General features: G+C 66.7%; 45 protein-coding genes and 1 pseudogene (1 of these 46 running past the window's edge). 22 read left to right on the top strand and 24 right to left on the bottom strand.

Annotation, left to right across the window (positions count from 1 at the left end; translation table 11 throughout):
- On the bottom strand, positions 1-3939 hold the beginning of the coding sequence (locus ACUXVH_RS29115; protein ID WP_445496580.1) for an amino acid adenylation domain-containing protein. 7209 nt of this gene lie to the left of the window's left edge; the window shows 3939 of its 11148 coding nt (coding positions 1-3939); it begins with the start codon at positions 3937-3939; the stop codon falls past the left edge of the window.
- A gap of 212 nt (positions 3940-4151) precedes the next feature.
- Here ACUXVH_RS29115 and ACUXVH_RS29110 point away from each other — a divergent pair, with 212 nt between their 5' ends.
- Complete coding sequence (locus tag ACUXVH_RS29110; protein WP_015636427.1) at positions 4152-5120, top strand: siderophore-interacting protein; 969 nt, start codon at positions 4152-4154, stop codon at positions 5118-5120.
- 178 nt (positions 5121-5298) lie between these two features.
- Here ACUXVH_RS29110 and ACUXVH_RS29105 read toward each other — a convergent pair whose 3' ends face one another.
- Together ACUXVH_RS29105 and ACUXVH_RS29100 are read right to left on the bottom strand one after the other, a co-directional pair.
- On the bottom strand, positions 5299-6039 hold the full coding sequence (locus tag ACUXVH_RS29105) for a thioesterase II family protein (protein WP_404673673.1): 741 nt from the start codon (positions 6037-6039) through the stop codon (positions 5299-5301).
- Between the two features lie 70 nt (positions 6040-6109).
- Positions 6110-7282, bottom strand: a complete 1173-nt coding sequence (locus ACUXVH_RS29100; RefSeq protein WP_445496577.1) for an MFS transporter — start codon at positions 7280-7282, stop codon at positions 6110-6112.
- Between the two features lie 135 nt (positions 7283-7417).
- Here ACUXVH_RS29100 and ACUXVH_RS29095 point away from each other — a divergent pair, with 135 nt between their 5' ends.
- From ACUXVH_RS29095 to ACUXVH_RS29055, 9 genes are all read left to right on the top strand, one after another.
- Positions 7418-8005, top strand: coding sequence for a TetR/AcrR family transcriptional regulator (locus ACUXVH_RS29095; RefSeq protein ID WP_011062380.1), 588 nt, complete (start codon positions 7418-7420; stop codon positions 8003-8005).
- Between the two features lie 112 nt (positions 8006-8117).
- Positions 8118-8918 (top strand): glucose 1-dehydrogenase, encoded by an 801-nt coding sequence (locus ACUXVH_RS29090; protein WP_011062381.1) that lies wholly within the window; start codon positions 8118-8120, stop codon positions 8916-8918.
- On the top strand, positions 8911-10737 hold the full coding sequence (locus tag ACUXVH_RS29085; protein WP_445496574.1) for a glycoside hydrolase family 15 protein: 1827 nt from the start codon (positions 8911-8913) through the stop codon (positions 10735-10737). Before ACUXVH_RS29090 ends, ACUXVH_RS29085 begins: the two co-directional genes overlap by 8 nt.
- A 66-nt stretch (positions 10738-10803) precedes the next feature.
- Entirely contained in the window at positions 10804-11181 is a 378-nt protein-coding gene (locus tag ACUXVH_RS29080; protein ID WP_401403635.1) for a VOC family protein, read from the top strand.
- Complete coding sequence (locus tag ACUXVH_RS29075) at positions 11178-11639, top strand: cysteine hydrolase family protein (RefSeq protein WP_011062384.1); 462 nt, start codon at positions 11178-11180, stop codon at positions 11637-11639. The genes ACUXVH_RS29080 and ACUXVH_RS29075 overlap by 4 nt, the downstream gene beginning before the upstream one ends.
- A 337-nt stretch (positions 11640-11976) precedes the next feature.
- Positions 11977-12882 (top strand): alpha/beta fold hydrolase, encoded by a 906-nt coding sequence (locus tag ACUXVH_RS29070; protein WP_342402281.1) that lies wholly within the window; start codon positions 11977-11979, stop codon positions 12880-12882.
- 76 nt (positions 12883-12958) lie between these two features.
- A complete protein-coding gene (locus ACUXVH_RS29065; protein WP_015636431.1) occupies positions 12959-13432 on the top strand; it encodes a hypothetical protein in 474 nt (157 codons plus the stop codon).
- Positions 13433-13447: 15 nt separating this feature from the next.
- On the top strand, positions 13448-14890 hold the full coding sequence (locus ACUXVH_RS29060) for a TIGR01777 family oxidoreductase (protein WP_019094101.1): 1443 nt from the start codon (positions 13448-13450) through the stop codon (positions 14888-14890).
- 14 nt (positions 14891-14904) lie between these two features.
- Positions 14905-17343, top strand: coding sequence for an alpha/beta hydrolase (locus ACUXVH_RS29055; protein ID WP_401336223.1), 2439 nt, complete (start codon positions 14905-14907; stop codon positions 17341-17343).
- A 9-nt stretch (positions 17344-17352) separates the two neighbouring features.
- Here the strand turns inward: ACUXVH_RS29055 and ACUXVH_RS29050 are convergent, their stop codons facing one another.
- Positions 17353-18336: a GlxA family transcriptional regulator gene (locus ACUXVH_RS29050; protein ID WP_210458314.1), complete on the bottom strand. Its 984-nt coding sequence runs from the start codon at positions 18334-18336 to the stop codon at positions 17353-17355.
- A gap of 92 nt (positions 18337-18428) precedes the next feature.
- Between ACUXVH_RS29050 and inhA the strand changes: the two genes are divergently transcribed.
- The gene (gene inhA / locus ACUXVH_RS29045; protein WP_041119270.1) at positions 18429-19115 is read left to right on the top strand and encodes an isonitrile hydratase; all 687 of its coding nucleotides are present in this window, start codon (positions 18429-18431) and stop codon (positions 19113-19115) included.
- 4 nt (positions 19116-19119) lie between these two features.
- On the opposite strand, the gene ACUXVH_RS29040 is transcribed toward inhA, so the two are convergent.
- Positions 19120-19464, bottom strand: a complete 345-nt coding sequence (locus tag ACUXVH_RS29040; RefSeq protein ID WP_445496568.1) for an antibiotic biosynthesis monooxygenase family protein — start codon at positions 19462-19464, stop codon at positions 19120-19122.
- 24 nt (positions 19465-19488) lie between these two features.
- Positions 19489-20121: a LysE family translocator gene (locus ACUXVH_RS29035; RefSeq protein ID WP_220223050.1), complete on the bottom strand. Its 633-nt coding sequence runs from the start codon at positions 20119-20121 to the stop codon at positions 19489-19491.
- A gap of 87 nt (positions 20122-20208) precedes the next feature.
- Here ACUXVH_RS29035 and ACUXVH_RS29030 point away from each other — a divergent pair, with 87 nt between their 5' ends.
- On the top strand, positions 20209-21534 hold the full coding sequence (locus ACUXVH_RS29030; protein WP_015636436.1) for an aminotransferase-like domain-containing protein: 1326 nt from the start codon (positions 20209-20211) through the stop codon (positions 21532-21534).
- Between the two features lie 334 nt (positions 21535-21868).
- Here the strand turns inward: ACUXVH_RS29030 and ACUXVH_RS29025 are convergent, their stop codons facing one another.
- Positions 21869-22672, bottom strand: coding sequence for an aminoglycoside phosphotransferase family protein (locus ACUXVH_RS29025; RefSeq protein ID WP_011062394.1), 804 nt, complete (start codon positions 22670-22672; stop codon positions 21869-21871).
- Between the two features lie 78 nt (positions 22673-22750).
- The gene (locus tag ACUXVH_RS29020; protein ID WP_011062395.1) at positions 22751-23209 is read right to left on the bottom strand and encodes an SRPBCC family protein; all 459 of its coding nucleotides are present in this window, start codon (positions 23207-23209) and stop codon (positions 22751-22753) included.
- A 133-nt stretch (positions 23210-23342) separates the two neighbouring features.
- Between ACUXVH_RS29020 and ACUXVH_RS29015 the strand changes: the two are divergent.
- The 3 genes and pseudogenes from ACUXVH_RS29015 to ACUXVH_RS29005 form a co-directional block, all read left to right on the top strand.
- Positions 23343-24242 (top strand): annotated as a pseudogene (locus ACUXVH_RS29015) (ADP-ribosylglycohydrolase family protein); the annotation flags it as partial.
- Positions 24216-24665, top strand: a complete 450-nt coding sequence (locus ACUXVH_RS29010; protein ID WP_225368814.1) for a GFA family protein — start codon at positions 24216-24218, stop codon at positions 24663-24665. The pseudogene ACUXVH_RS29015 and the gene ACUXVH_RS29010, both read left to right, overlap by 27 nt.
- A gap of 37 nt (positions 24666-24702) precedes the next feature.
- Positions 24703-25104 (top strand): lysozyme inhibitor LprI family protein, encoded by a 402-nt coding sequence (locus tag ACUXVH_RS29005; protein WP_262212733.1) that lies wholly within the window; start codon positions 24703-24705, stop codon positions 25102-25104.
- Positions 25105-25209: 105 nt separating this feature from the next.
- Here the strand turns inward: ACUXVH_RS29005 and peaD are convergent, their stop codons facing one another.
- From peaD to peaA, 4 genes are all read right to left on the bottom strand, one after another.
- A complete protein-coding gene (gene peaD, locus ACUXVH_RS29000) occupies positions 25210-26328 on the bottom strand; it encodes a quinohemoprotein amine dehydrogenase subunit beta (RefSeq protein WP_011062398.1) in 1119 nt (372 codons plus the stop codon).
- A gap of 23 nt (positions 26329-26351) precedes the next feature.
- Positions 26352-26675: a quinohemoprotein amine dehydrogenase subunit gamma gene (gene qhpC / locus ACUXVH_RS28995; protein WP_011062399.1), complete on the bottom strand. Its 324-nt coding sequence runs from the start codon at positions 26673-26675 to the stop codon at positions 26352-26354.
- 1 nt (position 26676) lies between these two features.
- A complete protein-coding gene (peaB, locus tag ACUXVH_RS28990; protein WP_445496563.1) occupies positions 26677-28110 on the bottom strand; it encodes a quinohemoprotein amine dehydrogenase maturation protein in 1434 nt (477 codons plus the stop codon).
- 79 nt (positions 28111-28189) lie between these two features.
- Positions 28190-29770, bottom strand: coding sequence for a quinohemoprotein amine dehydrogenase subunit alpha (gene peaA, locus ACUXVH_RS28985; protein ID WP_125063724.1), 1581 nt, complete (start codon positions 29768-29770; stop codon positions 28190-28192).
- A 412-nt stretch (positions 29771-30182) separates the two neighbouring features.
- On the opposite strand from peaA, the gene ACUXVH_RS28980 reads away from it, so the two are divergent.
- Together ACUXVH_RS28980 and ACUXVH_RS28975 are read left to right on the top strand one after the other, a co-directional pair.
- Entirely contained in the window at positions 30183-31838 is a 1656-nt protein-coding gene (locus ACUXVH_RS28980) for a WG repeat-containing protein (protein WP_445496561.1), read from the top strand.
- A gap of 101 nt (positions 31839-31939) precedes the next feature.
- Positions 31940-32605 (top strand): HAD family hydrolase, encoded by a 666-nt coding sequence (locus tag ACUXVH_RS28975; RefSeq protein ID WP_019094095.1) that lies wholly within the window; start codon positions 31940-31942, stop codon positions 32603-32605.
- A gap of 387 nt (positions 32606-32992) precedes the next feature.
- Here ACUXVH_RS28975 and ACUXVH_RS28970 read toward each other — a convergent pair whose 3' ends face one another.
- Positions 32993-34708, bottom strand: coding sequence for a 2-isopropylmalate synthase (locus ACUXVH_RS28970; protein WP_065363160.1), 1716 nt, complete (start codon positions 34706-34708; stop codon positions 32993-32995).
- A 275-nt stretch (positions 34709-34983) separates the two neighbouring features.
- Between ACUXVH_RS28970 and ACUXVH_RS28965 the strand changes: the two genes are divergently transcribed.
- On the top strand, positions 34984-35814 hold the full coding sequence (locus ACUXVH_RS28965; protein WP_053152933.1) for an AraC family transcriptional regulator: 831 nt from the start codon (positions 34984-34986) through the stop codon (positions 35812-35814).
- Positions 35815-35818: 4 nt separating this feature from the next.
- Here ACUXVH_RS28965 and ACUXVH_RS28960 read toward each other — a convergent pair whose 3' ends face one another.
- The 3 genes from ACUXVH_RS28960 to ACUXVH_RS28950 are packed head-to-tail and all read right to left on the bottom strand — an operon-like array spanning position 35819 to position 39985.
- The gene (locus ACUXVH_RS28960) at positions 35819-37408 is read right to left on the bottom strand and encodes a DHA2 family efflux MFS transporter permease subunit (protein WP_011062406.1); all 1590 of its coding nucleotides are present in this window, start codon (positions 37406-37408) and stop codon (positions 35819-35821) included.
- Positions 37401-38510, bottom strand: a complete 1110-nt coding sequence (locus tag ACUXVH_RS28955; protein ID WP_065363159.1) for an HlyD family secretion protein — start codon at positions 38508-38510, stop codon at positions 37401-37403. The genes ACUXVH_RS28960 and ACUXVH_RS28955 overlap by 8 nt, the downstream gene beginning before the upstream one ends.
- Positions 38507-39985: an efflux transporter outer membrane subunit gene (locus tag ACUXVH_RS28950; protein ID WP_065363158.1), complete on the bottom strand. Its 1479-nt coding sequence runs from the start codon at positions 39983-39985 to the stop codon at positions 38507-38509. The genes ACUXVH_RS28955 and ACUXVH_RS28950 overlap by 4 nt, the downstream gene beginning before the upstream one ends.
- A 236-nt stretch (positions 39986-40221) precedes the next feature.
- Here ACUXVH_RS28950 and ACUXVH_RS28945 point away from each other — a divergent pair, with 236 nt between their 5' ends.
- The 3 genes from ACUXVH_RS28945 to ACUXVH_RS28935 all read left to right on the top strand — a co-directional run bounded on the left by ACUXVH_RS28945 (position 40222) and on the right by ACUXVH_RS28935 (position 44595).
- Positions 40222-40800 carry a DUF4337 domain-containing protein gene (locus ACUXVH_RS28945; RefSeq protein ID WP_047288088.1) on the top strand — a complete coding sequence of 193 codons (579 nt, stop codon included), beginning with the start codon at positions 40222-40224 and terminating at the stop codon, positions 40798-40800.
- 200 nt (positions 40801-41000) lie between these two features.
- Positions 41001-42491, top strand: coding sequence for an aldehyde dehydrogenase family protein (locus ACUXVH_RS28940; protein WP_041119281.1), 1491 nt, complete (start codon positions 41001-41003; stop codon positions 42489-42491).
- A gap of 184 nt (positions 42492-42675) precedes the next feature.
- Positions 42676-44595 (top strand): amidohydrolase, encoded by a 1920-nt coding sequence (locus tag ACUXVH_RS28935; RefSeq protein ID WP_123397528.1) that lies wholly within the window; start codon positions 42676-42678, stop codon positions 44593-44595.
- 137 nt (positions 44596-44732) lie between these two features.
- On the opposite strand, the gene qhpG is transcribed toward ACUXVH_RS28935, so the two are convergent.
- The 7 genes from qhpG to ACUXVH_RS28900 all read right to left on the bottom strand — a co-directional run bounded on the left by qhpG (position 44733) and on the right by ACUXVH_RS28900 (position 54387).
- Complete coding sequence (gene qhpG, locus ACUXVH_RS28930; protein ID WP_445496555.1) at positions 44733-46052, bottom strand: flavin-dependent monooxygenase QhpG; 1320 nt, start codon at positions 46050-46052, stop codon at positions 44733-44735.
- Positions 46037-46720, bottom strand: a complete 684-nt coding sequence (gene qhpE, locus ACUXVH_RS28925; RefSeq protein ID WP_445496553.1) for a subtilisin-like serine protease QhpE — start codon at positions 46718-46720, stop codon at positions 46037-46039. Before qhpE ends, qhpG begins: the two co-directional genes overlap by 16 nt.
- Positions 46710-48428, bottom strand: a complete 1719-nt coding sequence (locus ACUXVH_RS28920; protein WP_019094086.1) for an ABC transporter ATP-binding protein — start codon at positions 48426-48428, stop codon at positions 46710-46712. The genes qhpE and ACUXVH_RS28920 overlap by 11 nt, the downstream gene beginning before the upstream one ends.
- Positions 48428-50332, bottom strand: a complete 1905-nt coding sequence (locus ACUXVH_RS28915) for a sigma-54-dependent Fis family transcriptional regulator (RefSeq protein WP_015636456.1) — start codon at positions 50330-50332, stop codon at positions 48428-48430. Before ACUXVH_RS28915 ends, ACUXVH_RS28920 begins: the two co-directional genes overlap by 1 nt.
- Before the next feature lie 456 nt (positions 50333-50788).
- On the bottom strand, positions 50789-51814 hold the full coding sequence (locus ACUXVH_RS28910; protein WP_065363153.1) for a histone deacetylase family protein: 1026 nt from the start codon (positions 51812-51814) through the stop codon (positions 50789-50791).
- A gap of 10 nt (positions 51815-51824) precedes the next feature.
- Positions 51825-53054 carry a Zn-dependent hydrolase gene (locus ACUXVH_RS28905; RefSeq protein ID WP_065364680.1) on the bottom strand — a complete coding sequence of 410 codons (1230 nt, stop codon included), beginning with the start codon at positions 53052-53054 and terminating at the stop codon, positions 51825-51827.
- Positions 53055-53073: 19 nt separating this feature from the next.
- The gene (locus tag ACUXVH_RS28900) at positions 53074-54387 is read right to left on the bottom strand and encodes an MFS transporter (RefSeq protein ID WP_065363152.1); all 1314 of its coding nucleotides are present in this window, start codon (positions 54385-54387) and stop codon (positions 53074-53076) included.
- A 178-nt stretch (positions 54388-54565) separates the two neighbouring features.
- Here ACUXVH_RS28900 and ACUXVH_RS28895 point away from each other — a divergent pair, with 178 nt between their 5' ends.
- Positions 54566-55531 carry a LysR family transcriptional regulator gene (locus ACUXVH_RS28895; RefSeq protein ID WP_065363151.1) on the top strand — a complete coding sequence of 322 codons (966 nt, stop codon included), beginning with the start codon at positions 54566-54568 and terminating at the stop codon, positions 55529-55531.
- 1 nt (position 55532) lies between these two features.
- Here ACUXVH_RS28895 and mrdA read toward each other — a convergent pair whose 3' ends face one another.
- Positions 55533-57425 (bottom strand): penicillin-binding protein 2, encoded by a 1893-nt coding sequence (gene mrdA, locus ACUXVH_RS28890; RefSeq protein ID WP_011062421.1) that lies wholly within the window; start codon positions 57423-57425, stop codon positions 55533-55535.
- Positions 57426-57671: the final 246 nt, after the last annotated feature.

Here is a 57671-nt window from a genome sequence, read left to right as displayed (position 1 = left end):
CAGAACCGGATGCTCCAGCCCCAGTTGCTGGCGCCAGTAATCCAGCTGACGCTGCTGCTCGCCCTGCTCCAGCCAGCTGCGATGCCAGTTGGCGTAGTCGGCGTACTGCACGCTCAACGGCTCGAACTGCGGTGCCTGCCCCTGGATCAAGCCGCGGTACAGCGCGACGAACTCCCGGGCCAGCACACTCATGGAAGCGCCATCGGAAATGATGTGGTGCAAGGTCACCACCAACAGGCAATCCTGCTCGGCGATCTGCAGCACCCGGGCCCGGCACAGGGGGCCGTGCTCCAAGTCGAACAGTTGCTGGGTCTCCTCCAGGGCGCGGGCCTGGACGGCCGCGCGGGGCAGGCCAGGCGTCAGCCGCTCCCAGGCCACACTGATCTCGCCTTGCGCATGCACCACCTGGCACAGACGGTCCTGATGCTGGGTGAAAGTGGTGCGGAACGCTTCATGGCGCTGGGCCAGGGCGTCGAAGGTCTGCTGCAAGGCAACCTGGTCCAGCTCCCCCTGCAACCGGACCACGATCGGCGTGTGGTAGGCGGTGCTCTGCGGATGCATCTGCCAGAACAGCCATTGCCGCTGCTGGGCATGGGAGGCCGGCAAGGGCCCATCACGCTCCAGCACCTCGATCTGCGGCAGTGCCGCGGCGCCCGCGCAGGCCTGTACCTGTTCGACGAATTCGTCCAGGCGCGAGGTTTCGAACAGCACCCGCAGCGGCACGTCCGCCCCCAGCAGGCGACGCACCCGGGACATGATCTGGGTTGCCAGCAATGAATGGCCACCCAGGGCGAAGAAGTTGTCGCCCAGGCCCACCCGCTCGACCTTGAGCACCGCCTGCCAGATCGCCGCGATGCCCTGCTGCAGCTCGCTGACCGGGGCCACAAAGGCTTCCACCGGCGCCTGCTGCTGCAATGGCGGCAGGGCCCGCAGGTCGAGCTTGCCGTTGGGGGTCAAGGGCATGCCGGCCAACGCCAGGAAATGCATGGGCAGCATGTAGTCGGGCAAGGCCACCGCCAGTTGCCGGCGGATCTCCTGCCACGCCGCCTCCGGTTCCTGAGCCTTGGCCAGTACCACATAGGCCGCCACTTGCGACTCGCCCGCCACACTGACCACCTGTGCCACGGCGTCTTCGACCTGGGGCAACTGCTTGAGGGCCGCGGTGATTTCCCCCAGCTCGATACGGTAACCGCGGATCTTCACCTGATGGTCGATGCGGCCCAGGTAGTCGATAACCCCGCCGTCCAGATAGCGCGCCAGGTCACCGGTGCGGTACAGGCGCTGCCCGTCGCCGCTGAAGGGGTCCGGCACAAAGCGCTCGGCGGTCAAGGCCGCGCGCTGGTGGTAACCCCGCGCCAGGCCGGCGCCACCCAGGTACAGCTCGGCCGGAGTGCCGGGCGCCACCGGTTGCAAGGATGCATCCAGCACCCGCGCACGGACGTTGGCCAGCGGCAGGCCCAGGGGCACCACCGCCCGCTCGTCCGCCAGCGTGGCGGCGGCCATGGTCAGGGCGCCGACCGTGGTTTCCGTGGGGCCGTAGTGGTTGAACACCGCGCACTCCGGTGCCAGGGTCGCGATCCTGCGGACCAGAGCCGCCGGGCAGGCCTCGCCGCCCAGCACCAGGCACTGGCGCGGCAGGGAACGGGCCGGTTCTTCGCCACTCATCAGCGCCTGCAAATGCGACGGGACGATCTTCAATACATCAATCTGGTGGGTGTGCAGGTAGGCGCCGAAGGCGTCGGCGTCCAACCCGGTATCCAGGTCGATCACGTGCAGGCAACTGCCGGAGCACAGGGCGCCGAACAGCGTGGTGTGGCCAAGATCCGCGGCGATGGTCGAGACCACGGCCATAGTGCGCGCAGCCCCCAGTGGCAGGCGCTGGATGATCGCCTGCACATAGTTGGCCAGGGCTCCGTGGGTGATGCTCACGCCTTTGGCGGCACCAGTGGAGCCGGAGGTGTAGATCGAATAGGCCAGGTTCCCGGCAGCCATCCCGGGCAAGGCTGCCAGCGGATCGCTGTCCGGCGCCCAGGCCTGTGCCTGATCCAGCAACAGCACCTCGACCCGGGCCGCCACCGGCAGCCGCGGCTGCACCGCCGTCTCGCTCAGCAGCAGGCGTACGCCGCTGTCTTCAAGCATGTAGCTCAAGCGCTGTTCGGGGTATTGCGGGTCCAGGGGCACATAGGCACCGCCGGCCTTGAGCACCGCCAACAGGCCCAGCACCATCTCCAGGGAACGCTCCACAGCGATACCCACCGGCACTTCCGGCCCCACGCCACGCGCCACCAGCGCTGCGGCCAGACGGCTGGCACGCAGGTCCAGCTCGCGGTAGCTCAGGCACTGCCCGGCGAATACCAGGGCCGGTGCTTCGGGCTGCGCGGCGACCTGGCGGGCAAAGAGTTCGAGCACCGATTCGGCGCTGAACACCTCTTCTGCGCCAGCCCCCTGGGCCAGGAAGCCCCGGTGCTGCTGGGCACTGAGCAGCGGCAGTTCGGCAAGCGCCGACTGCGGCTCGCGCACCATCGCCCACAACAGGTTCTGCCAGTGGCCGGCCATGCGCTCGATGGTCTGCGCTTCGAACAACTGGCAGTCGTAGGTGAAGGCGGCCTGCAACTGGCCACCGCGTTCGAAAGTGTCCAGGGTCAAGTCGAACTGCACCGTGCGCTCGTTGCGCGGCAAGGCCTGCACTTGCAGCCCGGAGCGGCTGTGCAAGGTGGTCAGTTCGGTGACCTGGGGCTGGTGGTTGTACAGCACCTGGAACAGCGGGCTGTGGCTCAGGCTGCGCTCCAGGTGCAGGGCTTCCACCAGGCGCTCGAAGGGCAGGTCCTGATGGGCCTGGGCGCCCAGGGTAGTCTCGCGGATATCGGCCAGCAGTTGCTGCACTGTCAATTGCGGGCTCAGTGCGGTACGCAGTACCTGGGTGTTGACGAAAAAGCCGATCAGCCCCTCGGCTTCCTGGCGCGTGCGGTTGGCGATGGGCACGCCGACCCGGATGTCCTGCTGGCCGCTGTAGCGCGATAGCAGCAGCTTGAAGCCGGCCAACAGCACGGCAAACAGGGTCACCCCCTGCTGGCGCGCCAGGGCGCCCAGTTGCTGGGCCAGGGGTTGTTCCAGGGCAAAATCCAGGCGGCGCCCCTGGCGGCTGGAATGGACCGGCCGCGGATGGTCGGTGGGCAGTTTCAGCGGCGGATGCTCGTCCCCCAGCTTGGCCCGCCAGTAGTCCAGTTGCCGCTCCTGCTCCCCTGCCTCCAGCCAGCTGCGCTGCCACAGGGCGTAGTCGCGGTACTGGATCGGCAGCGCCGGGACGTTCGGCACCTCACCCTGGAGCAGGCTGTCGTAGGCGTGCAGGAATTCTTCGATCAAGACCCCCATCGACCAGCCATCCGCGACGATATGGTGCAGGGTCAGCAGCATCACGTGCTCCTGTTCGCCCAGGCCCAGTACGCAGACCCGCAGCAAAGGCCCCTGTTGCAGATCGAAGGGCCGGCGCGCTTCGGCGTCGGCCAACTGCTGCACCCTGGTTTCGCGCTGCGCCGGGTCGAGGTCACAGAGCTCCCGATAATCGATGTCGACCCGCGCCTCCTGGATCAGCTGCCGAGGCTCATCGTCCTCCAGGGCAAAGACCGTGCGCAGGCTCTCATGCCGCTCCAGCAGCCAGTCGAAGGCCTGCGCCAGCACTGCCCGGTCCAGCGGCCCGCTCAGGCGGACCGCGTTGGGCAGGTTGTAGGCCGCGCTCTGCGGATCCAGTTGCCAGAGAAACCACATGCGCTGCTGCGCATAGGACAGGGCCTGGCGATCAGGCACCGCAACCCCCGCCGGAATCGGCAGCAGAGAGAAGTCGACGCCTTCCTTGTCCAGAGCCTTCAAGAACAGCCGGCGCTTTTCCAGCGGCAGTTCAATGAATCTGCGGGCGAGCTTCAAGGAGTCTTCTGCATTCATCGGGAGTCATCCGTACTTACTTGTTGGGTATCGAGCATTGGCTCGGTCATCCCTACGGAACGGATGAAGGCCGGGGAAAATTAACCCCGCACAGCGCCAGAACAACCCGCTTGCGGGCCCCTCAGGGTGATTGGGCAGGCGCCGCCAGCAGTAAATCACCCCGCTCATCCTTCGTTCCTTCCTTATCCTCCCCTTGCAGCAGGTACCCGCCCATGTCTTCCGCTCAATCGCTGACCGGCCTCCTCACCCAAGGCTTGCGCAAACTGACCGGCATCGACCGGTCCAGGCCAAAGGGCTACCGGGTAATCAACGTCGAGCTCAAGCAGCGCATCCACCTCAGCCCGTCCATGGCCCGCCTGGTGTTTACCGGCGAGGACATCGCCCAGGCGCGCACCCTGGCACCGGACCAGCGCATCAAGCTGCTGTTTCCCGGGGCCGATGGCACGCCCTCGCAACTGCCGGTGGAAGGCGACTGGCAAGCGGCCCGGCGCAAGCTGCCGGCCGAGCAGCAACCGCCAATGCGCACCTACACCATTCGCGCCCTGCGCCTGCAGCCTGCGCAAATGGATGTGGATTTCGTCCTGCACGGGGTCAACGGCCCGGCCTCCGCCTGGGCCACCCATGCCCGGCCCGGCGACCGCCTGCAGATGGTGGTGCCGAACAAGGCCTACAGCGGCGACCCCGGTGGTTATGAATGGCTGCCGCCGGCGGGGATCCGCAAGGTGCTGTTGATGGGCGATGAAACCGCGCTGCCGGCGATTGCCGGCATTCTGGAAGAACTGCAGGGTTATCCGGACCATCCGGATGTGCAGGCGTTTATCGAAGTGCCCTATGAAAGCGATTGCATCGACCTGCGCTGCCACCCGCTGGCGCGGATCAACTGGTTGCCCCGGGACCTGCTGGGCGCACGCCATGGCGAAACCCTGATCCATGCCGCCCGGGAGCTGGCCGAACTGCCGCCGGCCAACAGCCAGCGCCGGCCGATCAAGGTTTCCGAACGCAACGACGAACAGCGCCTCTGGGAAACCGCCCAACCGGCGGACAACGATTTCTACGCCTGGGTGGCCGGCGAGTCGGCCACGGTGATGAACATTCGCCGCCACCTGATCAACGAGCGCGGCCAGGAGCGTCGCAACCTGACCCTGATGGGCTACTGGCGCCTGGGCAGCTCCCTGGGTTGAGCCCCACCAACCGCCCCAGCCTCTTCCCTGTAGCCGCTGCCGAGCCCGCGAAGCTGCACAAAGACCCGCCGGGCCTTGCTTGGCGATCGCCAGCCGAACCCCTGGCGAACCCGGGATTTTTGCCTCCCTGCGGGCCGTGCGCAGCCTGCGCCAGCGGCTAGAAGCAAGTGTGTAGCCGCTAGGAAACCGCGGCTACCGGTTGCAGGTGGCGGCGGCGATGCACCTCCAGATGGCCCTTGAGCAGGCTCAGCACCTTGGCCTCGTGCTCGTGGATGAAGAAGTGCCCGCCCGCCAGCATGTCCACCGAAAAACTGCCGTGGGTTTCCTTGCTCCAGCCGATCAGTTGCTCGGTGGTGGCGCGATCCGTCTTGCCGCCCAGCACATGCACCGGGCAATTGAGCAGTGGCCGTTGCACCGGGCGAAAGCGCCCGCACAAGAGAAAGTCGGCCCGCAGGATCGGCAAGGTCAGGCTCATCAGTTCCTGGTTGGCCAGCACTTCTTCACTGGTGCCGTTGAGGGTGCGCAACTGTTCGATCAGTTGCTCATCGGTCTTGGGCTCGGCAAACCCCCGGTCGTATTCGGTGCGCAGGGTCGGCGCAGCAGTGCCCGAGGCGAACAGCGCCACCGGCTCCGAGCACCCCAGGGCGCGCAGGGCATGGGCCAGTTCGCAGGCCAGCAAGGCGCCCAGGCTGTGGCCGAACAGGGCGTAAGGGGTGCGCAGCGTGCCCCGGATTTCCAGGGCAAGCTGCCGCGCCAGCTCGCGCATGTCGGTGTGCAGCGGCTCGGCATAACGGGCGCCACGCCCGGGCAGCTCCAGCGGTTGCAGGTGCAGCCACTGCGGCAGCTTGCGGCGCCAGCGGCTGTAGACCATGGCGCTGGCGCCGGAATACGGCAGGCACAGCAGGTTCAACTGAGTCACGGTTATTCCCTCGACGGATGGACGCTAAAGAAACGCAGCACGAGGGGAACAAATTAGTCCACCGATCACCTCAGCGCATGCGCCGATAGCTCTGCAACGCCGCCCCCAGTACCACCGCGCCGCCCGCCAGGGCCAGCCAGAAGCCGCTGCGGGCGCCGAACTGGTCCACCATTGCTCCGGACCCCGCGGCCCCCAGGGCCACGCCGATGCTCAGGCCGGTGACCAGCCAGGTCAGGCCCTCGGTGAGCTTGGCCGGCGGCACGCTGCGTTCCACCAGGGCCATCGCGACGATCAGGGTCGGCGAGAAAAACAGCCCGGCAACGAACACCGCCAGGGACAGGCCGAGGATGTTGCTCGCCAGCAGCAGCGGCAAGGTGGTCAGCGCCGTGGCGATGCCGCCGTACATGAACAGCCGGGGCAAGGGCGTGGCCAGTTTCAGGGCGCCAAAGGCGATGCCCGCCAGGCATGAGCCGATGGCGTACACCGAGAGCACAATGCTCGCCGCCGCCGGCTGCCCCTGTTGCTGGGCGAAAGCCACGCTGACCACATCCACCACCCCGACGATGGTGCCCATGGCGGTCATCAGCAACAGCAGCAGGCGGATTTCCACCGAGCGAATGATCGAGCCAGCGTGCCCTTCCTCATGAGGATGGACCGGCGGCTCGGTGCTCTTCTGCATGACGAACACACTGACCCCCAGCACCAGCATCAGCAGCGCCGCCAGGGGCCCGGCTTCGGGAAACAGGCCGACGCTGAGGCCCACCGACAAGGGCGGGCCGACAATGAAGCAGACCTCATCGAGCACCGACTCCAGGGCATAGGCGGTCTGCAGTTGCGGCTGGCCGCGGTACAGCTCGGTCCAGCGGGCACGGACCATGGCCGACATGCTGGGCATGCAGCCGGCCAGGGCGGCGCAGAGGAACAGGGTCCAGTGCGGGGCCTGCAAGCGGGTGCACAGCAGCAGGGCCAGCAGCGCCCCGCCCCCCAGGCCGGCGGCCAGGGGCAATATCCGGCTCTGGCCGTAACGGTCCACCAGGCGCGATACCTGGGGCGCGCAGAACGCCGTGGCCAGGGCGAACGTCGCCGCCACCGAGCCGGCCAGGGCGTACCCGCCGTGCAGTTGAGCCAGCATGGTGATCAGGCCGATGCCGGTCATGGAGATCGGCATGCGCGCGATCATCCCGGCCAGCACAAAGGCCCGGCTGCCGGCGGCCTTGAACAGTTCGCGGTAGGGGTTTGCCATTTACAACGACTCCTTGGGGGGCTGCAACTTGCCACAAAGGGCAGGCACAGTAGAAACACATACGCCTCGTATGTTAAAAATCATGTAAACATACGCCTCGTATGTCAACCCGCCATTTGTTGGAGAACTGTGTCCATGAGCAGCCGCCCACGCGCCGCGATGATCGAGCAAACCCGCGCCAGGCTGATTGCCAGCGCGCGCCAGGCCTTTGCCCGCCTGGGCTACGCCAAGACCTCGATGGACGACCTGACCGCCGAAGCCGGGCTGACCCGGGGCGCGCTGTATCACCACTTCGGTGACAAGCAGGGGTTGCTGGCGGCGGTGGTGGAGCAGATCGACAGTGAAATGGATGAGCGCCTGGAGGCCATTTCCGCAGCGGCCAGTGATCCCTGGCAAGGCTTTGCCCAGCGCTGCCGGGCCTACCTGGAAATGGCCCAGGAAGCCGAAATCCGCCGCATCGTCCTGCAGGATGCCCGGGCCGTGCTGGGGCAACGGCAGCCAGCCGAGGAACACTGCATCGACTCCCTCAGCCGCCGCCTGCAAGCGCTGGTCGAAGCCGGGCTGATCACGCCCGCGCCGAGCCAGGCCCTGGCGCGCCTGATCAACGGCAGCCTGGTGGACGCGGCGCTGTGGATCGCCGCCGCCGAGCAGCCGGGGCAACGTTTGCAACAAGCCCTGCAAGCGCTTGAGCTGCTACTGCGCGGGCTGCAACCACCGCGCTGAACTGAACTCCTGAACCGCGTCCGGGGTCAGCACAACAGGGGCCACTGATGCGTTGCGTGTCGCATGGGCGCATCAGCCCCGGCCTTCGACAGCGGCGACAGGAGTGCAGTGCATGCAGATATCCCTCGACCAGCAGGTAGCCCTGGTCACTGGCGCCAGCTCCGGCATTGGCGCCGCCACCGCAATCGCCCTGGCGGCGGCCGGTGCCAGCGTGGTGCTCAACTACAACTCCCAGGCCGCGCCGGCCGAGCAGTTGGCCGCGCGGATCAATGCCGAAGGCGGCCGGGCCATTGCCATTGGCGCCGATGTGGCCGATGAGGCCCAGGTCGAGGCGCTGTTCGCCCAGGCCATCGAGGCCTTTGGTTTTCTCGACATCCTGGTGGCCAATTCCGGCCTGCAAAAGGATGGGCCGGCCGCCAGCCTGAGCCTGGACGACTGGAACCGGGTGATCGGCGTCAATCTCACCGGGCAGTTCCTCTGTGCTCGCGCGGCGCTGAACATCTTCCAGCGCCAGGGGGTGCGCGCCGGGGTGTCCAAGGCGGCGGGCAAGATCATCCACATGAGTTCGGTGCACCAGTTGATTCCCTGGGCCGGGCACGTGAATTACGCGGCTTCCAAGGGCGGCGTGGACATGCTGATGCGCACCCTGGCCCAGGAAGTCAGCCAGCAGCGGATCCGCATCAACGGCATCGCCCCGGGGGCGATCCGCACCGCCATCAACCGCACCGCCACCGAGGGCGCGGCAGAGCAGGAACTGCTCAAGCTGATTCCCTACGGCCGGGTCGGCGACCCCGAGGATGTGGCCAATGCCGCGCTATGGCTGGCCTCGGACGCCTCCGACTATGTGGTCGGCAGCACCCTGTTCATCGACGGCGGCATGAGCCTCTATCCGGAGTTTCGCGGCAATGGCTGACCAGCATCCCACGGCACAACGCCCCATCGACGCCCACGGCATCATCGGCGACATGCGCAGCGCCGCCCTGGTCAACGACCAGGGCAGCATCGATTTCTTCTGCTGGCCGGAGTTCGACAGCCCGAGCATCTTCTGCTCGCTGCTGGACTCCCCCGCCGCCGGGATCTTCGAACTGGCACCGGTGCTGGCCGACGCCCGGCGCCAGCAGATCTACCTGCCCGACAGCAACGTCCTGCAGACCCGCTGGCTGGGAACCGAGGCGGTGGTGGAAGTCACCGACCTGCTGACCATCGACGACGACCCCGAGCAGCTGCCGCTGCTGATCCGCCGGGTACGGGTGGTCAGCGGCCAGGCCACCCTGCGCCTGCACTGCGCGCCGCGCCTGGACTATGGCCGGGCCGCCACCGGGGCACGACAGGAAGGCGACTCGGTGTGCTTCGAAGCCCCCGGGCAGCCCGGGCTGCGCCTGCTGGGCGACCAGCCGCTGCACCTTGAACGGGACTCGGCCCGGGCCGAGTTCGTGCTGCAACAGGGCCAGGGCGCCGAATTCATCCTCGGAGGCGTCGACGATCTGCGGGTGCGGCACGGCGATAGCGAGCTGCACCTTACGCGCACCCTGAAGTTCTGGCGCGACTGGATCGGCCAGTCCAACTACCGCGGCCGCTGGCGCGAGATGGTCAACCGTTCGGCCCTGGCGCTGAAACTGCTGACCTCCAGGCGCCATGGCGCGATCCTCGCGGCGGCCACCTTCGGCCTGCCGGAAAGCCCCGGCGGCGAACGCAACTGGGACTACCGCTACACCTGGGTACGCGACGCCTCGTTCACCGTCTACGCCTTCATGCGCCTGGGTTTCGTCGAGGAGGCCAACGCCTACATGGGCTGGCTGCGGGGCCGGGTCAGCGACTGCCATGGGCAACCGATGAAGCTCAATATCCTGTACGGCATCGACGGCCGCCAGGAGTTGCCGGAGACCGAGCTTGGGCACCTCTCCGGGCACGGCGGCGCGCAACCGGTGCGCATCGGCAACCAGGCCTACGACCAGGTGCAGCTGGATATCTTCGGCGAGCTGCTGGATGCGGTGTACCTGGTGAACAAGTACGGCGAGGCCATCTCCCACGAAGGCTGGAAACACACGGTACAGGTGGTGGACCAGGTCTGTGACAGCTGGCAGAGCAAGGATGTGGGCATCTGGGAGATACGCGGCGAGCAGCACCACTTCCTGCACTCGCGGCTGATGTGCTGGGTGGCGGTGGACCGCGCCATCCGCCTGGCCTCCAAGCGTTCGCTGCCGGCCCCCTTCGCCCGCTGGGACCAGACCCGGCAAGCCATCTACGACGATATCTGGAGCCGGTTCTGGAACCAGGAGCACGGGCATTTCGTCCAGCACATCGGCAGTACCGCCCTGGACGGTTCGATGCTGCTGATGCCCCTGGTGCGCTTTGTCAGCGCCAAGGACCCGCGCTGGCTGGCGACCCTGGATGCCATCGAAAAGAGCCTGGTGCGTGACGGCATGGTCTACCGCTACCGCAATGACGACAGCCAGATCGACGGCCTGGCCGGCACCGAAGGCGCCTTCGCCGCCTGCTCGTTCTGGTACGTCGAATGCCTGGCCCGGGCCGGGCGCCTGGAGCAGGCGCACCTGGAGTTCGAGCAACTGCTGCGCTATGCCAACCCCCTGGGCCTGTACGCCGAGGAGTTCGACAGCCACGGCCGTCACCTGGGCAACACGCCCCAGGCCCTGACCCACCTGGCGCTGATCAGCGCGGCAAGTTTTCTCGACCGGCGCTTGAGTGGCGACAAGAGCGTCTGGCAACCTTGATCCCGGCCCCGGTGCTGAGACCGGGGCGTTCTTCCCTTGGTGCTCGACAGAAATGGAACTCGCCCCATGCCCGACTCGCCGATCATCGCCGTGATGATCCATGCCGCCGACTGGCGTGCCGCCACCCATTGGTACGCCCAGGCCTTTCCCCAGGCCCGCCGGGTGCTGCACGAGCCGGATGATTTCGGCCATTTGCAGCTCGCGGGCCTGTCCCTGGAAATCGTCCCCTGCGACGCCAAGGTCGGCCAGGGGCCGGCGGGCACGGTGGTGTACTGGCAGGTCGCCGATCTGCCCGGCCAGGTGCAGCGCCTGACCGGGCTGGGTGGGCACCTGTATCGCGGCCCCATGGTCATTGAAGGCGGCGACTCGATCTGCCAGGTGCAGGACCCCTGGGGCAACTGCATCGGCCTGCGCCAGCCGGCCCGTTTGGGGCAAGCGTCATGAACCAGGTGCTGCTGATCATCGACGTGCAACCCTGCTTCAACCCTCCGCAGTGGCTGGTGGACGGCATCAACCGCCTGCTCGGGCGCATGCCCTCGGTGGCCACGGTGGAGCGCCATGATGAAAGCCGCACGCCCTTCGCCCGGCAACTGGGCTGGCAGCCGGCGGTGGATGACCAGAGCCTGGTGGCCGCCGACAAGGTCTTCATCAAGCACGGCTACGGGCCGACGACGGAGATTCTCGAGCACCTCAAAAGCCTCGCCCCCGAGCGTGTGCTGGTGTGCGGTATCCAGACCGACACCTGCGTGCTGGCCGCAGGTTTTGCCCTGTTCGATGCCGGCTTGCAGCCGACCCTGCTCACCGACCTGACCGTGGGTTCGTCCCTGGACCGCAGCGGCGGCCTGGGCATCGACCTGTGGCGGCATCACTTCAAGCACCTGGCCCGCAGCGACGAACTCTAGGGGCCGGCTTGCGGGCCCCTTCGCTGGCAAGCCAGCTCCTACAGCCCTCAGGTGGCAGCGCCGTTGCGTAGGAGCCGGCTTGCCGGCGAAGGCGATCTTGCGGGCCACACAGCGCTAGGGTCCGCATTCGCGTTCCCTTACCAGGCCCCTCATGAGCTTCACCGCCGGCCTGCGCTGCTACGTGCACATCAAGGGCCCCGAACCGTAGGGCCACAGTTCCCTGGAAGACATCCGCCGGCTGCTGGCGCGACGCCCACGGGCTGCATGCCGCTGCGGCTTGAGGACAGCACGCAAGTTTTGCGCTAGCTTTTCCCGGCCCACCGGATCCGGAGTCGTCATGCCCAGCCCAGCCTCCCTGCACCAGGTCAGCACCCCCAGCCTGCATATCGCCTATGAGCAACATGGCCCGCGCAACGCCGAGCCGGTGATCCTGCTCCACGGGTTTCCCTACGACGTGCGGGCCTACGACGAGATCGCCCCGCCCCTGGCCGAGCGCGGCTATCGGGTCATCGTTCCCTACCTGCGGGGCTACGGCCCGACGCGCTTTGCCAGCGAACAGGTGATGCGCTCCGGGCAGCAGGCGGCCCTGGCCCGGGACCTGCTGGAGCTGATGGACGCCCTGCACCTGCCCCAGGCCACCCTCGCCGGCTACGACTGGGGTGGGCGCGCCGCGTGCATCGTCGCGGCGCTATGGCCGCAGCGGGTCAAGGGCCTGATGAGCGCCGACGGCTACAACATCCAGGACATTCCCCGGGCCATCGAGCCCCGGGCGCCGGAGACCGAGCTGCGGCTGTGGTACCAGTACTACTTCAATACCCAGCGCGGGGTGGACGGCCTGACGGCCAACCGCCGGGAATTCTGCGAGCTGTTGTGGCGCCTGTGGTCGCCAACCTGGAAACAAGGGCCCGGGCTCTATGGCCTGAGCGCGCCCTCCTTCGACAACCCGGACTTCGTCGCGGTGGTGATCCATTCCTACCGTCATCGCTTCGGCTATGTGCCGGGCGACCCGGGCCTGGAAAGCATCGAGCGGGCGCTGGAGGCGCAACCGCCGATCCGGGTGCCGACCATCGCCCTGTGCGGCGCTGACGACGGCGTCGGCCCGGCCACCGAGCCGGACCCCGATGTCGGCCTGTTCAGTGGGCCCTATCAGCGGCGGATCCTCCCGGGGATCGGCCACAACCTGCCCCAGGAAGCGCCGCAAGCCACTCTCGACGCGCTGCTGGAGTTGCTCGGCAAGCCCTGAGATGGGCGCCGGCGCACGCCATGGACCGGAAAAAATCGGTACACTTCGCGGCCTCGATCCCCCCACAGGACATGGAATGTTATCCGTCGCCGCTTCTCCCCGACCCGGCCTGCGCCGGGCCCTGGTGCTCTGGCTGTATGCCGTCGGCGCCGGCCACCTGCTGGCCGGGCTGCTGCTGACCTGGGCCGGCCACAGTGGCCTGTTCAACGATTACCTCGCGGGCATCGAACAGGCCTTCTGGGGCGCCGCCGCGCCGGCACCGGCCCGGGCCCAGCAGATCTGGTGGCTGGGGCTGTTCGGCGCCACCCTGCAAAGCTATTCGCTGTTCCTGCTGGGGCTGGTGCACCTGGGCAACCGCCTGCGGGCCCCTGCCGCCTGGGCCTGGCTGATGGCCGGGATTGTGCTGTGGGCGCCCCAGGACATGTGGTTGTCCTGGCAGATGAACATGACCGCCCACCTGTGGATCGACAGCTTCGCCCTGCTGGTGCTGCTGCCGCCGTTACTGTGGCTGCAGCGCCACGACCGCCGTACCTCTCGTCTTCCCTCGTAAAAGGACTTCACCATCGTGGCTGATTTGCCAATCCTGCAGTGGGCTATCGCCCTGTTGCTCGCCCAGGGCGTGCTCGGCGCCCTGGATACTCTCTACCATCACGAACTCACCGTGGCCCTGCCGCAGCGTCACAGCGCCCGCAAGGAACTGAGCATCCATGCCCTGCGCTCGTGCTTCTACGGCGTGCTGTTCATGGGCATCGCCCACCTGGCGTTCCAGGGCATCTGGGCCCTGGTGATCGCCCTGCTGTTCGCCCTGGAAATCGGCCTGACCCTGTGGGACTTCGTGGTCGAGGATCGCAGCCGCAAGCTGCCGGCCATCGAACGCATCATGCACACCGTGCTGGCGATCAACGCTGGGGCCTTCTTCGCCCTGTACGGCCTGCAACTGCTGGAATGGTCACGCCTGCCCAGTGCCTTGAATCCCATCGACCTGGGCTGGCAGGGCTGGGCCCTGAGCCTGTTCGCCGTGGGCGTCACCGCCTCGGGCATCCGCGACGGCCTGGCGGCGCTGCGCCTGCAACGCCAGGGCCAGGGCGCCAACCCCTTTGCCGGTGGCAGCGGCAAGCGGGTGCTGGTCACCGGTGGCACCGGTTTTATCGGCGAGACCCTGGTCAACCAACTGCTGGATGCCGGGCACACGGTCAGCGTGCTGGCCCGGGACCCGCTGCGCGCCGCCTACCTGTTCGACGGTCGCGCCCGTTGCCTGCGCTCGCTGAGCAAGCTGGGCCACGGCGAAGCCTTCGACGTGATCATCAACCTGGCCGGTGCCCCGGTGGCCGGGCCGCGCTGGTCGGCCAAGCGCCAGGCGCAACTGCTGGCCAGCCGGGTCGGCACCACCGAAGCCCTGCTCAACTGGCTGCAACACGCCCAGCACAAGCCGGAGCTGTGGATCCAGGCTTCGGCCATCGGCTTCTATGGCGTGCGCGACGCCAGCCAGAGCCTGGATGAAAACGCCGAGCGCGGCGAAGGCTTCATGGCCGACCTGTGCGCGCGCTGGGAATCCTCCGCCGAACCGGCCACCCGCTTCGGCGTGCGCCAGGTGGTGCTGCGCCTGGGGATCGTCTTCGGTCCCGGCGGCGCCCTGAAGCCATTGCTGATGCCCTTCCATTTCGGCTTTGGCGGACGCATGGGCGATGGCCGGCAGATCATGAGCTGGGTGCACCGCGACGACGTGTTGCAGGTGATGGCCCGGGCCATGAACGACCCGACGCTGTCCGGCACCTACAACATGGTGGCGCCGGAAGCGGTGAGCCAGGGCACCTTCGCCACTACTGTCGGCAAGGTGCTCAAGCGCCCGGTGTGGCTGCACGTGCCGGCTGCGCCGGTACGGGCCCTGGCCGGGGAGATGGCCGAGCTGTTCTTCGATGGCCAGAAGGTAGTGCCGGCGCGCCTGCTGCAGGCCGGCTACCGCTTCCGTTACCCGACCCTGGACGCCGCCCTGCGCGACCTGACCTGAGCTGAGGAATGCCCATGAGCAAGCCCCTGTTGTACCTGCTGGCGGGCAATGGCAGCGCCGCCGACTGGTGGGACGATGCCCTGCCGCACTTCCAGCGCTATCAGGTGCAGCCCCTGGAGCTGCCGGGGTTTGGCGACAACCCGCTGCCGCCCTGCCAGGACCTGGGTGAATACGCCGAGGCCCTGCTGGGCATGACCGAGCCGGGCCAGGGGATTGTCGCGGTGGGGGTCAGCGCGCTGATCGTGCTGCACGCCTTGCAGCGCCGCCCGGGGCACTTCTGCCGCAGTGTGCTGTTGTCGCCGGTGGGGGCCTTTCTCTGGCAACGGCGCTTGCCGGCGTTGATGTCGCCGCTGCCCGCGCGCTTGCTGATTCACGGTTTGCTCAGCCATAAACCGACGTGGTTTGCCGGCAAGTTCTCGCGCCAGCCGTGGAGCCAGGAGCAGTACCGGCGCATGGGCGCCGGCTATGGTCGGTGCCGGGCCTTCGTACCGCTGTGGGAGCAACTGCGGGCCGATACCGCGCTGCCGCTGCTGGAGTGGATCAAGGACCCGGTGCAACTGGTCTGGGGCGACCAGGACCGGCTGCTGGGGATTGCCCAGGCCGCAGCCTGGTCGGCCATCCTGGCCCGGGCCGACCTGCGGGTCAGCCTGCGGCCGGGCTGGGGCCATTACCCCTGGATCGACCACCCCGCCGAGTTCGTCGCCTGGCTGGAATCCGCCGACAACGGCTTCGTCGCCCACACCAAGGGCGGCCGCCTGCGCCTGGCGGAGCTGGCCGGCCAGCCGGTGCCCAGCGCCCTGTCCCTGGACAGCGCCAGCGACCCGCAGCTGCCGGCCCTGCTCGCCAGCCAGCCTGCGGCGCTGTGGGCGGTGCGCTCCTCCAGCTACGGCGAGGACCAGGCCGACTCGGCCAATGCCGGCTTGAGCACCACTTACCTGCGGGTGCCCAGCGAGCAAGTGCCCGGGCGCATCAGCGAACTGCGCGATGCCGGGGTCGAGGAAGTGGTGGTGCAGCGCTTTATCCAGCCGACCCTGTCGGGGATTGCCTTCGTCCGTCACCTGGCGGTGGAACTGGAGTGGGTCGAGGGCCATCTGGAAAGCCTTGCCGACGGTCAGGTCAGCCCGCAGCGGGCGATCCTTTCACGCCTGGGCGCGGCCTGGGAAAGCGGCCATTTCGCCACCACCCGGGGCCTGAGCGCCAACGCCCTGTGGGATTTCCTGCAAGGGGTGCTCAAGACCTTCCACTACGTGCCCGGTGATGTGGAATGGGCCTGGGACGGCCAGCAACTGTGGCTGCTGCAGTACCGCCCCATCAGCGACTACGGCTGGCGCCGGCACCTGACCGCGGCCAATATCGCCGAGATCCTGCCACCGCAACCCAGCCGTTTCGTCGAGTACGGCCAGCGCCGGGCGGCGGCGAGCATTCCGGCGATCATGGCGCGCTGGGACGCCCGTGTACTGCAGGACAACGAGCCCTTCACCGCAGTGTTCGGCGGTGCTTCCTATATCAACAATGACCTGTTCCTGGCGCGGCTGGCCGACTGGGGCCTGCCCTCCTCCAGCTATGCCGGCGAGGTGGGCGGCGCCACCCCGCAGCTGCCCTTGCGGCCCCTGCGCCTGTTGCGCTCGCTGCCACGGTTCCTGCGCATGCAGCACATCGCCCGCGGCCACCTGCTGAGCCTGGAGCCGGGCCTGCGGCGCTTCGACCGGGAGCTGGCGCAGTTGCGCGCCGCCGGGGCCGACGGCCAGCAACTGGCAGACTGGTTCAGCCGCTTCTATGTGTTCGTGGTGCAGGGCAACCTGTGCATCGCCACCGCCCTGGCCAGCAGTGGCGGCGCGCTGCTGGGGCGTCCGCCTACCGCCTACGACAACCTGGACAACAGCCCCCATCGCCTGCCCTGGGAAACCGACCCAGGCACCCCGCGCCCGCAGTGCGCCGAGTTGCCGTTGCAAGCCTTCCCGCACTGGAGCCCGGCCATCACCCTGGCCCACCGCCTGGGCTTGCCGGGCATGCGCGGCTATTACCTGCAAGTGCGCGAGTGGTACCGGGACAACCTGATGCGGATCTTCTTCCGCCTGCACCACGCCGTGCCCGAGGCTGATCGCGGCTACTGGTTCGCCCCCCATGAGCAGGTGCGCAACCGTGGCGGCAGCTTCTGGCAGGACGGCCGCGAAGGCAGCGAGCAGGCGGCGGGGTTCATGATCTACCCGGGCCAGGTCCAGGGTGTGCTGGGGGTCGACATTCTGCTGGAGGACACCCTCGACCCCGGGCGCCATGCCCACTATCAGCAGGCCCGGGCAGTGATCGCACGCATGGGCGGGCGCCTGTCCCACGGTTCGACCCTGTTGCGCGAACTGCGCAAGCCCTCGGCGGTACTGCCCCAGGTAGACCCGGCCTGGATCGGCCGCGAAGTGCTGTATGCCGACGGCCAACTGAGCCTGGTAGAAGGCTGAAACCCGCGCTCAGGGCTGCGCAATGCTGGCGAAGCGTTCGCGGTAGGCCTGGGGCGTCACGCCCAGGGCCCGCAGCACGCTGCGACGCAGGGTTTCCTCGCTACCGAAACCGCACTGGGCGGCGATGCGCTTGATCGGCAGGGTGCTGTCGGCCAGCAGGCGCCGGGCGCTTTCCACACGGATCAGTTCAATGGCCCGGGCCGGGGTCTGGCCGGTGTCGGCGCGGTAGTGACGGACGAAACTGCGCTCGCTCATTCCCGCCTGCTCGGCCAGCACCGGCACCGTCAGTTCGCGGTCCAGGTGCTCGGCGATCCAGGCGTGCAGCCGGTCGAAACGCCCACCCTGGTTCTGCAGCGACAGGGTTACGCTGAACTGCGATTGGCCCCCCGGGCGCTTGAGAAACACCACCAGTTGCCGCGCCACTTCCAGCGCCACTGCGCGCCCCAGGTCGGCCTCCACCAGGGCCAGGGCCAGGTCGATGCCGGCGGTGACCCCGGCCGAGGTCCACACCGGGCCATCGTTGATGAAGATCGGATTGGCCTCCACCTGCAGCCGCGGATATTGCTCGGCCAACTGCTCACAGCGGGTCCAGTGGGTGACCACCCGGCGCCCGTCCAGCCAGCCGCTGGCGGCCAGCAGAAAGGCCCCGGTGCAGACCGACGCCACCCGCCGTGACGCCGCAGCCCGGGCCGCCACCCAGGCCACCAGTTCAGGATCACGGGCCGCCTCGTAGACGCCCCAGCCACCGGCAACGATCAGGGTGTCGCAGGGCTCTTGCGGCAGCGGCAGCGGCTCGGCCAGCAGCGCCAGCCCCGAGGAGCTCAGGGTCGCCCCGCCCGGGCTGGCAATCACCCGCGGGTGGTAGGGCAAGGGCAGGCCCAGGCCGCGGGCCCGGTCATTGGCCGAGGCGAACACCTGCAGCGGCCCGCTGACGTCCAGCAACTGGGCATTGGCGAAGGCCAGGACAAACACGTTTTTCGGCGCAGTGGGCATGGTTGGCGTAAATCGAGGGCTGGTTGGCGTATGCGCCAAATCCTAGAGCGCTAGAGTCAAGCCGTCCACTTCATCGACACAAGGAACAGGCAATGGCAGTGCAGATAGGTTTTCTGTTGTTCCCCGAGGTCCAGCAACTGGATCTGACCGGTCCCCACGACGTACTGGCCTCGCTGCCGGATGTGCAGGTGCACCTGATCTGGAAGGAGCCGGGGCCGGTGGTGGCCAGCTCCGGGCTGGTGCTGCAGGCCACCACAAGCTTCGCCGACTGCCCGCCGCTGGATGTGATCTGCATCCCCGGCGGTACCGGGGTCGGGGCGCTGATGGAAGACCCGCAGGCCCTGGCGTTCATCCGCCAGCAGGCCGCCCGGGCGCGCTACGTGACCTCGGTGTGCACCGGCTCCCTGGTGCTCGGCGCCGCGGGCCTGCTCCAGGGCAAGCGCGCCACCACCCACTGGGCCTACCACGAACTGCTGGCGCCGCTGGGGGCGATACCGGTGCATGAGCGGGTGGTGCGTGACGGCAACCTGCTGACCGGCGGCGGTATCACCGCCGGCATCGACTTCGCCCTGACCCTGGCCGCCGAACTGTTCGACGCCGCCACCGCGCAGCGGGTGCAACTGCAACTGGAGTACGCCCCGGCGCCGCCGTTCGAGGCCGGCAGCCCGGATACCGCCCCCGCCAGCGTGGTGCAGCAGGCCCGCCAACGCGCCGCGGATTCGCTGCACAAGCGCCGGGAAATCACCCTGCGCGCGGCCGCGCGGCTGGCAGCCGGCTGAGCCTTCAGGCACGGCGCACCGGGCCCTGGCGGGCATTGCCCAACAACTGGGTGATGGCGCCATCGCCATAGGTGCGCTCGACCCTGGAAATCACCACCTGATAACCGGCGTACCAGCGCCGGTACTGGCGCTTGGCTTCAATGTGCCTGGGGTGGCTGGCAAAGGCCTGGATCGAGGCTTCGTCCTCCCAGTAATAGCTGGCGTTGATCAGCCCCTGGTCGGCGCTGGTCCAGGATTGGGCGCCGACGAAGCCCGGCAGGCTGATGGCAATTTCGTCGATCAGCGCACTGAGGCAGTGGAACTCCTCGTCGCGCTGGCCCGGCTGGTAGATAAAGGCGGCGATGTACATGGTCAAACTCCATTGGCTGATGAATCAGAGCGGACGCGCCAGCAGCGCCAGGCGCAGGGCCAGGGCCAGCAGCACCGCCGCCAGCAGCCAGGATTGCCAGCGGGCCAGCCGCGAATCGCTGCCGGGCAAGCCACGGCGCAAGGCCGCGCCGAAGATCCCCAGGCTGGTATGGAAGACCCCGCTGACCAGGGTCAGCAGCAAGCCCAGGACCACCAGTTGCACAGCGATGCTGCCGTGCTCGGGGCGCACGAACTGCGGCAGGAACACCATGAAGAACAGCAGCGCCTTGGGGTTCAGCAGGCTGTTGCACAGGGCCCGGACAAACACCGTGGCCAGCGGCACCCGGGGTGTATCGGCAAGGTCCAGGCCCCCCCGCTGGCCTAGGGCCTTCCAGGCCAGCCACAGCAGGTAGGCAACCCCGGCATAGCGGATCAGGTCGAACGCCGGCGGCCAGTTGGCCACCACGGCGGTGACGCCCGTGGCCGTGAGCAGGGTCAGGCCGATATCCGCTGCGCCGATCCCCAGCCCCGATGCCACCCCACCGCGCCAGCCATAGGCTGCGCCGTGGCTGATGACGAAGGCCATGTTGGGTCCCGGCGACAGCAGCAACAGCAGCACGGCGCCGAGGAAGATCGACAGGGTGGAAAGGTCCGGCATGTGAGCGCTCCTGCGCAAAAGCCGCTAGATTAGGCGCCCTATCTGATACAAACAAAAAAGTGTTCTAGATACATGAGGTGGCCGAGCATGCGCCGTACCCGTTACAAAACCATCGTCGATCACTTCGCCCAGCGCATCCGCGCCGGCCAGCTGTGCCCAGGCACTCAGCTACCGACGGTGCGGGCGCTGATGGCCAGCGAGCAGGTGGCGCTGGCCACGGCGCTGCGGGTGTATCACGAGCTGGAAGCCATCGGCCTGGTGGTGGGCGAGCCCGGGCGCGGTACCTTTGTCCGCGACACCAGCCTGCCCCGGGGCATGGGCCTGGAACAGCACCCGGCCAGCGCCGCCTCGGTGGACCTGGCGTTCAACTACCCGTCCCTGCCCGGCCAGGCGGAAAGCCTGCGCGAGGGGCTGCGGGCGATAGCCGCCTCCGGCGACCTGGATGCCCTGCTGCATTCCGCGCCCCAGGGCGGCCGCCCCCATGAGCGCCAGACCGCGGCGCGGCACCTGCGCAACCGCGAGATCCGCGTCGCCGCCGAGCAGGTGCTGATCGTCAACGGCGCCCAGCAGGGGCTGGCGGTGAGCCTGCTGGCGCTACTCCAGCCCGGAGACATCCTGGCAGTGGACGCCCTGACCTACCCCGGCCTCAAGACCCTGGCCCAGGTCCATCGCCTGGACCTCGAAGCGCTGCCCCAGCACAACGGCCAGATGGACCTCGACGCCCTGCAGGCCCTGTGCCGCCGGCGCCCGGTGCGGGCGCTGTACTGCATGCCGACCCTGCACAACCCCCTGGGCACGGTGATGCCCCTGGCCGAACGCCGGCGCCTGGCGCAACTGGCCCGCGAGCATGACCTGCTGCTGATCGAGGACGGCGCCTACGCCTTCCTCGCCGAACCGGCCCCGCCGCCGCTGCAGACCCTGGCCCCGGAGCGCACGTTGTATATTTCCGGGCTGTCGAAAAGCGTCGCCTCGGGCTTGCGCCTGGGGTTTATCGTCGCGCCCCTGGAGATGATCCCGGCCCTGGAACGGGCGATCCGCGTGTCCACGTGGAGCACCCCGTCGCTGACCGTGACCCTGGGCTGCCGCTGGATCGAGTCGGGGCTGGTGGACAGCCTGGAAGAACAGAAGCGCAACGATGCCCGCAGCCGCCAGCAACTGGCCCGGAGGGTGCTCAAGGGCTGCGATTACCAGGCCTATGGCTCATCGTATTTTCTCTGGCTGAAACTGCCGGAAGGACGGCGGGCCGATGCCGTGGTGGCGGCCCTGGAACATCAGGGGGTAACGGTGACCTCGGCCGAGCCCTTCGCCACCACCGCCCATGTGCCCCAGGCCTTGCGCCTGGCCCTGGGCTCCATCGGCCTGCCGCTGCTGGAGCAGGCTCTGGAAAAGGTCCGCAACGAAATCACCCGCTAAGCACACCTGCAGAAGCCCGCGCTTAGCGTCAGGCTGAAAAGAACCTGCCACGTTCATGTTCCGCTGCATGAAGTATCAAAGCGGCCACTGCACCCAGGCTGCAGGCACGAAATGCCGGACGAAAAAAAACCCGCCGAAGCGGGTTTTTTCCAAGACCATCATGACTTCCTGTCTGCAGCATCCGTGCTAATGGTCGACCTTCCCTGATCCTGAGCGCTTCCTGCGCTGCAGTTGTGGGAAAGAAGATTAAACACAAAGCCCGGTGCGCAGAAGGCGCATTGAATTACAGCGCGTGTAGGAAATTCGCTATACCGCACTTACGCAAACCCCTAGTTCACCCCTCCAGTGCCTGGGCGGCCAAAGCCGCGAGCTTGAGCTGGTGCTGCGCCCCGGGCTGATGATCGTCCTGGAGAAACCAGGCAGCGGACAAACCACTGAAGGCCAGCACCCACTGCACCAGCCGGCGCGGCTCCAGTTGCGCCGCCCGGGCAATCACCTGCACCTGGCGGGCAAAGCGCACAGGGTCGGTGGCGCTGGGCAGGTCCGGGTTGCAGATCAGGTTGGCGAAATCGAAGGTGCGCTCGCCATGGACCCGCTTGGGGTCGATCACCCGCCAGCCGCGCTCGGCGAAGTCCAGCACATTGTCGTGGTGTATATCGCCATGCAGCACCACCGGTTCCCGGGGCGTGGCCAACAGGTGCTCGGCTTCGGCCAGGCAGCGCAGGAACAACCCGCCCTGCTGCGGCGCCGCCTCGCGCAGGTCGGCAAACCAGCGATCCAGCGACACCAGCGGCGGCCGCGGTTGTGCCCGTGGCCGGTGCAACTGTTGCAGGGTGGCGCAGACGATATGGCTGACCTCATCGTGCTGGCCCGCCAGGGCCATGCGCATCAGCGAACCCTTGCCCATGGCCCGCTCCATCAGCAGGGCATCGCCTTGCTGGGCATGAACCCGCGCCGCCCCCTCCCCGGCCCACCAGGCCATCAGCCGGTTGCCGGCCTGCTCGTGTTCATCCAGGGCAATCTTCAACATGGCCGGCGCACCGTCTTGCAGACGCACCGGCAACAGGCGGCTGCCCGGGGTGACGATGGGATCGCCATCGGGCGTCAGGCGCCAGCGTTTCATATAGGTTTCGAACAAGGGGCTGCTCCAGACGGGAAGCGGCCAGTTTCAGGCGACAGGCCTGGCTCTGCAACGTGCCGCTTGCAACTGCCTGTTTCAACCCTGCTGCAGGTAGTTCTCGATATTGCTCATCTGCTCGTCCCAGCCCCGGCTGTTCATGCGAAAGGCCTTGAGCCGGCGCTCGGCGGGAATGCCGTCGAAGCCCGACTCGGTGACCCGCAGCAAGGTACCACCGGCGTGCTCTTCCAGTTCGAACCGGACCAGGGTGCTGGGCTCTGCCGAATAGTCCTGAGCGGGATCGATGGCGTAGGGGTGCCAGCGGAAGGAGAACAGCTCCTGGGGCAGCATCTGCTCCACCAGGACATCCCAGGTCAGGTGCTCATAGCCTGGGTAGGTCACCGCGCCTCGGGCCCGCTGGCCGGGTATGAACTGCTGGCCGGCCAGGGCCACGCCAAACCAGCGGCCGAAGCGTTCGGCCTCGCTCAGCGCCTGCCAGACCTGGGCCGGGTCGGCCTTGAGCAGGATCTTGCGTTCGATGCGATCTGAAGAATTCATGGGCCACCTCCAGTGATGAACACTAGACCTCTCTGAATCGAGCGCAACCTTTATCTGGCCGAAGGACCCACTGATTGCCCAGAACGAAAAATGCTACTGTCGCCGGCGCCAATACCTCTGCAAAGGACCTGCCATGCCCCTCACCCTCACCGACCGTTACCGTGGCAGCCTGCTGGGCCTGGCCTGTGGCGATGCCCTGGGCACCAGTGTGGAATTCAAGCCACGGGGCAGTTTCCCCCCGGTCACCGATCTCTTGGGCGGCGGCCCGTTCAACCTCAAGGCCGGACAGTGGACCGACGACACCTCCATGGCCCTGTGCCTGGGGGAAAGCCTGTTGCGCAAGGACGGTTTCGACCCCGCCGACCAGATGGGCCGCTACCTCAACTGGTGGCAATGGGGCTACCTGAGCGCCACCGGCGAATGCTTCGATATCGGCATGACGGTGCGCCAGGCCCTGGCCGACTATCAGGAACACGGCCAGCCCTTGGCGGGCCCCAGCGACCCGCAGACCGCCGGCAATGGCTCGCTGATGCGCCTGGCGCCGGTGGTGCTGTTCCATTACCCCGACCTGGCCCAGGTCCGCGAGTTTGCCGGGGCCAGTTCGCGTACCACCCACAGCGCCGCCGAAGCCATCGAATGCTGCCAGCTGTTGGCCGGGCTGATCGCCAAGGCCCTGGACGGTGCCAGCAAGCAGCAACTGCAACGGCTCGACGCCCAGGGCTTTCGCGAGAGCAAGGTCGCGGCCCTGGCCCAGGGCAATTACCTGGATAAAACCCGCGACCAGATTCGCGGCAACGGCTATTGCGTCGACTCCCTGGAGGCCGCGCTCTGGTGCTTCCAGCACAGCGACAGCTATGCCGAAGCAGTGCTGGCCGCCGCCAACCTGGGGGACGACGCCGACACCACCGCCGCCATCGTCGGCCAGTTGGCCGGAGCTTTCTACGGGGCCCAGGGCATACCGCCGCACTGGCTGGCCAAGCTGCACATGGGCGAGGAGATCCAGGCCATGGCCGACGACCTGCTGGCCGCCGCCCGGCGTCGCGCGCCTGCCCGGCCGCTGCATGGCAGTTGCCTGTGCAAGGCGGTGCAATACCGGGTCGACCGCCTGGACATGCCCATCGGCCACTGCCATTGCCAGACCTGCCGCAAGGCCCACGCCGCGGCCTTTGCCTCGACCGCCGGAGTCATGCGCGAACACTTCCAGTGGACCCAGGGCCAGGAACGCCTGAGCACCTACGAATCGTCCCCGGGCAAGCTGCGGCACTTCTGCTCGGTCTGCGGTTCTCACCTGCTGGCGGAGCGCCCGGGGCAGCCCCACGTGATCCTGCGGGTGGCGACCCTGGACGATGATCCGGGGCAGACGCCACAGGTGCATATCTGGACCTCCCACGATGTGCCCTGGCTGGCCGACGAAGCGCTGCAACGCTGGCCCGAGTGGCAACCCAGCCGCGGCTAGACTGTTTCTTCCTCATTGACCGATTGCGAGACTTTCCATGCGTCCGATCCTGTTGCTGGCCCTTGCGCCGCTGCTGCTGCTTGCTCCACTGGCCCAGGCCTATGAGTGCAACAACACCACCCAGACCGATATGAGCCTGTGCGCCAACTTCCAGCACAAGGCCGCGGACAAGGAGCTGAACGCCCTTTACCAACAGATCAACCAGCGCCTGAAAGACCAGCCACACAGCAAAAAGCTGCTGGTCAGCGCCCAGCGCGCCTGGGTGGCGTTCCGCGATGCCGAGTGCAGCTTTGCCACCTCGGGCGTGGAAGGTGGCAGCCTTTACCCGGTGGGCTACAGCAACTGCATCACGACGTTGACCCAGGCCCGGGTGGAGAGCTTCAAGAATTACCTGAAGTGCATGGAAGGCGACTTGAACTGCCCGGTACCAGGGCAGTAGGAGCGGGCTTGCCGGCGAACGCCTTGGCGAGGGCGTCGCACGGTTTGCGCAGCTCTTCGCCGGCAAGCCGGCCCCTGCAACAAGAGCCGGCGGGTGCAGACGAGGTCAGCGCACGAAGATCTGCGCCGTGGTGATGGCCATGTCGCCGCCCGGCAGGGTGATCTTGCCGATCTGCTTCATGCTCTGCACATCGAAGATCGCCACGTCGTTGAAGGTCCCCGCCAGGTAGATCTTGGTCCCGGCCCGGTTGAACGAGATGCAGTAGTAGGAGTGTTCCAGGGTCGCGGCCTGGAGCAGTTTCTTCTGCTTGATGTCGTACTTGGCCAGGCGGTTGAGCACGCCGAACATCAGGTTGGGGTCCGTGGGCGAGCGCATGCCGCTGAAGTAGATCTCGGTCAGCGGGCCGAAGTCGGTGGTCTCGGTCTTGCCGGTTGCGAGATCGACGCTGAACAGCCCGTACAGCGGCTCGGCGGTAGCCGGGTCCTGCTTCTTGTCCTTGAACTTCGCCGCGGTGTAGAGCAGCGAAAAGTCATGGCGGAAGGTCTGCTGGTTCCACACGTAGAGCACGTCCGGCGCGCTGTAGTTGGGGCGTTTCCAGTGGCGGCTGGGGATCAGCACCTCGAACTTGCCGGTCTTGACGTCGACCTTGTACAGGTCCGGCCCGGCCACATACAGGGTGCCGTCGTCGCCGCTCTGCATGATGGTCAGCTGGCGCGGCGCGGGGAAACTGCGCAGCGGCTTGGCGTCGAGCCCGGCATCGGTGGCGTAGACATCCAGCCGCGGCTCCTTGACCTCATAGCGGTCATTGAGCAACAGGGTCGGGTTGGCCACGGTGTACAGCTCCTTGCCGTCGTGGCTGACGGTGAAGGCGAACATCGAGCGCGCCTTCTCCCCCGGATGCTGGGTGATGCTGGCGTGGAACACCTGCTTGCAGCTGTCGAGCTCGACGCCGTAGACATCCGCATAGTGGTTGTTCAGCACGTAGGCGATCTTGCGGTCCGGCGACAGTTGCACGGTGCCGGGGCCGAAGGCGTCGGGCATCTTGCAGGTCTTGTACAGGCTGTCGGTGGCCAGATCGAGAACGTGCAGGTTGTTCGGGTAATTGGTGGTCACCATGTACTCGTGACCGCTGTTGAGGGCCAGGCCCTCGTCGGCCAGGGCGGTGAAAGAACAGGCGCTGAGAACCGCGCCGGCGGCCAGGCCGCACACTGTGATAGCTCGCATGCTGGAATCCTTGTGCTGTCCGGTTACTTGTCTTTGGGGAAGACGGTGCCGAGGTTGCGCCAGTTGTCGTTGGAGGCCTGGGCGTCCTTGTTCCAGTCGGGGTAGGTGCTCATCATGTCCGGCACCTGGGCCGGCCACCAGCAAGGGTCGGAGCAGCCGTAGAGGTCGGCCTCCATCGGTTGGCACAGCGACGAGACGCCGCCAAAGGCATCGATTTCCCAGCCCGGGTCGGTGGTCGAGGCGCAGCCGGCCACGGAGTTCATCGCCAGCACTTCTTCGATACGGTCCTGGGCCGCGGCCTCGGTCAGTTTCTGAGCTTTGTTGTTGATCGGCTTGAGATGTTTCATGTCAGTGAGCCTTGCGCGGAGTGATGTAGCTGCTGATGAACGCAGGGTTGTGCGCCATGATCCGGCTGTAGACTTCGATGCCGAAATCCACCCAGTCACGCATCAGTTCGCAATAGTGATACGTCGGGTGCGCCGGGTCGCCGTAGCGGGCATAGCTCTCGTGGTAGCAGCCGCCGGAACACAGGTTGCGGATGCGGCAGCTGTCGCAGCCGGTGTTGGTGCGGTCCAGGCGCTGGGACAGGAAGTCATTGAGCTCCATCTGCTTGACCCCACCGTCATGCACATTGCCGAAGGTCGGCAGGGATGAGCCGGTGAAGCGGTGGCACAGGTTCAGCTCGCCCTTGTGGTCCACCGCCAGCATCTTCAGCCCGGCGCCGCAGGGCAGCGCCTTCTTGTGGCCCTCGTGGATATCGGTGATCAGCTGGTGCAGGTTGGAGAAGCCGATATTGCGGTGCTCCAGTCCCGCCGCCAGGTAACGCCGGCCCAGGCGCTTCATGCTGGCGAAGACTTCGATCAGCTCCTCGCTGCTGAGGTTGAAGCTGCTGATGTCCCCCGAGGTCACCGGGGCGAACCCCACTTCGGCAAACCCCAGCTCGTTGAACAGGTGATCCCAGATGGTCTCAAGGTCGGTGACCCCGGTGGTCAGGGTCACCCGCGCCCCCACCGGCCGGCTGTCGTAGCGTTCCAGAAGCATCTGCGCCTTGCGCCGCACCACGTCATAGGTGCCTTGCCCGCCCACGGTGATGCGGTTGCGGTCGTGCACGGTCTTGGGCCCGTCGATGCTCACCGAAAGCCCGAAGCGGTGGGCGTTGAGGTAGTCCACCACCTCTTCGGTGAGCAGGGTGGCGTTGGTGGTCATGACGAACTCGACGAACTTGCCGGCCGCGGCAAAGCGCTGTTCGCAGTAGTCCACCATGGCCTCGATCAGCGGCCGGTTGCTCAAGGGTTCGCCGCCGAAGAACACCACGGTGTAGCGCTCCTCGTCCGGGGACTCCTGGAGCAGCATTTCCACCGAGGCAATGGCCGTGTCCAGGCCCATCTTCTTGCCCGCCGAGGGCTTGTCCAGGTCTTCCTTGTAGCAGTAGGTGCAACTCAGGTTGCAGCCGGTATTGACGTTGAGCACCACGGTATTGATCGCCGTGCGTTCGACCCGTTTGACGCCGATTTCCGGGGTCAGGGGCGAGCCGTCGCTGACCAGTTCCAGGGCCATCAGCTCGCGCAGGGTGTCGCTGACGTCGGCACCGTCATAGGCGCCGGCCAGACGCTGGATCAAGTCTTCCGGGGTACAGCCCGGGCCGCGCAGCGCATCGATGATGCTGCCGGTCAAGGCATCGCTGGCAAACAGCGAACTGCTGGGGATATGGAACAGCATGCGGTTGGCGTCCACCTGCACTTCATGCAGGTTGCGCTCCACCAGATTCAGAATTGCGCCCATTACAACCTCCTGTGCCTGCCCCGCGTTCGGGGCCTGCGGTCATTGCCTGAAAGTGTCTGCCGGTATCGCTCGACGCCCCTCAGGGAATGGGTGGATTGTTCCAGCGTTGCACGGTGACGATCAGCTGGCCTTCACCGGTCAGGGCCTTGCCCCCCTCCTCCACCGCAGCGATCACCTTGAGGTTGCCGGCGTTGTTGGTGGACATCTTGCGCAGCGGGTTGGGCCCGGCATCCCCTGGGGTGAACACGCCGCTGTCGGCCTGCATGCTGCCGGCGTACTTGACGTCTTCATCCTTGGCCGCCTGGGCGTCGAAGGCCTCGACCTTCCACTGCGCCGGCATCACGCCGATGCGGTAGGCCTTGCCGTCGGCCCCCTTGCCCCAGGCTTCGGCATCGAAGCGGCCCTGTACCTTGGGCGTCGAACCGCCGCCGTCACCGATCCGCGCCACGGCAAATGCCGGCACCACCCTGACCTCGGCGATGCGCTGGTACACCGCCAGCGTCGCGCCCTTGAGGCTGCCGACGCTGACTTCCCGCAGCCCCGGCTGGGCGCTGGCCGCCGCCTTGAGCCTGACGCGGATGCGTTCGGGGCTCTGCTCCAGCACCTGCACGACCTCCACCCCTTTGCCGAAGCTCGGAGTGCCCGCAAGGCCCGCGCCCACCAGGGTCACCTCGGCCTCCTCACCGGCCTTCAGGTAACCCGGCTGCACCGCCAGCAACCGCTGGCTGCCTTGCCGGGCGGCGATGAAGTCCAGGCCGCGCTCGTCGTGCTCGGCCTCGAACATCCGCCCTTGCAGTGCATTGCCCTGGGCCGCCAGCACCTGGCGCATGACCACGCCATCCACGGTGACATTGCCGCGCCATTCATAGCCGTTGTAGAGGATCGCGCTGCCCTCGCCATTGAACGGGCTGCCATCGGCGTACTGGCCCTTGACGCTGAGCTTGAACTGATCGCCTTCCCCGGCGCTGACGCTCATCACCCCGGCCAGTTCGCCCTTGCCCGGCAGGTGGCCGCTGAAGCTCCAGTCCCCCGCCAGCGCCGCCGCTTGAGGGCGGGCCTGTTGCCAGGCTGTCCAGGCGGGGTTGTCGAGGGGATAACGCTTGGCCAGCAGCGGCACCATTTCCTTGAGGGCGGTGGGCAGCCATTCCCGGTCCCGGGACAGCGCCTGGTACTCCAGGGATGGCCATTGCCCAAGGTGGAAATTCACCAGCCGCTCCCATTCCTGGGCCGGCCGGCGTTGCAGGGCGATCCGCGCGCCGGAGTGGCAGCGGGCGCACATCTGGGTGGTCTGTTCGTCGAAATGCTCGACGGTGTTCAGCCGTCGCTCCAGGGCGTAGCGCACGCCGTCGGTCTCGCTGGGCGCCAGGCCCTGGGTATCGGCCAGGTACTTGACCAGGGTGCGGCGGTCGTCATCGCTGATTTGCAGCCCGTGCATGGTCTGCATGCGGGCAATGCTCATCAGCCAGCCTTCCGGGGTCTTGCGCTGGTGGCTGATGCGGCTCAGGGCTTCCCCGGCCTCGGGGGTGTGGCAACCCTGGCAGGTTTCCTTGAGGATGCTCTGCGCATCCCGCGCGGCAAAACTCGAAGGGGCATGCAAGGCGGTACAGGTGGCAATGGCCAGCAGGCTGGCACTGAGCCTCAGGCGCAGTCTTCTCTTCATCAACGTCAAACCTCCCACGGTGCTTTCTTATTTTTAGCGAGTCGTTTTTATGGTTTCTGCCATGCCCGGCACGCCCGGTCATGGAGGCAAGAGAAACGTCTGCTGATATGCAATACACGGAGCGTGCCAGCTTATAAAAGAACCCGGAATCAACGACTTGGGCGAAGACGCCGGTCCCTGGCGGGCTTGCGGGTGTTACCCGACGTTCAATTTCGAGACAAACGTCTCAGTCTGAGACAGCGATTAGCCAGCGCCAGAACAGCTCTCAAGGCCGGCGACGAGGCTGTACCGCTGGTTTTCTTTGCAATTGGATCTTGCATTTATCCGGCGGCGCCGCAGAATCACCCCCGCTTTGCCTGCCCCGTCCCATGGGGTGTGCCGCACCTCCCCTCTTACAAGGAACCTGAAGTTCATGGATAGAAGCGCCTGTGCCCGTCTCGGCTCGCTGATCCTCTCGTTGTCTGCCCTGACCCTGGTCGGATGCAAGGAAGAAACCAGTCCCAAGACTGCAGCCGTCGCTGCGGCCCCCGCGCCGGCGGCCATGGTCATGCCGATCTGCGCCAATGGCGAATGCGCGGTTCTGGACCAGGACGGCAAGGTGCTAGTCAGCGCCGACAACGACTACGACGCCGTGGTCGCCCTGCCCCTGGACAAGACCTTCCTGTTCGCCAAGGACGGTACCTGGAACCTCAGCAGCGCCGATGGCAAGCAGACCCTCAAGGCCGCCTTCACCGATGACCTGCGGCTGCTGACCCCGGGCTACTTCGGCTTCGGCCAGGACGGCAAGCTGGGCATCATCGACCAGAGCGGCAAACAGATTCAGCCACCGCGCTTCGACGATCTGTACGTGGGCGGCAACGACGACTTCATCGTCTACGAGATCGGCGGCAAGCGCGGCATTCTCAGTGCCAAGGGCGAGGTGGTGACCGAAGCCCTGTATGACAGCAGCATGGTCCGCGATGACTTCGCCAAGCGCGGCTGGTGGATGATCGCCGAACGCGGCAACGACAAGTGGGCGCTGAACCTCAAGACCGGCGAGCAGAAGAAGATCGACTTCGACAGCATCGACTACTTTGCCAACCAGCATCTGGTGGTCAGCACCGAACAGGGCAAGGCCCTGGCCGATGCCCAGGCCCAGTTGATCAGCGCCGCCACCTACAACTGGATGGGCGAACCGGGTGACGGCCTGGTGGCCTTCCGGGAAAAATACGACAGCCCCTGCGGCTACATGGATTTCCAGGGCAAGACCGTGATCCAGGCCCAGTTCGGCACCTGCCAGGTATTCGGCAAGCAGGGCGCGCTGGTCACCGCCAAGAACGCCGACGGCAGCTCCGGCAAGGCCGGGCTGATCGACCGCCAGGGCCAATGGAAGGTGCAGCCGGTCTACGACTCGGCGGACCCGGCCGGCTTCAGCCCCCTGGGAATGTTCCGGCAGGTACCGGGGCTGAACCAGGTCGCGGTGCTGCAGAACGTGTTCAGCGCCACCTTCGGTATCTTCGATGTGGACAAGGGCGTCGAGCTGTTCAAGCCCACCTACGCCCAGATCGGCGCGATCAATGCCGACCTGTTCGTCTTCAGCACCGCCAACAGCCCGACCAAGCAGGCCACCCTGTTCGGCCAGGCCACCCAGGTGCGTACCGTGGGCCTGATGGACGCCAGCGGCAAGGTGCTGCTGGAGCCGGGCCAGTACGTCGACATCCGCCTGGACAACAGCGGCCACTACCTGCTGGCCACCGACGACACCTCGGCCCTGGCCACCTCGGCGCTGTACGACCTCAAGGGCAAGCGGCTGATCCCCGGCAAGTGGCAGGAACTGGTGGTGGACGAAACCCGCGGCGCCATCTTCGGCTATGCCGTGGAAGGCATGGGCGACGACCAGTCCCGCAGCCTCAAGGCCCTGTATCGCCTGGACGGCACTCCGAGCTTCCAGGTCAGCCAGGTCGATTGCGGCGCCGAACAGGTGCACGACAGCCATGACCAGGTGCTTTGGCCGGCCAACCCCCAGGACTACTGCCCGCAGCCTGACGAAGTGGAAGACCAGGGCGAAGGCGACAACGCACAGGGCTGAGGCCCCGAGCGAACCGGTCAAGGTTGGGATCAAGCCTGCTAGGATGCGGGCTTGATCGATTCAGCCAACCGGCCCGGATGGGGCCCGACAGGAACTGTCCCATGCTCAATGCTCTGCTCTTCGACCTTGATGGCACCCTGACCGACACCGACGCCCTGCACCTGCTGGCCCTGCAGCAACTGCTGCTGGAAGAGGAGGGCCGGACCTTCACCCAGGAAGAATTCGAAGCCCATGTCAGCGGCCAGGCCAATGCCAACATGTGCCGCTACCTGTTCCCCGAACGCAGCGTGGCGGAACATGAAGCCTTTGCCGAGCGCAAGGAAGTGCGCTTTCGCCAACTCTCCCCGCAACTGATGCCCATGCCCGGCCTGCTGCGCCTGCTGGATTTTGCCCAGGAGCACGGCATCGGCGTGTGCGTGGTCACCAACGCGCCCCGGGCCAATGCCGAGCACATGCTCGAGGTGCTGGGCCTGCGGCAGCGCTTCCAGACGGTGCTGGTGGCCGAGGAGTTGCCTCGGGCCAAGCCCGATCCCCTGCCCTACTTGAGCGGCCTGGAATGCCTGCAGGCCACCGCCGACCAGGCCCTGGCCTTCGAAGACTCGGTACCCGGGCTGACAGCCGCGGTAAAAGCCGGGATCTGCACGTTCGGCCTGGCCACCAGCCAGCGCCCGCAAACCCTGCTGGATGCCGGCGCCCACCGCGTGATCAACGACTTCGACGACCCGCAACTGTGGGCCGAGATCCGGCGCCGGCTCGATCTGCCCTGAAGGGAATGGGATGAGGATATTGGCCAGGCCAAGCAGGAAGGAAACAGCCAGGGAGAAAGAAACGGCAGGAGGGAAAAAGGTGCTCGCCCATCACTTCGGCAGTGGCATCCAGACCGAAGTACCCCCTTTGGCTGGGCGAGCAGGAGGGAATATACGCGGGCTCCAGGGGCAGTAATATCGGACATATCCGAAAACACCCTAAGACTTGGGCAAAGATGCTGGAGGTTTATCCCTGCACGACTTTTTTTTCACGGTGCTTTCACCTCGCCGCCCCTATATTGCCAATCACTCCTTAACGAATCCCATTTGGCCCGCGCTACAGCGGGCTTTTTTTTGCCCGGGCTCCAGCGGCCGGCCCCTGGGGCGCCGACTGCTGGTGCGGGTCACTCAGGGAGCCGCCCGCTCCGCAAGCGATGCCTGGGTGGGAACGAATGCCGGCGCCTGCTCGGGATAAAACCGCGCCGCGGCATTGATCACGGCCTGCACCGAGGCGGTGACGATATTGGCGTGACAGCCGGCGCCAAAACGTGACCCGGCAACGCCCGGCCACACCGCTTCGACAATTGCCAGCGCCTGCGCATCGGCCCCCGCCCCCAGGTTGCGCTCTTCAAAACTGTCGATGCGCAGCGGCAAGCCCAGGGCGGCCAGGGCCGCCGCGACAGGTCCGTTGCCCACGCCATGCAAGCACGCCTCCTGGTTCCCGGGGGTGGCGACCCGCAGCTCGATCCCCTGCCCCTCGGGGGCATCGAACAACCGATGAGCGAGATACCGCAGGCCGGCCGTGCCCTCTGCACACACCAGATAGGTGCGCTGGAACACCTCCCATAAAGCGTCGCTGCTCAACTCGGCGTCACTGGCATCAGCCAGCTTCTGCACAATGGCGCTGAACTCGATCTGCATGCGCCGGGGCATGACGATGCCGTGGTCACGCTGCAGCAGGAAAGCGATCCCGCCTTTGCCGGACTGGCTGTTGACCCGCACGATGCTGTCGTAGGTCCGCCCCAGGTCCTGCGGATCGATGGGCAGGTAGGGTACCTCCCAGAAACCGTCGGCCGCCTGGGCGGCCAAGCCCTTGGCGATGGCGTCCTGGTGCGAGCCGGAAAAGGCGGTGAACACCAGGTCGCCGACATAGGGATGGCGCGGATGGATCGGCAGCGCCGTGCATTCCTCGGCAACCCGGGCCACTGCCGCGATATCGGAGAAGTCCAGCCCGGGGCTGATGCCCTGGGTATAGAGATTCAGGGCCAGGGTCACCAGATCCAGGTTGCCACTGCGCTCACCATTGCCGAACAGGCAGCCCTCCACCCGCTGGGCGCCCGCCAGCAACGCCTGTTCGGCACAGGCCACGCCGGTGCCCCGGTCGTTGTGGGGGTGCACTGACAGCGTGACCTGGTCGCGGCGCTCCAGGCGCTTGTGCATCCATTCGATCTGGTCGGCAAAGACGTTGGCGGTGGCCACCTCGACGGTGGTCGGCAGGTTGATGATGATCGGGCGCCCCGGGCCGGCGTCCCAGGTACGGATCGCGGTGTTGCACATGCGCAGGGACACCTCGAGCTCCGCCATGCAGAAGGTTTCGGGGGAGTACTGCAACACCCATTCGGTTTCCGGGTGCTGGTCGGTCAACTCGCGCAACAGCCTGACATGGCGCTCCACCAGGGACTCGACCTCGTCCACCGAAAGCCCGAAGACCACGCGCCGCCAGACCGGGGCGATGGCGTTGTACAGGTGGACGATGACCCGGCGCGCACCCTGCACACTGCGTACGGTTTCGCGGATCAGGTCCTCGCGCAGTTGGGTCATCACCATGGGCGTGACGTCGGCGGGAATCCGCTGCTGTTCCACAAGCTCGCGGACCACCTCGAAATCGGTGCGCGAGGCGGCGGGGAATCCCACTTCGATTTCCTTGAAGCCCAGGCGCACCAGTTCCTCGAACAGGCGCAGCTTGCGCTCGCGGTTCATCGGCTCGAACAGCGCCTGGTTACCATCGCGCAGGTCGGTGGACAGCCAGATCGGAGCCTGGGTGATGGTACGTGACGGCCACTGGCGCGAGTCCAGGTCCACGGGGGTAAAGGGGCGGTATTTGGTATGGGGATGGGCGAGCATACTGACCTCGAAAGCACAATGGAGAACGCGATGGATCTCCCCTGCTTTCATCATGGAAAGCGCTTCGAGGCCGGAGTCTGGGGGAGATCAGCCTGGGTGCCAGGTTCCTGGCAGCACCGGCAGACCCCGGCCGTAAGGCAGGGGTAGCGCTAGTAGCAGGGTCAGGAACAAGGGGTTCATGGGCGGTTGCAACCGTCGGCGGGCAAGGAGTGATCTGTAGTCTAGGTAGCGATCTTCTGAATGTAATGCGCTAAACACCCTTTGATTATCGCAAAATGGACATTTTCACCTATGATAAGCGCCCCATGATCCCTTCCAGGACGGAGGCGCTGCGCTGCATGTCCGATCTGCTTGTTGTCTCGTCCATCGACTGCCTGTCCATGCCGGTTACCAGCATCGCCGTGGATTACCCCAACGGCCATGAAATACCTGCCCACAGCCATCCACGCTCGCAGCTGGCCTATGCCATCGAGGGCGTGCTGGTGATCGACACCGAGTCCGGCCGCTGGGTGGTGCCGCCCAGCCGCGGGGTGTGGTTGCAGGCCGGCGTCGAGCACCGGGTACGCATGCGCGGCGCGGTGCGCATGCGCAGCCTGTTCATCAATGTCGATGCCATTGCCGGCCTGCCCGAGCATGACTGCGTGATCGAGGTCTCGCCGTTGCTGCGCGAGCTGATCCTGGCCGCCGCCCAGGTCGGCACGCAGTATTCGCCGGACAGCCGCGACGGCCGCCTGATGCGCCTGATCCTCGATGAGATGCGCTCGCTGCCGGTGCTGCCGTTCAGCCTGCCCTGGCCCCATGAGCCGCGCATGCTGCGGGTGTGCCAGGCGCTGGCGGACGACCCTTCGGACAACCGCACCGCCGAACAATGGGGCGACTGCCTGGCCATGAGCGCCAAGACCTTCCATCGCCAGTTCCAGCGCCACACCGGCATCACCTTTGGCCGTTGGCGCCAGCAGGCGCGGTTGCTGATGTCCCTGGAGTGCCTGGCCGAGGGCATGCCGGTGGTGCAAGTGGCGCTGCAGCACGGCTACGACAGCCAGAGCGCCTTCGCCGCCGCCTTCAAGCGCCAGTTCGGCACGCCGCCTTCGGAGTTCTACCGCTGAGGGCTCAGGCCCGGCGCAGCAGCACACCGGCCACCACGCACAACAGCATGGCCAGCCCCGCCAGCAAGAAGGCATCGCTGTAGGCCAGCAGCAGGGCGTCGCGGTGCAGCACCTTGTCCACCATGCCCAAGGCTTGCTGGCGCAGGGGCGCCAGCGCCGCCGAATGCAGGGCCGTTGCGTACTCCACCGGTGCCTGGGCCAGCAGGCGCACCAGTTCCACCAGGCGCTCCTGGGTGGCCTGGGCGAACAGGCTGACGGATTCGCCAATGCGCTGGGCGTGGAGTTTCTCGCGCTCCACCACGATCTGGCTGGACAGCGCGATACCGATGGCCCCGCCGACGTTACGCACCATGGAGAACAGTCCGGAGGCCGAGCCCACCTGGTCCTTTTCCAGCCCCTGGATCGCCATCACCCCCAGCGCCACCACCACCAGCGACTGGCCGATACCACGCACCACCAGCGAGGGCACGATGACGTTCACCGAGGCATCGGGGTTGAGGTGGATGTTCATCAGGCAGCCGATGCCAGTGATGGCGAACCCGGCAATGATGATGGTGCGGGCGCTGGTCCAGCGCATCAGCCGCGGGGTGGCGAACGACATGACGAACTGGATCAGGCCGTAGGGAATCATCATCAGGCCGATCTGCCGGGCGTTGTAGCCGTGGATCTGGGCAAAGTAGTTGGGCACCAGGAACACCACGCCGAACACCACCGCACCGAAGGTGAATTGCATCAGGCTGGCAATGCCGAAGTTGTAGCGCCCCAAGAGGCGCAGGTTGATCAACGGCTGCTCGCGACGCAGTTCGATGGCCACGAAGGCCAGCAGGCCGACCGTGGCCAGGATCGCGCAATGGCTGATGAAGCTTGAGGCGAACCAGTCGTAACGGCCACCCTCCTCCAGCATGATCTGTAACGCCGAGAGGCCCACGGCCATGCTGGCGATGCCGCCCCAGTCACCCTGGCGCAGCTTTGCCAGGACCATGGGCTGGGGCCGCACCGACCAGCCGATGGCCGCCAGCAGCAACAGCCCCGGCGGCACTTGCAGGTAGAAGATCCAGCGCCATGAATAGGCATCGGTGAGCCAGCCGCCCAGGGACGGTCCCGCGGCCTGGGCGACATTGTTGGCCACGGCGAACAGGGCCATGCCCATGGGATGCCGGGCCGCCGGCAGCTCGGTGACAATCAGCTGGAACGACAGGGGAATCAGCACCCCGCCAAAGGCCCCTTGCAGCACCCGGGCGAAGATCAGGCTATGGATGTTCGGCGCCAGGGAACAGGCGATCGAAAACAGCACGAAACCGGCGGTGCCGACCATCAGCACCCGGCGCATGGAAAACACCGAAACCAGCCAGCCGGTCATGGGAATGATGATGATCTCCGCCACCAGGTAGGCGGTGGTGATCCACGACCCCTCCTCGAAAGTCGCCCCCAGGGAGCCACGCACGTCCGGCAGGGAAGCGTTGGTCACGTGCACGTTCATCCCGGCCATGAAGCAGCCCACCACGCTGCCCAGCACCGCCACCCAGGTGCGCAGGGAGATTGCCTGTGCGGCGGCCTCGCCGGTGCCTTCCGATACGGCCTGGGCACTAGTCATGACGGGTGTCCACGGTCACCACCACCGACATCCCGGGGCGCAGCTGCGCCTGTCGCGGCTGCCCCGGATCGAGGCGGATGCGCACCGGCATGCGCTGCACGATCTTGGTGAAGTTGCCGGTGGCGTTGTCCGCCGGCAACAGGGCGAATTCGGCGCCGGAAGCCGGGGCGAAACTCTCCACCCGTCCCTCCAGTACATGGCCGCCCAAGGCGTCGACCTCGACCCGCGCCGCTTGCCCGGGCCGCATGCCGTCGACCTGGGTTTCCTTGTAGTTGGCCACCACATAGGCGTCCTCAGGCACCACCGCCAACAGCGGCGCACCGACTTCGACGTACTGCCCCAGGCGCAGGCGCCGCTGGCCGGCGATACCGTCCACCGGGCTGCGGATCAAGGTGCGAGCCAGATCGATGCGGGCCAGTTGCCGCTGGGCCGTGACCCGGGCCACGCCCGCTTCGAGCTTGTCCAGTTGCGCCCGGGCGCTTTGCTGTTCGGTATCGAGCACCTGTACCTGTTGGCGCCGCGCGGCCAGGCTGGCGCGGGCCGCGCCCAGGGCGGCATCGGCCTGACGGGCCAGGGCGGCGGCGTTTTCCAGTTGCTGCACGCTGCTGACTTGCTGGCTGGCCAGGTGTTGCTGCCGCCGCCCTTCCTGGCCGGCCCGTTGTGCCTCGGCCTCGGCGGCGCCGACCCGGGCCTGGGCTTCGGCGATCAGGCTCTGCTGCTGTTGCTGGCGGGCGGCCAGATTGGCCAGCCGCGCCTGCCCGGCACGCTGTTCGGCCTGGGCCTCGCGCAGCGCCGCTTCCGCCTGTTCGACCCGGGCCCGGTAGTCGCTGTCGTCGATCCGCGCCAGCAGGTCGCCAGCCTTGAGCGGCTGGTTGTCCCGGACCTCGACCGCCACCAGGTAGCCGGCGACCCGGGGCGCGATGGTGACGATGTCCGAGCGCAGGTAGGCATCGTCGGTCTCCACCAGGAAACGCCCGTTGAACCACCAGCGCAGGCCCCAGGCCAGAACCAGCAGCAACACCAGCGCCAGCCCGGCATAACCGAGTAAGCGACGGCGGGTGACGGCTTGCGCCGGGGAAGCGGGAACAGGGGTCTGGGTCATTGCAAAGGCTCGTTGGGGGTTCGCGGGAAAGGGTTGGCCGCAGCCCGGCTCGGCTGCGGCAGGACAATCGGCGGCGCGCTGCGCCAGCCGCCGCCCAGGGCCTTGAACACCAGCACCTGGGTATCGATGACGGCGGCATCGGCCTGCGCTGCCGCGGCCCGGGTACGTACATCGGTGCGCTGGGCATCGAGGTAATCCAGGGCCGTGGAGGCACCGGCAGCCCTGGCTAGCCCGGCCAGGCGCAAGGCCTGGTGGTCACGTTCGGCTGCCAGGTGCAGGGCTTGCTGGCGCTGCAACGCGGCCTGGTAGTCGCTCAGGGCCTGTTGCTGCTCCTTCAGGGCCGCCAGGATGCTGCGGTCGAAATCCGCCAGTGCCGCGCTTTCTCCGGCGCTGGCCTGGGCGATGCGGGCGCGGGCGGCATTGAGGTTGGGCAAGCTCCAGGACAACAGCGGCCCCAGTTGCCAGACCGACGCGTCGCGGTCATCGAAACCCGCGGGGTGGTGCGCCGACGTGAAGACCCCGGCCCCCAGGCTGACCCTTGGATAGAGATCGGCCCGAGCCACGCCGATGCGTGCCGTGGCCGCCGCCAGCCGTCGCTCGGCCTGACTCACGTCGGGACGCCGACGCAGCATGGCCAGGGCATCGCTCTGGGGCATGGGCGAACCCAGGCGCGGGGCCTGGTGACAAGCCTTGGCCGCCGCCGGTGCATCACCCGGGGGGCGCCCCAGCAAGACGGCCAGTTCGGCCAGGGCCCGCTGCCGCCCGGCCTGCAACGGCGGCAGGCTGGCCTGCACCTGGCCCACCAGGCCTTCGGCCCGCACCACATCCAGGGTCACCGCGGCGCCGGCCTGATACAACCGGGCGCTCAGGGTGCGGCCCTGCTCCACCAGCGCCAGGGACTCGCCCGCCACCTGCAGGCGCTGGCCGTAGCTGCAGGCCTGCAACCAGGCACGGGTGGTTTCCGCGGCCACCACCACCCGCAGGCCATCTTCGGCGGCCCGGGCCGCCTCGGCATCGGCCCGGGCGGCATCGGCCAGGCCGTGCAGGCGGCCGAACAGGTCGGCCTCCCACTGCACATCCAGGCCGACCCCATAGCGGCTGCCGGTGCGGATGTGCTGGCTGTCCTGCAAGGCGGCTTCCAGCTGGTCGTCGGCGGTACTGCCGTAGCCGGCGCGGGCCGTCACCTGGGTGGAAGGCTGGCGCAGGGTATCGGTTTCGCGCAGCAGCGCCCGGGCCTGCAGCAGGTTGGCCGCGGCCATCCGCAAGTCGCGGTTCTGGCTCAGGGCTTCCTGTACCGCGGCATTGAGCCCAGGGTCACGGTAGAGCTGCCACCACTGGTCGAGCCCCTGCTCGGCCGTTGCGTCCAGGTGGCTCACGGGCAGGGGCACAGTGCTGCCGGGCGGCCGTTCCGGCCCCAGGGTGCAACCGGCCAACAGGGCGCACAGGGCCCATGCAGGCCTCGGGTAAATGGGCATGGGAAGTACTCACGGATTCGAAGCGCCTACTTTAGAAAGGCCAGCTGGCGACCGTCTAACGAGAACTTCTTTTCGATTATCGCGAAATGGTCAACCTTGATCCCAAGCGCGGCCCTTCCGGCCTGCGCCCACAGCCCCAGGCTGTCGGCCAGCTGAACGAACTCACACTGGCCCTGCTGGCGCCAGTGGCCATGGATACAATTTGAAACACCCCCTACCCAGCCGATCGGATCGCCATGACCGAAGAATTCGATGTGCCCAGCCCCCACGAAAAGCACCTGGAACACGTGAGCGAACATGCCCACGCGCGCAGTGACCGCTTCGCCAGCAAGATCGCGGTGATGACGGCGATCATGGCCACCCTGGGAGCGCTCCTGAGCTATCAGGCCGGCTCCTCGGAAAGCCTGGCGGCGATGGACAAGAACAATGCCGCGATGAAAAAGACCGAAGCCGCCAACCAGTGGAGCTACTACCAGGCCAAGTCCAGCCGGCAGAACCTGGCGGAGCTGGCGACCCACATTCCCGGAGTCGATGCCGCGCACTACGGCATCGAAGCCCAGCGCTACCAGAAGGAAAAGGAAGCGGTGCGCCTCAAGGCCGAGGCCCTGGAAGCCGAGGCCCGGGACTGGGACGAGCAATCGGAAGCCGCGCTGCACCAGCACCATCGCTGGGCCCAGGCCATGATGGCGATCCAGATCGCCATCTCGATGGCGGCCATCACCCTGCTGACCCGCAAGGAATGGCTGAAGAAGCTCGCCTACGGCGCGGCCGGCGGCAGCGTGCTGCTGGGCACCCTGGCCTGGCTGCACATCTAGAGCCCCCTGCCGGCCCCCGGAACCTGCCAGCCGATGCGTCTCTTGAATCTCACCGGGCTGTCGCAGTTTGCGAAAAACTGCCGCCGCGCAAGCCCCGGTGCTGCGCCCCAGGCCCCGCCATAGCGGGGCCGCGGCGCCGGGGTGGAACTGGCACAGCCATTGCGAAAGCCCCTGCCTCACCTAAAACAAGAGGCTTCGCCATGGCTATTGCCCCACTGCTCGCCGCTACCACGGCCTTTATCCAGCGCGCCCCGCGCATGCTGATCGGTGCCCACTGGAAAGAGGCCGGCGACGGCCAGACCATGCCCCTGCGCAACCCCGCCACCGGCGAACAGCTGTGCCTGGTGCCCCGGGCCACGGTGGACGATGTCGATCGCGCAGTGCTCGCCGCACGCCAGGCCTTCGACGATTCGCCCTGGACCCGCACCCGCCCCCGGGAGCGGCAGAACCTGCTGTGGAAACTCGCCGACCTGATGCAGCGCGACGCCGAACTGCTGGCCCAGCTGGAATGCCTGAACAACGGCAAGAGCGCCGCCGTGGCCCAGGCCATGGACGTGCAACTGTCCATCGATTTCTTGCGCTACATGGCCGGCTGGGCGACCAAGATCGAGGGTTCAAGCGTCGAGGTCTCGCTGCCCCTGATGCCTGACGATCAGTTCCACAGTTTTATCCGCCGCGAAGCCGTGGGCGTGGTCGGCGCCATCGTCGCCTGGAACTTCCCGCTGCTGCTGGCCTGCTGGAAACTCGGCCCGGCCCTGGCCACCGGTTGCACCCTGGTGCTCAAGCCCGCCGATGAAACGCCACTCAGCGCCCTGAAACTGGCCGAACTGGTGCAGGAAGCCGGCTACCCCGACGGCGTGTTCAACGTGGTCACCGGCACCGGCATCACCGCCGGCAGCGCCCTGACCCGCAACCCCCTGGTGGACAAGCTGACCTTCACCGGCTCCACCGCCGTGGGCAAGGAAATCGGCAAGATCGCCATGGACTCCATGACCCGGGTAACCCTGGAACTGGGGGGCAAGTCGCCAACCATCGTCATGGCCGACGCCGATCTGGCCAGCGCCGCGGCCGGGGCTGCCAGCGCTATCTTCTTCAACCAGGGCCAGGTGTGCTGCGCCGGTTCCCGGCTGTATGTGCAGCGCAAGCATTTCGACCAGGTGGTAGCCGACATCGCCGGCATCGCCAATGCCATGAAGCTGGGCAATGGCCTGGACGCCAGCGTCGAGATGGGCCCGCTGATTTCCGCGCGCCAGCAGGAGCGGGTCTATCGCTACATCGAGATGGGCCGCGAAAGCGGCGCCACCATCGCCTGCGGCGGCGAACAGTTCGGCCCGGGGTATTTCGTCAAGCCGACGGTGATAGTGGATGTGGACCAGAAGCATTCGCTGGTGCAGGAAGAGATCTTCGGCCCGGTGCTGGTGGCCATTCCTTTCGACGATGAGGCCGACGCCCTGCGCATGGCCAACGACAGCCCCTACGGCCTGGGCGCGAGCATCTGGTCCAACGACCTGGCGGCGGTGCACCGGATGATTCCGCGGATCAAGTCCGGTTCGGTGTGGGTCAACTGCCACAGTGCCCTGGACCCGGCACTGCCGTTTGGCGGCTACAAGATGTCCGGGCTTGGCCGGGAAATGGGCCACGCGGCCATCGAGCACTACACCGAGTTGAAATCAGTGCTGATCAAGCTCTGATCCGCCCCGCGCCAACCGCCCCACCCGGGGCGCCGGAGGTGGTCCGGCGCCCCCCGACGACCGCCCTGTTCGCCGTGCAAAGCACTGCTACGCTCAGCCCGAGCCGGCTGGCCACCTCGTTTGAAGAGCCTGGGCTCATCCCCCCACAACGCCTCATCACCACCGAAAACCCGAGGAAAGCAACATGGGATCAAATGGAAATGATCACGATTACATCCAGTGCGGCTGCCACAACCCCGTCTGGGAAGCCTTGAAAGACACCCTCGACCCCGCCAGCTATATCGCCAGCCACCCCAACGCGGCACAGGGCCCGGCCAGGGACGCGAACGGCGAGTCCCTGGTGTTTCATGACGGCATCATCTACCCCTTGCGCGACGGCAACATGGATGAGCGGGTCGAAGCCCTGGGCATCCATGCCGGCGACGTGGTCGCCGCGGGCACCCTGGCCGCCGTCGAAGCCCGCATGCAGGCCCTGGGCATCGACTACAAGAAGCAGTCGCTGCACGGCAAGACCCTGCTGCCCGGCCTGGTCGAGCCCCACGCCCACATCGTGCAGAGCTGCGCCATGGATGGCTGGCTGAACCTGGGCGCCATCGAGCCCGACGACGGTGATAGCCAGCAGGCGCCAGAGAAAAATAGCCAGCGCCTGCGGCCGCTCTATACCTGGGGCTGGCTGAAGGAAACCATCCAGAACAACCTCCCCGACGACAGCACGAGCTGGGTCCTCGGGCACCTGGTCGATCCGGCGCTGATGCCGTTCAAGGTGGTGCCGGGCGGCCTGAACCAACTCATGACCCTGCAATGTGGCGACACGCCCGAAGAGGGCTACCTGGACACCATCGAGGCCAAGCGGCCGATGCTGCTGATCAGTGCCTCCATGCACACCGCCTACATGAACACGGCGGCCCGGGATCTGGTGCATGAAAGAACCGGGGTCATGGTCGAGAACGGCGTGCTGCAGGAAACCCAGATAGTGGCCGGGATCCTGTCGATTCCCGCCAGGCAGAAGCTTGCAATGCTGAAGATCTTCGAGCGCCTGGACACCTTCTTCGCCACCGCGGCCAGCCGCGGGATCACCCTGCTGTACGACGCGATGATGGACCCCTTGTCGAAGCTGGTATTGAACGCCTACTTCCTGTCCCACCCCAGAACGCTGCGGATCGGCTACGCCGCCGCCTGCAACAACTCGCTCGAAGCCCTCAAGCTGCTGCCGGACTATCGGCCGGCCACGCGGGAAGAGGCCAGGCACATGTATCAGGGCTCGATCAAGGTGATCTCGGACGGGTCCAACCAGGGGTTGACCGGCTATCAGGTCGCGCCCTACTGCTGCGAGACCGCCCGCCCGGTGGGCAACTTCAATCTGTGCGACGAGGGCGAGGACACCCCGAAAACACTCCCGGTCAAATACCAGGAATTTATCCACGCGGCGGTGAAAAAAGGCTGGCCGCTGATGATCCATGCCAACGGCGACCAGGCCATCGAATTCACTCTGCAGGCCTATGACCTGGCCCTGCAGGGCCAGAGCGGCCTGGACAAGCGCCATCGCATCGAACACTGCTCGCTGCTGAGCAAAAGCACCCTGGAAACCATGCAGCGCCTGGGCCTGTCACCGAGCTTTTTGATTGGCCATGTCGGCTACTGGGGCTACGCCTTCGATAAAGCCATTTTCGAAAAGAAGGCACACAACATGCTCGACCTCTGCAAGTCGGCCCTGGACCACGAGCTGCGGATTTCCCTGCACAGCGACTATTCGGTGACCCCACTGGGCCCCCTGCGTTCGATGGAGCAGGCGGTGACCCGCAAGATGGAAGGCATCCGCAATCATGACAACCAGTTCGTCCATGACCCGCGCCTGCAACCCATCCTCAATGAGGGCCAGTGCCTGACCCGCAAGCAGGCGCTGAAAGCCATCACCTACGACGCTGCCTGGCAGTGCCATGCCGAGGCCTGGACCGGCTCCCTGCAGGACCAGAACTTCGCCGACTTCGTGATCCTCGAGCAGGATCCACTGGACGAGAAGTTCCCGGCCACCCGGATTCGCGACATCAAGGTCTGCGAAACCTGGAAAGGCGGCCAGCGGGTGTACCTCAACCCCCGTAGCTGACCAGTGCAAGCCCGGGGGCTGCGCCAGCTCCCAGTGCCCCCTGTAGGAGCCGGCTTGCCGGAGAAAAGGACCGCGGGTTCACTCCGGTGGATGGCCGCTGCGCGGTTCGCGAGCAAGCTCGCTCCTACGATCCCCGTTCAGGGGCGGTAGCCTTGGGCCAGCAACCAGCTGCGTATCAGCCGATTCTGGTCCGGGCTCAGTTGCGCCAGGGCCTGGGCCGCCCCCTGGCTGCGCAAACGGCGCAACAGCGGCGCCAGTTCCACGCCCTGTACATGCCAGATGCCCAGGGGCTGGTCCGGGGTGATCACCACTTCGGCTTCATCCACCAGGCCGTCGCGCAGCACCGGGGCGCGCTCGATGCGCAAGGCCGAAAAGTCCACGGCACGGTGCGCCGGCTGGCAATCCGGCCACTGCCGGCGGGCCTGCCAGAACGGCTGCTCGGGCCAGCGTTGCTCGTCGGCGTAGAAGTCCCGGCCGATGCGCGCAAAACGCAGGAACAACTGTTCCACCCGATGCCCGTGAAAACGCTGCGCCAGCGCTGCACGTTGCGGCTGCTGCAACAGGGTGTTGATCACCGCCGGGGCCTGCAACGCCGAGGACAGGGATTGGAAAATGCCGTTGCCGGATAAAGGGTCCACGGCCATGGCTGCATCGCCGACCCGCAGCCAGTTCGCGCCACAGGCCTGGGGGTTGAGGATCGCCGTGCTGCTGCGGGCATGCAGGTGCAATTGCTGCTCCTGGCCACCGGCAAAGAATTCCCGGGCCATGGCCGAGCCCAGGCGGCGCTGGCGACAGTACTCCAGCAACTGCGCCTTGCCCGGCAGCCCGGCGCTCTCCACATCCAGGGTCAGCTGCCAGTAGCACTGGCCGTCCTCGCGCCGGGCCATCCAGGCCCAGCCGTCCTCCAGGCTGTGCACCGCGCTGGCGGCGCTGCCGCCAGGGCCCTGCCAGCGGTTGAGCAGGCTGACGGTTTCCGGGCCGCGCAGGCCCTTGCCGCCCCCCTGGCGCAAGGCTTTGTCCAGCACCGGCGCCTGCCGGCCACGGGCCTCCACCAGGAACTCACCGCGCATCTCGCCCTGCCCTTGCACCTGGACCCGATGCCCAGCCTTGCTGGACTGTACCCCCAGCACCCGGCCCTCGATCAGCTTGACCTGCGCTTCGCGCAAGGCCTCCCGCAGGCCGCGGTCGAAGGCCGGGCGATCCAGCAGGTATTCGATATTCTGCGCATGTTCTGCACCGTTCCATGCCACCCGCCGCTGGGACGGTTGCAGGGCCTGGGCCAGCGCCTGTTCCAGGCCGGCACCGCGCAAGGCTTCAAGCACCCGCAGCGAGACCCCTTCCAGGGCCGGAAAGCGTCGCCAGTCGCTGACCAGGGTCACCGGGTAGCCGAGGCGGCGCAGCCCCAGGGCCACTGCGGCCCCGGCCGGCCCCGCGCCGAGGATCAGGATGGTGTGCATGGCTGTTGCCGGCGTTCCGGCCCCTGGTAGTGGGCGTTGTCCTGCAGCCACTGCCGGACCTGGGCCTTGTCGGCTTGCGGCTGGGCACCCAGGTAGGCCGCGATATGCCCGCTCAGGGCCGCGCACCCCAGGCTGGCGCCGGATTGCCCCGGGCTGCTGCCGCGCACGCAGGCGGCGAAATCAGCCTGGGCGGTGTTCAGCCATGACCACTGCTGCGCGCTGCATCGCGCATCGCCGGTGACGCGCAGCACCCCGGGGTAACTGGCCGGAAACACCGCCTCGCCCTGGGCCGGGCTGGATGCGCACAACAGCACTCCGCGGGCCTCGGCCGCGGCACAGGCCTGGCGCAGCAGGTCGCGATCCTGGCGCAGGCCCAGGCTCAGGTTGATCAGGCGCACGTCCTGCGCAAGCAACCAGTGCAGCGCGGCGCTGACTTGCGCGGCGCTGGTGACTGCGCGCCGGTCGAACACCTGGGCCACATAAACCTGCGCCGTCGGCGCGCGCTGGCCGATGGCCTCGATGATCGCGCTGCCATGGCCCAGGGCGTCTTCCTGCAAGGGGCCCTGGCCTATCCCTTCGGGCTGCAGGAAGAAGCGTCGTCCGCCCGCCACCCGCTGATGGGCGGCATGGCCGCTGTCGATCACGCCGATGCGCAGCTCAGGCTTCATGGGCCACCTCCAGCGCATGCAGTACGCCATCGCGCAATTCGAAGCGCAGTTCGGCATCGGCCAGGGTCGAGGGTCGGTGGCTGATGAGGATCCGCGTGCGCCCGGCGAACAGGTGGTCGATGGCCTCGATCACCTCGCGCTCGGTGGCCTCGTCCACCGCCGAAGTGGCTTCGTCCAGCACCAGGATCATCGGGTCCTGGAGCAATGCGCGGGCAATGGCGATGCGTTGTTTCTGGCCGCCGGACAATTGCTGGCCGCGCTCCCCCAGGGGGCTGTCCAGGCCTTCGGGCAGGGACTCGATCAGCCCTTGCAACTGCGCCAGCCGCGCCACCTCGGCCACGGCTTCGCGGCTGGCATCGGGCACGCTGTAGGCCAGGTTGTCCGCCAGGCTGCCGCGAAACAGCACGATATCCTGGCTGACCACCGCCACCCGCCGGCGCAACTGCGCCAGGTCCAGCTGGCGCAGGTCGACGCCGCCCAGCAGCACCTGCCCGGACTGCGGGTCGTGATGGCGCTGCAACAGGTCGATGAGCGTGCTTTTGCCTGCGCCCGAGGTGCCGCTGAGGGCCACTTTGCGACCGTAGGGAATACGCGCCTCGATGCCCTGCAGGGTCGAGCCGCGGCCCGGGTGGCAAAAGTGCACTGCGTGAAAATGCAGCTCGCCCTGCTCCGGCACCGGCAGCGGCGCCTCGGGGTTGCTGATGCCCGGTTCCTCGCCACGCAGCTCCATGACCCGGCCCAGGCTCACGGTCATGCGCTGGATCGCCACATACAGGCCCAACAGGCTCTGCACCGGGCCCACCGCCATGCCCAGGTAGGTGGAAAAGGCAATCAGCGCCCCCAGTTGCCAGGTGCCCTGTACCACCCAGTAGCCGCCGATCAGGAAGGCGCAGGCCCGGGACAACGAGGTCAGGGTACCGGGCACCGCCTGGGTGAAGAACTCGGTGACTTGCAGTTTCAGCAGCTGTTGCAGGTAGCCCTGGCCAAGGCCATCCAGGCGCCGGGCCTCGCGCTGCTGCTGGCCGGCGCTCTGGATGAACTTCATCACCGGCAGGGTTTCCACCATGAACGAGGACATGTCCGCCGAACGCTCGCGCAACTGGCGCACATCGCGCTCCACCTTGCGCCGCATCCAGCGCAGCCAGAGCACGTCCAGGGGGATCAGCACCAGGGCCAGCAGCGACAGTTGCCAGGACAGGGTCAGGAGCATGGCCAGGGCGACGACAAGACCGATCACGCTGGACACGGCGGAGAACAATGAATCCACGGCAAAGCGCTGGATCTCCGCCACATCGCCATCCAGGCGCGACATCAGGTCGCCGATCCGCCGCTGGCCGTAGAAGCTCGGCGACAGGCGCTGCAGATGCCGATAGAGGTCGTCGCGCAGGGCGAACAGGATGCGCCCGGACAAGCGCGTGTGCAGGTAGCGGTTGACCCCGGAGAGCACGGTGCCCAGCAGCCCGGCGCCGATCATCAGCGCGGCGATCAGCACCAGCCGCGGGAAGTCCCGGGCCAGCAGGCCGTCGTCGATCAGCAGCTTGGTCAGCCAGGGCTGCACCAGCACCAGCAGGGAAGCGCACACCGACAGCCCCAGCAGGCCGCCGATGGCCAGCCGATGGGGCCGCACGAAACTGTAGAGCCAGCCCAGGGCGGCACTCAGGGCCTGGGGGTCGCGGCTGTCCACCAGCCGGGTGATCAGGCGCCGCATCAGGCACGCAACTGTTTGAGCTTGCGGTACAGGGTCGCGCGGCTGATGCCCAGGGCGTCCGCTGCCGCCGAGACATTGCCCTGGTGGTTGTCCAGAGCACTGCGGATCAGCTCCAGCTCATTCTCGCGGATGCTCCCGGTCTGCGGTCGGGCACTGGCATTGAGGTCGTCGAGCATGCTGTCGGGCAGGTGCTCCAGGCCGATGTGGCACTCACCGTCTTCGCGCAGGGCCAGGGCTGTGCGCAGGACCATCTCCAGCTGGCGGATATTGCCCGGCCAGTGGTAGTCCGCCAGCAGCCGACGCAGCTCATCGCTGAGGCTCACCTGGGCGCCACCGAGCTTGGCCAGCAAGCTGTCCACCAGGGGCTGCAGGTCTTCGCGTTCGCGCAGGGCCGGCAACAGCACGCTGATGCCGTTGACCCGGTAGAACAGGTCTTCGCGAAAAGCCTTGTCCTGCACCTGCTGCTTGAGGTCGCGGTGGGTGGCGCAGATCAGGGCGATGTCGATGTCCTGTTCTTCGCCGGCCCCCAGGGGCGCCACCTTGCGGTCCTGCAGCACGCGCAGCAGGCGGGCTTGCAGGGCCAGGGGCATGTCGCCGATCTCATCGAGGAACAGGGTGCCGCCGTGGGCCTGTTGCAGGCGCCCGATCATGCCGCCACGACGCGAGCCGGTGAAGGCGCCTTCGCGATAGCCGAACAGTTCCGACTCGATCAGGCCTTCGGGGATCGCCGCGCAGTTGACTGCGACAAAGGGTTTCTCGGCGCGGCTGCCGGCGCGGTGCAGGGCCCGGGCCAGGACTTCCTTGCCGGTGCCCGTTTCGCCCAGTAGCAACACCGGCAGGTCATTGGCCAGGCCCTGACGGGCCATGCGCAAGGTGCGGGCGTAACGGCTGTTGCCCCCGGCCAGGGCTTCCAGGTCCTGGGGCATGGCTGCGGCTTTCGGAGCGCTGCGTGGCGCGCGGTGCAGGTTGAGCGCTGGCTGCGGCGCCCGCAGGGCCTTGTAGAACAGCTCGCCCTTGGCGGTTTGCAGGCTGCCCACGGCGCCCTGTTGCAGGCGTGCGAGCAGTTGCAGGCCATCGACCCCGAGGAACTCTTCGCAGCGCCGGCCCACCAGGGCAGCGCGCGGGGTGTTGAGCAACTGGCAGGCCTGGCCGCTGACCGCGAGGATCTGCCCGCCCAGGCTCAGGGCCAGCAGCCCCTGCCACGGTGATTCGAGGTATTGCCGGCGGCTGTGGAAGGCCAGGACGATCTGCTCCGGGTAGGTGGCATGGAACACCCGGGCTTCGATCTGGCTGACCGCCATGGCCAGCAGCGCGGTGCTGTCCTGGGCCCGGCCCAGGGGGCCTTCGCGGGTCAGGTCGAGTACGCCCAGAATCTCGCCCTGGGGGCACTGGATGGGCACCGAGGTGCAGGAAAAATGGCTGAGACGGTCCAGGTAGTGCTCGCCGCAGTCGATCAGGGTCGGCCGGGCCTCCACCAGGGCCGTGCCCAGGGCGTTGGTGCCGCGGGTGGCTTCGCTCCAGCAAGCGCCAAGGGTGATGTCCTGCACGCCGCTGTCCTTGAGACGGTCGGCGCGGCCTTCGATGGCCAGGATGGTGGCGTCGGCATTGGCCAGGATGATCATCCCGTCCTTGCCCTGATGCTGGCTCAGATAGTCGATGGCCGGGATCGCCGCGTCCAGCAACAGGCGGTTGCTGGCCAGCAGCACTTCGAGGCTGGCGCTGGATTCCAGGGTCAGTTGGTGCTGGCTGCCAAAGTGCACGCCATGGCTGAGGCTGCGCCGCCATGAGGCATCGATTTCCGCACGCAGAACCCCGTCGGGGATCTGGCCTTCCAGGTGCAGCCGTTCCCGGGCCAGCCGGGCTTCGTGTTGCTGCTCACCCTTTATTGTTTTTATAAGAGTCATCAAGCGCTCCGAATCGGTCCGCCCGCTGCATCCCGCTCCACTCCCTTGGATTGCGCGAAGCACGCAAGCCGTGGTCAATGTCTACACCGGGTTCAGGGGGCAGTAAAGGGGCTTTGCCCGGATCATCGGGCAGCCCTGCATTGCTTACCCTGTCATTGGAGATCAAGCAAAACCTGCGCCAGTGGAACGGGCGCTCGAGCATCTTGACGTTAACGTAAAGCAAATGGCAAGTACCGCACGCCCCCTCCCGTTGGCCCTGGCCTGCCAGCGAAGAGGGCCCCGAGACGAGCACAGGGCTTAAGACCCCTTCGCCGGCAGGCCGGCTCCTAAGACCAATGCATGCCAGCTTGTGCAGGAGCTGGCTTGCCAGCGAACGAGGGCCTTTAGTCGGGAGCAAGGCGTGAGGACCCTTTCGCGGGCAAGCCGGCTCCTGCGAGCGGGCGGGGCTGGTGGTGCCTACAGGGCCCAGGCGCCAGAGTCTGCGAAAAAGGCGCGGGCGTTGTCTTCCAGGCTTTCCAGGTGATAGCCGCCTTCCTGGACGATCAGGCACGGCAGGCCCAGGCTGCGGATTCGCTGGCCAAGGATGGCGAAGCCGTCCCGGGTCACTGCCACCTTGCTCTGCGGGTCGAGTTCATAGATATCGAACCCCAAAGACAGCACCAGCACCTCGGCATCGAACGCCTTCACCGCCACCAGGGCCTGTTCCAGACGGGCGAGGAAATCCCCTTCGCTGGCGCCATGGGCCATCGGCAGGTTGAGGTTGTAGCCCTCCCCCGCCCCGGCGCCACGCTCCTCGGCGAACCCGGCCACCCCCGGGTAGAAGTTGGTCGGGTCGCCGTGCACCGAGACATACAGCACATCGGCGCGCTCGTAGAAGATTTCCTGGATGCCCTGGCCGTGGTGCATGTCGGTGTCCAGCACCGCCACCCGGGCGTATTTGTCCCGCAGGACCTGGGCGGCGATCGCCGCATTGTTCAGGTAGCAGAAGCCCCCGGCCGCCTCGGACCGGGCGTGGTGGCCCGGCGGGCGGCACAAGGCGTAGGCCGCCGGCTCACCGTCGAGCAACGCCTGGGCCCCGGCGACGGCACTTTGCGCCGACCAGTAGGCTGCACGCCAAGTCGACTCACCCACCGGGCAACTGCCGTCGGCCAGGTAGCACGCGGCCTGGGCCAGGACCCCGCGCAGGGCATTGGGCTCACGCACGAAGATGTTGGACATCACCTCATCGCCCCAGTCTTCGGGGATGTCCTTCCAGCCCTGGTGCGCATCCTGCAGGAACGCCAAGTACGGCGTGCCGTGTACCGCCAGCAACGGTGCCATCCCGGCATCCCGTGGCTGCTCGACGGCAAAACCCAGGGAGTGTGCGGCCTGCACCAGGCGCTGGGCGCGCTCCGGCACCTCCTGGGGTATGCGCATCTGGCCGCGCGAGTAGTAGCTGCGTGGATGGTGGAGCAACTGTTCGGGGTGGAAAAAACTGCGCATGACCTTCTCCTTATTCAACCTGGCCGGCACGGGCCAGCACGGCGTTAAGCAATACATCGGCGCCCTGGCGCACGTCCTCGGGCAACACATCTTCGGCTTCGTTGTGGCTCAGGCCACCGACACAGGGAATGAACACCATGGCCGTCGGGCAATAGCGGGCCAGCAAGATGGCGTCGTGGCCAGCGCCGCTGACGATGGACTGCTGAGGGTAGCCCAGGCCATCCACCGCCTGCTGCACCGCCGCCACGCACTCGGCATCAAATGGCGTGGCCGGGCTGACCCAGTGCCGGCTGATACTGACCTTGAGCCCGCGCTGGCCGGCGATGGCCTGCAGGCGTTCCTCGACCTGCTGCTCCATGGCGGCGATCTGCCGATCCTGGTGGTGGCGCAGGTCGACGGTGAAGCTCAACAGGCCGGGAATGGTATTGCGCGACGACTTGGCGATGCTCAGCTCACCCACGGTGGTCAGGCCCTGGGGGGCAAAATCCGCTGCCAACTGCTCCACTGCAAGAATCATCTGCGCCGCGCCGTACAGCGCATCCTTGCGTAGCGGCATCGGCGTGGTGCCAGCGTGGGCCGCCAGGCCTTCGACCTGCACATCGAGCCAGCAGATGGCCTGGCCGCCGCTGACCACGCCGATGCTCTTGGCGTTGTCTTCAAGGATCGGGCCCTGTTCGATATGGGCTTCGAAGTAGGCATCCACCGCTGCGCCCAGGGGCCGGCTGCCGGCATAACCGGTGCGCTGCAGTGCCTGGGCGACGCTGATGCCATCGGCGTCACGCACCGCCAGGGCGGCGTCCAGGGCCATGACCCCGGTGAACACCGCCGAGCCGAACATCGCCGGGGTGAAACGCGCGCCCTCCTCATTGGTCCAGACCGCCACTTCCAGGGGCTTGCGGGTCTGGATCCCGAGGTCATTGAGCGTGCGTACCACTTCCAATCCGGCCAGCACACCGTAGACCCCATCAAAGCGCCCGCCTTCGGGCTGGGTGTCCAGGTGGCTGCCCATCATCACCGGGGCAGCGTCCGGGTCGCTACCTGGGCGCCGGGCAAACAGGTTGCCAATGGGGTCGACGCTCAGGCTCATGCCGGCCTCGGTGCACCAGTGGGCAAACAGTTCGCGACCGGCCCGGTCTTCATCGCTCAAGGCCAGGCGGCAGTTGCCGCCACGGGCCGTGGCACCGATTTCGGCCATGGCCATCAGGCTCGCCCAGAGGCGCTGGCCATTGATTTTCAACATCATCAGATTCTCCAGACAATCAGGCGTGGGATGCCATTTCCAGGCGATGGGCGTGAGCGTGCCAGCGTGCCAGGGCCAGCACGCAGATCAGCGAAACGGCAGCGATCAGGCTGTAGAACACCGCCATCGGCCACCATTGGCCAATAAACCGATGGGCCAGCCAGGTGCCGATCAGCGGGGTCAGGCCGCCGGCCAGGGCACCGCAGACCTGATAGGCCAGGGAGATCGCGGTGTAGCGCACCCGGGTCTCGAACATGCCGCTGACGTAACCGGCGATCACCGCATAGAAGGAAGCCATGCACACCACCGCCAGGGCGATGCCGAGGATCATCAGCGGCGCCTGCCCGGAACTCACCAGCACGAACATCGGATAGGGCGAGGCCATGGCCAACAGCGACACCAGGCAGAGAAAGCGCGTGGCACCGATTTTCTCGGCGGTCCAGGCGGCCAGGGGCTGGATGCAGAACTGGATGAGCGCCACCACGAACAGGCATTCAAGGATCAGTGAACGGGGTATCTCCAACTGCTGGGTGGTGTAGGCAATCATGAAGGTGTTGGTGAAATACACCCCGGCAATCCCCAGGGTGTTGGCGCCGATGCACAGCAGCAAGGGACGCCAGGCGGTGCGCAGCACCTCCATTACCGGAGCCTGCTCCTTGCGTAGCGACCTGGCCGCCAGCTCGCGACTGGCGAGGAACTCCGGCGACTCGTTGACCCCCAGGCGAATCGCCAGGCCCACCAGCAGCAACAGCGCACTGGCCAGGAACGGCAGGCGCCAGCCCCAGCTCATCAGGGCGTCCTCGGGCAGGCGGGTCACGGCGCTGAAGGCCAGCAGCGAAAGGATCAGCCCCGCCGGGCTGCCCAGCTGGGCGAAAGACGCGAAGAAGTTGCGCCGGCCCTTGGGCGCGTGCTCGCCGGCCATCAACACCGCCCCGCCCCACTCACCGCCCACGGCAATGCCCTGGACGATGCGCAGCAGGATCAGCAGCACCGGCGCCAGGGCACCGATCTGTGCATAAGTTGGCAGCAGGCCGATGCAGACCGTGACCACGCCCATCATCAGCAGGGTGATGACCAGGGATTTCTTGCGGCCGATGCGGTCGCCGATATGGCCAAAGATGATGCCCCCCAAAGGTCGGGCGAAGAAGCCCACGGCAAAGGTGCCGAAGGCGGCCATGGTGCTGAACAGCTTGTCGTCGGAGGGGAAGAACAAGGCACCGAACACCAGCGCCGCGGCGGTGGCGTAGATGTAGAAGTCGTACCATTCGATCATGGTGCCGATAAAGGCGGCGGCCGCAGCCCGGCGAGGCTGAGGCGAAGCGGAAGGCTTCATGGTTGGCTCCCTTGATTATTTTTTTGGCAGGAGGAAGGGTCGGGCGCAGGGGCTTCTGCTGGCACCTGTCTGGGGTGGATTTATCCGTTCCGGGGGATAATTAGTCAATTTTCTATTGGTTATCTCGATTATTATACTGGCTTATTATTCAGCTACAGCCCGAACCAGAGCCCCTGCCATGTCCGACCGCGATGCCCGCCGCCTGCTCAACGACCGCCTCGACTGGAACCTGTTGCGCACCTTTCGGGTGATTGGCCAGGAGCTGAGCATCAGCCGTGCAGCGGCGCGCCTGCACTTGACCCAGCCGGCGGTCAGCCAGGCCCTCAAGCGCCTGGAAGAACAACTGGGCCGGCAGTTGATCGCCCGGCGCGGCCCACGCTTTGCCCTGACCGAAGTGGGTGAGCAGATCTTCGCACTGGCCGGAGAGATCTACGGCCAGATGTCCCAGGTCAGCAGCATGCTGGAACAGCCCGCCGACGAAGTGATCGGCAAAGTGCGGCTGTTGATCATCAGCCGGATCTTCAGCGAACGCTTCGATGACTTCCTGGCCGACTTCCATCGTCAGCACCCGCGGGTCGATCTGGAGGTGGAAGTGATGCGCAGCTCGGACATCGTCAGCGCCCTGCAGGAGAAGACCGCGACTCTGGGCCTGAGCCTTAATCGGCGGCCACAGCCACGCCTGGAACAACGGCTGTTCCTGCGGCAGCGCTACGCATTTTTTTGCGGCAAGCATCACCCGCTATTCGGGCGTCAGGACGTGGCCCAGGGCGATCTGCAGCGGGAGAACTTCGTCAGTTTCACCAGCGACCAGATCGGCGGCATGCTCTCGCCGCTGACCATCTTCCGTGACCAGCAGGGCTTCAGCGGACGCATCGTCGCCTCCTCGCCGAGCCTGGAGGAAGTACGGCGCCTGGTGATCGCCGGGTTTGGCATCGGCTGCCTGCCGGAGCATGTGGTGGCCGCCGATGTCGACGCCAGGCTGCTGTGGCGCCTGCCGCCACACGAAGGCATTGCCGATGTCGACATTCACCTGCTGTGGAACCGCGAGCAGCGCATGAGCCGGGCCGAGGTACTGTTTCTGCAGAGCATCCAGCACATGCTCAGTCAGCATGAGCCGGCGCCGGGTAGCCTGATGTTGAAATGATTCAGACGTGAGGATCGCCAGGGGCCTTGGCCGGGGCTGCGTACTGCGGCTTGAGGTGGCCGTTCTGGTCCAGTAGCCAGGCGTCCATGATCTGCCGCACCACGGGGCCGGCCACCCGACCACCGGCTTCGCCGTTCTCGATCATCACCGAAATCACGATCTGTGGATGCTCCGCCGGGGCGAAGCCCACGAACAGGGCGTTGTCACGGTTGCGCTCGCGGGTCTTGAGACGGTCATAGCGCTCTCCCTGCTTGATCGCCACCACCTGGGCCGTACCACTCTTGCCGGCGATGCGGTACTGCGCCCCGGCTGCCGCGGCGCGGGCGATACCGCGGGGATCGTGCATCACCATCTGCATGCCGTGGTTGACCTGATCCCAGTCACGGGGATTCTTCAGCAGGATGTTGGGCATCGGATGCTCGTCCACCGGGGCCACGCCATCGATGGTCTTGGCCAGGTGCGGACGGTTCCACACGCCCTTGTTGGCAATCAGCGCGGTGGCCTGGGCCAGTTGCAGCGGCGTGACTTGCATATAGCCCTGGCCGATGCCGAGGATCACGGTTTCCCCCGGGAACCATGGCTGGCGACGGGTGGCGCGTTTCCAGGCCTGGGAGGGCATCAGGCCGGGAGACTCTTCGAACATGTCCAGAGAGACCTTCTCGCCCAGACCGAACATCGCCATGTAGTCGTGCAGGCGGTCGATGCCGAGCTTGTGCGCCAGGTCATAGAAGTAGGTGTCGTTGGAACGCATGATCGCTGCGTCCATGTCCACCCAGCCATCGCCGCTGTGGTTCCAGTTGCGGTACTTGTGGTCGAAGTCCGGCAGTTGGTAATAGCCCGGATCGAAGACCCGGGTCGAAGCGGTAACCACGCCGCTATCGAGGCCGGCAATCGCCACTTCCGGCTTGATGGTGGAGCCCGGCGCGTAGAGGCCCCGCAGCACTCGGTTGAACAGGGGCCGGTCGATGGAGTCGTGCAGCGCAGCGTATTCCTTGAAACTGATACCGGTGACGAACAGGTTGGGGTCGAAACTTGGCTTGCTGACCATGGCCAGGACTTCGCCGGTGGCCGGGTCCAGGGCCACCACGGAACCACGGCGATCGCCCAGGGCCTCCTCAGCGGCTTCCTGGAGCTTGATGTCCAGGCTCAGGACGATGCTCTTCCCAGGGATCGGATCGGTGTGCTTGAGCACTCTCATCACCCGGCCCTGGGCGTTGGTTTCTACTTCCTCATAGCCGACATGACCGTGCAGTTCGGCTTCGTAGAATTTCTCGATGCCGGTCTTGCCGATGGATTGGGTGCCACGGTACTCCACCGAATCCAGGGTCTTGGCTTCTTTCTCGTTGATCCGCCCGACGTAACCGATGGAGTGGGCAAAGTGTGCGCCCAGGGGATAGTGGCGGACGAACTGGGCTTCCACGTCCAGGCCGGGCAACCGGTATTCGTTGACCGCGAGCACGGCGATCTGCTCTTCGGTGAGCTCATAGAACAGGGTCACGGGGACGAAGGGATGACGGGCCTGCTTCATCTCCTTGTCGAACAGCGTGCGGTCTTCCGGGGGCAAGTGCAGCAGATCGACCACGGTGTCCAGCTCGCCCTTGAGGTCGGTGGTGCGTTCGCGAGTGATCGTCAGGTTGAAGCTGGGGCGGTTGTCCGCCAGGACCACTCCGTTGCGGTCGTAGATCAGCCCCCGGGTGGGAGTGATCGGCAGCACATGGACGCGGTTGTTCTCGGAAACGGTGGAGTGGTAGTCGAACTCCACCACTTGCAGAAAATACATCCGCGCCACCAGGGCGCAGGTGATGGCCACCACCAATACGGCACAGGCCAGCAGCCGTTTGTTGACCAGACGGCTTTCTTTCTCGTGGTCCTTGATCGGAATCGCTTCGGGCATTGCTACAGCTTCTCGGTGAATAGAGGTCGACGCTGTTCCGTGCGGATGAACTCAAGTCCTTTAAAAAGAGCTGCACCATACCAAAAACCACCCACGGACTTTGAGGGGATTTCCATCGCGGCTGATCAATGGCGCCTTGGCGGCTACTTGGATAGCGCAAGTTTTTCCACGCGCAAAAACAAAACCCCAACTGCATGTGCAGTTGGGGTTTCGGAATTTAATCTTGACGATGACCTACTCTCACAT

The sequence above is a fragment of the Pseudomonas sp. 8(2025) genome, assembly GCF_052665325.1.
The sequence above is the reverse complement of the archived record's forward strand: the minus strand, read 5'-3'. Positions and strand labels throughout refer to the sequence as shown.

What these genes read in the sequence shown, in the direction of transcription:
- ACUXVH_RS29090 (WP_011062381.1), top strand. Translation starts at nt 8,118, where the DNA reads ATGCAGATATCCCTCGACCAGCAGGTAGCCCTGGTCACTGGCGCCAGC.
- qhpG (WP_445496555.1), bottom strand. Translation starts at nt 46,052, where the DNA reads ATGCACACCATCCTGATCCTCGGCGCGGGGCCGGCCGGGGCCGCAGTG.
- ACUXVH_RS28960 (WP_011062406.1), bottom strand. Translation starts at nt 37,408, where the DNA reads ATGACTAGTGCCCAGGCCGTATCGGAAGGCACCGGCGAGGCCGCCGCA.
- ACUXVH_RS28955 (WP_065363159.1), bottom strand. Translation starts at nt 38,510, where the DNA reads ATGACCCAGACCCCTGTTCCCGCTTCCCCGGCGCAAGCCGTCACCCGC.
- ACUXVH_RS29005 (WP_262212733.1), top strand. Translation starts at nt 24,703, where the DNA reads ATGCGTCCGATCCTGTTGCTGGCCCTTGCGCCGCTGCTGCTGCTTGCT.
- ACUXVH_RS29100 (WP_445496577.1), bottom strand. Translation starts at nt 7,282, where the DNA reads ATGGCAAACCCCTACCGCGAACTGTTCAAGGCCGCCGGCAGCCGGGCC.
- ACUXVH_RS28975 (WP_019094095.1), top strand. Translation starts at nt 31,940, where the DNA reads ATGCTCAATGCTCTGCTCTTCGACCTTGATGGCACCCTGACCGACACC.
- ACUXVH_RS29020 (WP_011062395.1), bottom strand. Translation starts at nt 23,209, where the DNA reads ATGAATTCTTCAGATCGCATCGAACGCAAGATCCTGCTCAAGGCCGAC.
- ACUXVH_RS28945 (WP_047288088.1), top strand. Translation starts at nt 40,222, where the DNA reads ATGACCGAAGAATTCGATGTGCCCAGCCCCCACGAAAAGCACCTGGAA.
- ACUXVH_RS28940 (WP_041119281.1), top strand. Translation starts at nt 41,001, where the DNA reads ATGGCTATTGCCCCACTGCTCGCCGCTACCACGGCCTTTATCCAGCGC.
- ACUXVH_RS28895 (WP_065363151.1), top strand. Translation starts at nt 54,566, where the DNA reads ATGTCCGACCGCGATGCCCGCCGCCTGCTCAACGACCGCCTCGACTGG.
- peaA (WP_125063724.1), bottom strand. Translation starts at nt 29,770, where the DNA reads ATGAAGAGAAGACTGCGCCTGAGGCTCAGTGCCAGCCTGCTGGCCATT.
- ACUXVH_RS29095 (WP_011062380.1), top strand. Translation starts at nt 7,418, where the DNA reads ATGAGCAGCCGCCCACGCGCCGCGATGATCGAGCAAACCCGCGCCAGG.
- ACUXVH_RS29050 (WP_210458314.1), bottom strand. Translation starts at nt 18,336, where the DNA reads ATGCCCACTGCGCCGAAAAACGTGTTTGTCCTGGCCTTCGCCAATGCC.
- ACUXVH_RS29070 (WP_342402281.1), top strand. Translation starts at nt 11,977, where the DNA reads ATGCCCAGCCCAGCCTCCCTGCACCAGGTCAGCACCCCCAGCCTGCAT.
- ACUXVH_RS28915 (WP_015636456.1), bottom strand. Translation starts at nt 50,332, where the DNA reads ATGACTCTTATAAAAACAATAAAGGGTGAGCAGCAACACGAAGCCCGG.
- ACUXVH_RS29080 (WP_401403635.1), top strand. Translation starts at nt 10,804, where the DNA reads ATGCCCGACTCGCCGATCATCGCCGTGATGATCCATGCCGCCGACTGG.
- qhpE (WP_445496553.1), bottom strand. Translation starts at nt 46,720, where the DNA reads ATGAAGCCTGAGCTGCGCATCGGCGTGATCGACAGCGGCCATGCCGCC.
- peaD (WP_011062398.1), bottom strand. Translation starts at nt 26,328, where the DNA reads ATGCGAGCTATCACAGTGTGCGGCCTGGCCGCCGGCGCGGTTCTCAGC.
- ACUXVH_RS29035 (WP_220223050.1), bottom strand. Translation starts at nt 20,121, where the DNA reads ATGCCGGACCTTTCCACCCTGTCGATCTTCCTCGGCGCCGTGCTGCTG.
- ACUXVH_RS28910 (WP_065363153.1), bottom strand. Translation starts at nt 51,814, where the DNA reads ATGCGCAGTTTTTTCCACCCCGAACAGTTGCTCCACCATCCACGCAGC.
- ACUXVH_RS28970 (WP_065363160.1), bottom strand. Translation starts at nt 34,708, where the DNA reads ATGCTCGCCCATCCCCATACCAAATACCGCCCCTTTACCCCCGTGGAC.
- mrdA (WP_011062421.1), bottom strand. Translation starts at nt 57,425, where the DNA reads ATGCCCGAAGCGATTCCGATCAAGGACCACGAGAAAGAAAGCCGTCTG.
- peaB (WP_445496563.1), bottom strand. Translation starts at nt 28,110, where the DNA reads ATGGGCGCAATTCTGAATCTGGTGGAGCGCAACCTGCATGAAGTGCAG.
- ACUXVH_RS28965 (WP_053152933.1), top strand. Translation starts at nt 34,984, where the DNA reads ATGGACATTTTCACCTATGATAAGCGCCCCATGATCCCTTCCAGGACG.
- ACUXVH_RS29065 (WP_015636431.1), top strand. Translation starts at nt 12,959, where the DNA reads ATGTTATCCGTCGCCGCTTCTCCCCGACCCGGCCTGCGCCGGGCCCTG.
- ACUXVH_RS29040 (WP_445496568.1), bottom strand. Translation starts at nt 19,464, where the DNA reads ATGTACATCGCCGCCTTTATCTACCAGCCGGGCCAGCGCGACGAGGAG.
- ACUXVH_RS28905 (WP_065364680.1), bottom strand. Translation starts at nt 53,054, where the DNA reads ATGTTGAAAATCAATGGCCAGCGCCTCTGGGCGAGCCTGATGGCCATG.
- inhA (WP_041119270.1), top strand. Translation starts at nt 18,429, where the DNA reads ATGGCAGTGCAGATAGGTTTTCTGTTGTTCCCCGAGGTCCAGCAACTG.
- ACUXVH_RS29010 (WP_225368814.1), top strand. Translation starts at nt 24,216, where the DNA reads ATGGCCGACGACCTGCTGGCCGCCGCCCGGCGTCGCGCGCCTGCCCGG.
- ACUXVH_RS29075 (WP_011062384.1), top strand. Translation starts at nt 11,178, where the DNA reads ATGAACCAGGTGCTGCTGATCATCGACGTGCAACCCTGCTTCAACCCT.
- ACUXVH_RS28980 (WP_445496561.1), top strand. Translation starts at nt 30,183, where the DNA reads ATGGATAGAAGCGCCTGTGCCCGTCTCGGCTCGCTGATCCTCTCGTTG.
- ACUXVH_RS28900 (WP_065363152.1), bottom strand. Translation starts at nt 54,387, where the DNA reads ATGAAGCCTTCCGCTTCGCCTCAGCCTCGCCGGGCTGCGGCCGCCGCC.
- ACUXVH_RS28935 (WP_123397528.1), top strand. Translation starts at nt 42,676, where the DNA reads ATGGGATCAAATGGAAATGATCACGATTACATCCAGTGCGGCTGCCAC.
- ACUXVH_RS28950 (WP_065363158.1), bottom strand. Translation starts at nt 39,985, where the DNA reads ATGCCCATTTACCCGAGGCCTGCATGGGCCCTGTGCGCCCTGTTGGCC.
- ACUXVH_RS29055 (WP_401336223.1), top strand. Translation starts at nt 14,905, where the DNA reads ATGAGCAAGCCCCTGTTGTACCTGCTGGCGGGCAATGGCAGCGCCGCC.
- qhpC (WP_011062399.1), bottom strand. Translation starts at nt 26,675, where the DNA reads ATGAAACATCTCAAGCCGATCAACAACAAAGCTCAGAAACTGACCGAG.
- ACUXVH_RS28920 (WP_019094086.1), bottom strand. Translation starts at nt 48,428, where the DNA reads ATGCGGCGCCTGATCACCCGGCTGGTGGACAGCCGCGACCCCCAGGCC.
- ACUXVH_RS29085 (WP_445496574.1), top strand. Translation starts at nt 8,911, where the DNA reads ATGGCTGACCAGCATCCCACGGCACAACGCCCCATCGACGCCCACGGC.
- ACUXVH_RS29110 (WP_015636427.1), top strand. Translation starts at nt 4,152, where the DNA reads ATGTCTTCCGCTCAATCGCTGACCGGCCTCCTCACCCAAGGCTTGCGC.
- ACUXVH_RS29030 (WP_015636436.1), top strand. Translation starts at nt 20,209, where the DNA reads ATGCGCCGTACCCGTTACAAAACCATCGTCGATCACTTCGCCCAGCGC.